This is a genomic window from Ottowia sp. (genome assembly GCF_046348305.1).
Lineage (GTDB): Bacteria > Pseudomonadota > Gammaproteobacteria > Burkholderiales > Burkholderiaceae_C > Ottowia.
The window spans coordinates 55,269-112,018 of sequence record NZ_JAXMEM010000007.1 but is presented as its reverse complement, the minus strand read 5'-3'; the positions used below and the strand labels follow the sequence as shown (position 1 = coordinate 112,018).

The 56,750-nt window shown below is 69.9% G+C and carries 52 protein-coding genes (1 of these 52 only partly in view); 27 read left to right on the top strand and 25 right to left on the bottom strand.

Annotation, left to right across the window (positions count from 1 at the left end):
• From U1F38_RS09810 to U1F38_RS09795, 4 genes are all read left to right on the top strand, one after another.
• Positions 1-811: the 3' portion of a benzoate/H(+) symporter BenE family transporter gene (locus tag U1F38_RS09810; RefSeq protein WP_409986878.1), read on the top strand. It extends 383 nt beyond the left edge of the window; only the last 811 of its 1,194 coding nucleotides appear in the window; the start codon falls outside the window, past its left edge; it ends in the stop codon at positions 809-811.
• Between the two features lie 39 nt (positions 812-850).
• A complete protein-coding gene (gshB, locus tag U1F38_RS09805; RefSeq protein ID WP_409986877.1) occupies positions 851-1,801 on the top strand; it encodes a glutathione synthase in 951 nt (316 codons plus the stop codon).
• A gap of 213 nt (positions 1,802-2,014) precedes the next feature.
• Positions 2,015-3,094 (top strand): acyltransferase family protein, encoded by a 1,080-nt coding sequence (locus U1F38_RS09800; protein WP_409986876.1) that lies wholly within the window; start codon positions 2,015-2,017, stop codon positions 3,092-3,094.
• Positions 3,095-3,223: 129 nt separating this feature from the next.
• Positions 3,224-4,879, top strand: a complete 1,656-nt coding sequence (locus U1F38_RS09795) for an MFS transporter (protein WP_409986875.1) — start codon at positions 3,224-3,226, stop codon at positions 4,877-4,879.
• Positions 4,880-5,061: 182 nt separating this feature from the next.
• On the opposite strand, the gene U1F38_RS09790 is transcribed toward U1F38_RS09795, so the two are convergent.
• The 4 genes from U1F38_RS09790 to U1F38_RS09775 all read right to left on the bottom strand — a co-directional run bounded on the left by U1F38_RS09790 (position 5,062) and on the right by U1F38_RS09775 (position 9,026).
• Positions 5,062-5,835 carry a class II glutamine amidotransferase gene (locus tag U1F38_RS09790; RefSeq protein WP_409986874.1) on the bottom strand — a complete coding sequence of 258 codons (774 nt, stop codon included), beginning with the start codon at positions 5,833-5,835 and terminating at the stop codon, positions 5,062-5,064.
• Positions 5,836-5,859: 24 nt separating this feature from the next.
• Entirely contained in the window at positions 5,860-7,230 is a 1,371-nt protein-coding gene (locus U1F38_RS09785; RefSeq protein ID WP_409986873.1) for a tryptophanase, read from the bottom strand.
• Positions 7,231-7,323: 93 nt separating this feature from the next.
• Positions 7,324-8,799, bottom strand: a complete 1,476-nt coding sequence (locus tag U1F38_RS09780) for an MFS transporter (protein WP_409986872.1) — start codon at positions 8,797-8,799, stop codon at positions 7,324-7,326.
• Positions 8,796-9,026: a cysteine-rich CWC family protein gene (locus U1F38_RS09775; protein WP_409986871.1), complete on the bottom strand. Its 231-nt coding sequence runs from the start codon at positions 9,024-9,026 to the stop codon at positions 8,796-8,798. Before U1F38_RS09775 ends, U1F38_RS09780 begins: the two co-directional genes overlap by 4 nt.
• 76 nt (positions 9,027-9,102) lie before the next feature.
• Between U1F38_RS09775 and U1F38_RS09770 the strand changes: the two genes are divergently transcribed.
• Positions 9,103-9,483, top strand: a complete 381-nt coding sequence (locus U1F38_RS09770; protein WP_409986870.1) for a TraR/DksA family transcriptional regulator — start codon at positions 9,103-9,105, stop codon at positions 9,481-9,483.
• Between the two features lie 254 nt (positions 9,484-9,737).
• On the opposite strand, the gene U1F38_RS09765 is transcribed toward U1F38_RS09770, so the two are convergent.
• From U1F38_RS09765 to U1F38_RS09705, 13 genes are all read right to left on the bottom strand, one after another.
• Positions 9,738-11,957, bottom strand: a complete 2,220-nt coding sequence (locus tag U1F38_RS09765) for a malate synthase G (RefSeq protein WP_409986869.1) — start codon at positions 11,955-11,957, stop codon at positions 9,738-9,740.
• A gap of 1,148 nt (positions 11,958-13,105) precedes the next feature.
• On the bottom strand, positions 13,106-13,981 hold the full coding sequence (locus U1F38_RS09760; RefSeq protein WP_409986868.1) for a methylated-DNA--[protein]-cysteine S-methyltransferase: 876 nt from the start codon (positions 13,979-13,981) through the stop codon (positions 13,106-13,108).
• A 70-nt stretch (positions 13,982-14,051) separates the two neighbouring features.
• Positions 14,052-14,954 (bottom strand): M48 family metallopeptidase, encoded by a 903-nt coding sequence (locus U1F38_RS09755; protein ID WP_409987021.1) that lies wholly within the window; start codon positions 14,952-14,954, stop codon positions 14,052-14,054.
• 7 nt (positions 14,955-14,961) lie between these two features.
• Positions 14,962-15,735: a lysophospholipid acyltransferase family protein gene (locus tag U1F38_RS09750; RefSeq protein WP_409986867.1), complete on the bottom strand. Its 774-nt coding sequence runs from the start codon at positions 15,733-15,735 to the stop codon at positions 14,962-14,964.
• Positions 15,732-16,322, bottom strand: a complete 591-nt coding sequence (gene gmhB / locus U1F38_RS09745; protein ID WP_409986866.1) for a D-glycero-beta-D-manno-heptose 1,7-bisphosphate 7-phosphatase — start codon at positions 16,320-16,322, stop codon at positions 15,732-15,734. The genes U1F38_RS09750 and gmhB overlap by 4 nt, the downstream gene beginning before the upstream one ends.
• A gap of 7 nt (positions 16,323-16,329) precedes the next feature.
• The gene (locus U1F38_RS09740) at positions 16,330-16,920 is read right to left on the bottom strand and encodes a hypothetical protein (protein ID WP_409986865.1); all 591 of its coding nucleotides are present in this window, start codon (positions 16,918-16,920) and stop codon (positions 16,330-16,332) included.
• Positions 16,917-19,052, bottom strand: a complete 2,136-nt coding sequence (glyS, locus tag U1F38_RS09735; protein WP_409986864.1) for a glycine--tRNA ligase subunit beta — start codon at positions 19,050-19,052, stop codon at positions 16,917-16,919. Before glyS ends, U1F38_RS09740 begins: the two co-directional genes overlap by 4 nt.
• A 14-nt stretch (positions 19,053-19,066) precedes the next feature.
• Positions 19,067-19,987: a glycine--tRNA ligase subunit alpha gene (gene glyQ, locus U1F38_RS09730; RefSeq protein ID WP_409986863.1), complete on the bottom strand. Its 921-nt coding sequence runs from the start codon at positions 19,985-19,987 to the stop codon at positions 19,067-19,069.
• A gap of 104 nt (positions 19,988-20,091) precedes the next feature.
• Positions 20,092-21,309, bottom strand: coding sequence for a beta-ketoacyl-ACP synthase I (fabB, locus tag U1F38_RS09725; RefSeq protein WP_409986862.1), 1,218 nt, complete (start codon positions 21,307-21,309; stop codon positions 20,092-20,094).
• Positions 21,306-21,827, bottom strand: coding sequence for a 3-hydroxyacyl-[acyl-carrier-protein] dehydratase FabA (fabA, locus tag U1F38_RS09720; RefSeq protein ID WP_409986861.1), 522 nt, complete (start codon positions 21,825-21,827; stop codon positions 21,306-21,308). Before fabA ends, fabB begins: the two co-directional genes overlap by 4 nt.
• A 51-nt stretch (positions 21,828-21,878) precedes the next feature.
• Complete coding sequence (lnt, locus tag U1F38_RS09715) at positions 21,879-23,420, bottom strand: apolipoprotein N-acyltransferase (protein WP_409986860.1); 1,542 nt, start codon at positions 23,418-23,420, stop codon at positions 21,879-21,881.
• The gene (locus U1F38_RS09710; protein WP_409986859.1) at positions 23,417-24,295 is read right to left on the bottom strand and encodes an HlyC/CorC family transporter; all 879 of its coding nucleotides are present in this window, start codon (positions 24,293-24,295) and stop codon (positions 23,417-23,419) included. Before U1F38_RS09710 ends, lnt begins: the two co-directional genes overlap by 4 nt.
• A 128-nt stretch (positions 24,296-24,423) precedes the next feature.
• The gene (locus U1F38_RS09705; protein ID WP_409986858.1) at positions 24,424-25,023 is read right to left on the bottom strand and encodes a hypothetical protein; all 600 of its coding nucleotides are present in this window, start codon (positions 25,021-25,023) and stop codon (positions 24,424-24,426) included.
• Between the two features lie 162 nt (positions 25,024-25,185).
• On the opposite strand from U1F38_RS09705, the gene U1F38_RS09700 reads away from it, so the two are divergent.
• From U1F38_RS09700 to U1F38_RS09685, 4 genes are all read left to right on the top strand, one after another.
• The gene (locus U1F38_RS09700) at positions 25,186-26,121 is read left to right on the top strand and encodes a LysR family transcriptional regulator (protein ID WP_409986857.1); all 936 of its coding nucleotides are present in this window, start codon (positions 25,186-25,188) and stop codon (positions 26,119-26,121) included.
• Between the two features lie 89 nt (positions 26,122-26,210).
• Positions 26,211-26,657: a DUF2214 family protein gene (locus U1F38_RS09695; RefSeq protein WP_409986856.1), complete on the top strand. Its 447-nt coding sequence runs from the start codon at positions 26,211-26,213 to the stop codon at positions 26,655-26,657.
• A complete protein-coding gene (locus U1F38_RS09690; protein ID WP_409986855.1) occupies positions 26,654-27,496 on the top strand; it encodes a ChbG/HpnK family deacetylase in 843 nt (280 codons plus the stop codon). The genes U1F38_RS09695 and U1F38_RS09690 overlap by 4 nt, the downstream gene beginning before the upstream one ends.
• 19 nt (positions 27,497-27,515) lie before the next feature.
• Positions 27,516-29,123 carry an ArnT family glycosyltransferase gene (locus U1F38_RS09685; RefSeq protein ID WP_409986854.1) on the top strand — a complete coding sequence of 536 codons (1,608 nt, stop codon included), beginning with the start codon at positions 27,516-27,518 and terminating at the stop codon, positions 29,121-29,123.
• Here U1F38_RS09685 and U1F38_RS09680 read toward each other — a convergent pair.
• The 3 genes from U1F38_RS09680 to U1F38_RS09670 form a co-directional block, all read right to left on the bottom strand.
• Positions 29,043-29,414 carry a GtrA family protein gene (locus tag U1F38_RS09680; protein ID WP_409986853.1) on the bottom strand — a complete coding sequence of 124 codons (372 nt, stop codon included), beginning with the start codon at positions 29,412-29,414 and terminating at the stop codon, positions 29,043-29,045. The two genes, U1F38_RS09685 and U1F38_RS09680, sit on opposite strands and share 81 nt — an antisense overlap.
• Positions 29,411-30,382, bottom strand: a complete 972-nt coding sequence (locus U1F38_RS09675; RefSeq protein ID WP_409986852.1) for a glycosyltransferase family 2 protein — start codon at positions 30,380-30,382, stop codon at positions 29,411-29,413. The genes U1F38_RS09680 and U1F38_RS09675 overlap by 4 nt, the downstream gene beginning before the upstream one ends.
• A 70-nt stretch (positions 30,383-30,452) precedes the next feature.
• Positions 30,453-30,758 (bottom strand): PsiF family protein, encoded by a 306-nt coding sequence (locus U1F38_RS09670; protein WP_409986851.1) that lies wholly within the window; start codon positions 30,756-30,758, stop codon positions 30,453-30,455.
• 161 nt (positions 30,759-30,919) lie between these two features.
• On the opposite strand from U1F38_RS09670, the gene argS reads away from it, so the two are divergent.
• From argS to U1F38_RS09630, 8 genes are all read left to right on the top strand, one after another.
• Positions 30,920-32,623, top strand: coding sequence for an arginine--tRNA ligase (gene argS / locus U1F38_RS09665; protein ID WP_409986850.1), 1,704 nt, complete (start codon positions 30,920-30,922; stop codon positions 32,621-32,623).
• An 11-nt stretch (positions 32,624-32,634) separates the two neighbouring features.
• Positions 32,635-33,357 carry an SPOR domain-containing protein gene (locus tag U1F38_RS09660; protein ID WP_409986849.1) on the top strand — a complete coding sequence of 241 codons (723 nt, stop codon included), beginning with the start codon at positions 32,635-32,637 and terminating at the stop codon, positions 33,355-33,357.
• 298 nt (positions 33,358-33,655) lie between these two features.
• On the top strand, positions 33,656-34,291 hold the full coding sequence (locus tag U1F38_RS09655; RefSeq protein ID WP_409986848.1) for a thiol:disulfide interchange protein DsbA/DsbL: 636 nt from the start codon (positions 33,656-33,658) through the stop codon (positions 34,289-34,291).
• Positions 34,292-34,420: 129 nt separating this feature from the next.
• Positions 34,421-35,065 carry a lipopolysaccharide transport periplasmic protein LptA gene (gene lptA / locus U1F38_RS09650; protein WP_409986847.1) on the top strand — a complete coding sequence of 215 codons (645 nt, stop codon included), beginning with the start codon at positions 34,421-34,423 and terminating at the stop codon, positions 35,063-35,065.
• A gap of 179 nt (positions 35,066-35,244) precedes the next feature.
• The gene (gene lptB, locus U1F38_RS09645) at positions 35,245-36,015 is read left to right on the top strand and encodes an LPS export ABC transporter ATP-binding protein (RefSeq protein ID WP_409986846.1); all 771 of its coding nucleotides are present in this window, start codon (positions 35,245-35,247) and stop codon (positions 36,013-36,015) included.
• Between the two features lie 226 nt (positions 36,016-36,241).
• On the top strand, positions 36,242-37,804 hold the full coding sequence (rpoN, locus tag U1F38_RS09640) for an RNA polymerase factor sigma-54 (RefSeq protein WP_409986845.1): 1,563 nt from the start codon (positions 36,242-36,244) through the stop codon (positions 37,802-37,804).
• A gap of 7 nt (positions 37,805-37,811) precedes the next feature.
• Positions 37,812-38,255 (top strand): acyl-CoA thioesterase, encoded by a 444-nt coding sequence (locus U1F38_RS09635; protein ID WP_409986844.1) that lies wholly within the window; start codon positions 37,812-37,814, stop codon positions 38,253-38,255.
• Positions 38,256-38,259: 4 nt separating this feature from the next.
• Positions 38,260-39,588, top strand: coding sequence for a class I SAM-dependent RNA methyltransferase (locus U1F38_RS09630; RefSeq protein ID WP_409986843.1), 1,329 nt, complete (start codon positions 38,260-38,262; stop codon positions 39,586-39,588).
• Here U1F38_RS09630 and U1F38_RS09625 read toward each other — a convergent pair.
• Positions 39,524-40,495: a LysR family transcriptional regulator gene (locus U1F38_RS09625; protein WP_409986842.1), complete on the bottom strand. Its 972-nt coding sequence runs from the start codon at positions 40,493-40,495 to the stop codon at positions 39,524-39,526. The genes U1F38_RS09630 and U1F38_RS09625 overlap by 65 nt on opposite strands.
• 102 nt (positions 40,496-40,597) lie before the next feature.
• Here U1F38_RS09625 and U1F38_RS09620 point away from each other — a divergent pair, with 102 nt between their 5' ends.
• The 9 genes from U1F38_RS09620 (at position 40,598) to glcF (ending at position 50,704) form a co-directional block, all read left to right on the top strand.
• Positions 40,598-41,773 (top strand): CaiB/BaiF CoA transferase family protein, encoded by a 1,176-nt coding sequence (locus tag U1F38_RS09620; protein WP_409986841.1) that lies wholly within the window; start codon positions 40,598-40,600, stop codon positions 41,771-41,773.
• Positions 41,770-42,744 (top strand): Bug family tripartite tricarboxylate transporter substrate binding protein, encoded by a 975-nt coding sequence (locus U1F38_RS09615; RefSeq protein ID WP_409986840.1) that lies wholly within the window; start codon positions 41,770-41,772, stop codon positions 42,742-42,744. Before U1F38_RS09620 ends, U1F38_RS09615 begins: the two co-directional genes overlap by 4 nt.
• Before the next feature lie 173 nt (positions 42,745-42,917).
• Positions 42,918-44,180: a CaiB/BaiF CoA transferase family protein gene (locus U1F38_RS09610; protein ID WP_409986839.1), complete on the top strand. Its 1,263-nt coding sequence runs from the start codon at positions 42,918-42,920 to the stop codon at positions 44,178-44,180.
• Positions 44,177-44,965, top strand: coding sequence for an enoyl-CoA hydratase/isomerase family protein (locus tag U1F38_RS09605; protein WP_409986838.1), 789 nt, complete (start codon positions 44,177-44,179; stop codon positions 44,963-44,965). Before U1F38_RS09610 ends, U1F38_RS09605 begins: the two co-directional genes overlap by 4 nt.
• Positions 44,962-46,815: an acyclic terpene utilization AtuA family protein gene (locus tag U1F38_RS09600; protein ID WP_409986837.1), complete on the top strand. Its 1,854-nt coding sequence runs from the start codon at positions 44,962-44,964 to the stop codon at positions 46,813-46,815. Before U1F38_RS09605 ends, U1F38_RS09600 begins: the two co-directional genes overlap by 4 nt.
• 21 nt (positions 46,816-46,836) lie before the next feature.
• Complete coding sequence (locus U1F38_RS09595) at positions 46,837-47,826, top strand: Bug family tripartite tricarboxylate transporter substrate binding protein (RefSeq protein ID WP_409986836.1); 990 nt, start codon at positions 46,837-46,839, stop codon at positions 47,824-47,826.
• Between the two features lie 2 nt (positions 47,827-47,828).
• Complete coding sequence (locus U1F38_RS09590; protein WP_409986835.1) at positions 47,829-48,275, top strand: putative toxin-antitoxin system toxin component, PIN family; 447 nt, start codon at positions 47,829-47,831, stop codon at positions 48,273-48,275.
• A gap of 59 nt (positions 48,276-48,334) precedes the next feature.
• On the top strand, positions 48,335-49,405 hold the full coding sequence (glcE, locus tag U1F38_RS09585; RefSeq protein ID WP_409986834.1) for a glycolate oxidase subunit GlcE: 1,071 nt from the start codon (positions 48,335-48,337) through the stop codon (positions 49,403-49,405).
• 57 nt (positions 49,406-49,462) lie between these two features.
• Positions 49,463-50,704: a glycolate oxidase subunit GlcF gene (gene glcF, locus U1F38_RS09580; protein ID WP_409986833.1), complete on the top strand. Its 1,242-nt coding sequence runs from the start codon at positions 49,463-49,465 to the stop codon at positions 50,702-50,704.
• Between the two features lie 181 nt (positions 50,705-50,885).
• On the opposite strand, the gene U1F38_RS09575 is transcribed toward glcF, so the two are convergent.
• The 3 genes from U1F38_RS09575 to lplT all read right to left on the bottom strand — a co-directional run bounded on the left by U1F38_RS09575 (position 50,886) and on the right by lplT (position 54,300).
• Positions 50,886-51,374: a glutathione peroxidase gene (locus U1F38_RS09575; protein WP_409986832.1), complete on the bottom strand. Its 489-nt coding sequence runs from the start codon at positions 51,372-51,374 to the stop codon at positions 50,886-50,888.
• A gap of 322 nt (positions 51,375-51,696) precedes the next feature.
• Positions 51,697-52,575, bottom strand: a complete 879-nt coding sequence (locus U1F38_RS09570; protein WP_409986831.1) for a DMT family transporter — start codon at positions 52,573-52,575, stop codon at positions 51,697-51,699.
• 438 nt (positions 52,576-53,013) lie between these two features.
• On the bottom strand, positions 53,014-54,300 hold the full coding sequence (gene lplT / locus U1F38_RS09565; protein WP_409986830.1) for a lysophospholipid transporter LplT: 1,287 nt from the start codon (positions 54,298-54,300) through the stop codon (positions 53,014-53,016).
• Positions 54,301-54,458: 158 nt separating this feature from the next.
• Between lplT and alr the strand changes: the two genes are divergently transcribed.
• Entirely contained in the window at positions 54,459-55,559 is a 1,101-nt protein-coding gene (gene alr, locus U1F38_RS09560; protein ID WP_409986829.1) for an alanine racemase, read from the top strand.
• 132 nt (positions 55,560-55,691) lie between these two features.
• On the opposite strand, the gene U1F38_RS09555 is transcribed toward alr, so the two are convergent.
• Positions 55,692-56,519: a DUF3047 domain-containing protein gene (locus U1F38_RS09555; protein ID WP_409986828.1), complete on the bottom strand. Its 828-nt coding sequence runs from the start codon at positions 56,517-56,519 to the stop codon at positions 55,692-55,694.
• Positions 56,520-56,750 lie beyond the last annotated feature (231 nt).

Below are 56,750 nucleotides of genomic sequence, written 5' to 3'. Positions count from 1 at the left end.
CCTGCTGGCCGGCGTGCTGGTCAACTTCGGCATGGCGGCCTTCAGCGCGGCGCACACGGCGCTGCCGCTGGTGCTGGCCATGCTGGCCACCTATCTGCTGGGCAAGCGCTGGCTGCCGCGCTACGCGGTGCCGCTCACGCTGCTGGTATCCATCGCGTTTGCCGCCGCGCAGGGCCACATTGCCTGGTCGCAGGTGCAGTGGGAATGGGCGCGGCCGGTGTGGACCACGCCGCATTTCACCTGGCAGGCCACCGTCAGCGTGGCGCTGCCGCTGTTCGTGGTGACCATGGCCTCACAAAACGTCCCGGGCGTGGCGGTGATGCGCGCCACGGGCTACCAGATGCCCGTGAGCCGCCTGATCAGCCTGACCGGCCTGGCCACCCTGGTGCTGGCGCCCTTTGGTGGCTACGCGCTCAACCTGGCGGCCATCACCGCCGCCATCTGCATGGGCCCCGAGGCGCACCCCGACCCGGCGCGGCGCTACACGGCGGCCGTGGTCAACGGCGTGATCTACGTGGGAATCGGCCTGTTTGGCGCCGCCGTGGCGGGGCTGCTGGTGGCCTTTCCGAAGGAGCTGGTCGCGGCCATTGCCGGGCTGGCGCTGCTGTCGACCATCGGCGGCGGCCTGGTCGCGGCGCTGCAAAACGAGGCGCACCGCGAGGCGGCGCTGATCACCTTCCTGGTCACCGCCTCGGGCGTCACGCTGGGCGGCATCGGCTCGGCCTTCTGGGGCGTGGTGGCCGGCGCGCTGGCGCTGCTGGTGACGCAGGCAGGACGAAAGCCCGGCCCCAAGCAGGATGGCGCGCGATAAGGCACCATCGAACCCGCCACCGTTGAACCCCTGCCCATCATGAACCTGCTGTTCATCGCCGACCCGCTCGAACACTTCAAGACCTACAAGGACACCACCTTCTCGATGATGCGCGAGGCGCAGCGGCGCGGCCACCGCATTGCGGCCTGCGGTCCGCAGGATGTGCATTGGCAAAGCGGCGGCGTGGTGCGCGCGCGGGTGCGCCCGATCACGCTGACCGGAAAAGCGCCCGACTGGTTTGCCGAGGAAGCCGCGCAAGACATGGCGCTGAAGGACTTCGGCGCCGTGCTGATGCGCAAGGACCCGCCTTTCGACGCCGAGTACATCTACGCCACCCACCTGCTGGAGCAGGCCGAGCGCGAGGGCGCGCACGTCATCAACCGACCCGCCGCGCTGCGCAACCACCCCGAGAAGCTGGCCGTCATGGAGTGGCCGCAGTTCATCGGGCCGACGCTGGTGACGCGCTCCGAAGACGAGATCCGCCGCTTTCACGCCGAGCACCAGGACATCATCCTCAAGCCCCTGGACGGCATGGGCGGCATGGGCATCTTCCGCGTCAAGGCCGACGCGCTCAACCTGGGCTCGATCATCGAGACGCTGAATGCGGGCGGCGCCACGAGCGTGATGGTGCAGCGCTTTCTGCCCGAGATCGCCGCCGGCGACAAGCGCATCCTGATCATCGACGGCACGCCCGTGCCCTTCGTGCTGGCGCGCATCCCGCAGGGCACCGAGGTGCGCGGCAACCTGGCGGCCGGCGGCCTGGGGGTGGCCCAGCCCATCACCGACAGCGACCGCGCCACGGCCAGCGCCATCGGCGCCGCGCTGGCGCCGCGCGGGCTGCTGCTGATCGGGCTGGACATCATCGGCACGCACGTGACCGAGATCAACGTCACCAGCCCCACCTGCTTTCAGGAGATCCACGAGCAGACCGGCTGCGACGTGCCGGCGCTGTTTGTCAACGCACTGGAGCGCGCCGTCGCCCGCCGCTGATCCGCGGGCGCCCCCGTGCAAATGCGGCGGCTGAAGTGTTTGGAGTTGTTGACGCGCGTGAGCCGAGGTTGTGGATCGGCCGCCCAGCCAACCTCTTGTAACCCGCGCGCGCTCGATCGCACCGATACTGCGACGCCCGGCCCTGCTGCGGCGCGCCGGGCCCATGGGCGACGTGTCGCGACCCGCGCCCCCAGTGAAGTCATAGGAGGTCCGATGTTGAAGACCCACGGGTTCGCCTTGCGCTACAACCCCGCGCTGGACGGCTTGCGTGGCGTGGCCATCGCGCTGGTGATTCTGTCGCACGCCCACGTGCCCCTGTTCGACGGCGCGTTCTTCGGCGTCGATCTGTTCTTCGTGCTCAGCGGCTTCTTGATCACCTCGCTGCTGCTGCTGGAATTGCGGGCCGAGGGCCGGATCGATTGCTGGCGCTTTTACCGCCGCCGCTTGCTGCGGCTGATGCCGGCGCTGCTGCTGTTTCTGGCCGTCTACGTGGCGGTGGCGCCGCTGCTGTGGCCGGGGCAGAACGACGCGCTGACCGACGCGCTGGTGTCGGCGCTGTACCTGGCCGACTATGGCATCGCCTTTTTCGACCAGCCCGCCAGCCTGCTGCACATGTGGTCGCTGTCGGTGGAAGAGCACTTCTACCTGATCTGGCCGCCGCTGCTGGCGCTGCTGGTCACGCGCTGCCAGCGCGGCCACGTGTGGCGCGCCATCGCGGTGCTGTGGGTGCTGGCCACGCTGTGGCGGGTGCTGTGCGTGTCCTGGGATCAGGCGTTCTACCAGGTGTTCTTCCGCTTTGACACGCGCGCCTCGGGCCTGCTGGCCGGCGCGCTGCTGGCGGCCTTGCTGCACGAGCAGCCCGATTTCATCGCCCGCGCGCGCCGCCACCTGCACCACGCGCTGTGGCTGCCGCTGGCGGTGCCCGTGCTGATGGGCCTGGGCTGGGACAGCAGCGACGCGCTCTCCTGGGGCATGCCGGCGGTCGAAGGCGCGGCCGTGGTGCTGCTGGTGGCCGTGCAGCGCCAGCGCGGCGTGGTCTGGCAGATGCTGAGCACGCCGGCGCTGGTCAAGCTGGGGCAGCTGTCCTACGGGGTGTACCTGTGGCACTACCCGGTGGTGCGCTATTTGCGCGCCGATCTGCCCTGGCCGCTGGTGGTGGTGATGGGTGGCGCCATTTCGCTGGCGCTGGCGGCCCTGTCCTACTACAGCATCGAGCGCTGGGCGCTGCGCTGGCGCGACGGCCACCCGCCGCCGGCCCGCAAGCGCCCCACGGTGTCGGCGCCGGCCCATTGAACGCCCCGCGCGATTTCAAGCCAAATCGGGTAGCAGCCCGCATCCATCAAGCGCAACAAGCTACGATTTTCGTAGTGATCGAGACGCTGGTCGGCGCCGCGGGCCCATCCCATCTATCATCGCTGGGCCATGCCCGACTCCCAGCCGCACCCGAGCGCCGCACCGGTCGCCGACGAGGACCTGGGCCCACTGGCGCCGTTTCGCCATCGCGTGTTCAGCCTGCTATGGAGCACCTGGCTGATCGCCAATCTGTGCATGTGGATGAACGACGTCGCGGCCGCCTGGCTGATGACGACGCTGACCGACAAACCCAACTGGGTGGCGCTGGTGCAGACCGCGGCCACGCTGCCCGTCTTTCTGCTGGGCCTGCCCTCGGGCGCGCTGGCCGACATCCTCAACCGCAAGCACTTTCTGCTGTTCACCCAGCTGTGGGTGGCCGTGGTGGGCGCGCTGCTGGCGCTGGCGGCGTTTGCGGGGGTGATCTCGCCGCCGCTGCTGCTCTTGCTGCTGTTTTGCAATGGCGTGGGGCTGGCACTGCGCTGGCCGGTGTTCGCGGCCATCGTGCCCGAGCTGGTGCCGCGCCCGCAGTTGCCGGCGGCGCTGGCGCTCAACGGCGTGTCGATGAATGCGGCGCGCATCGGGGGCCCGCTGATCGCCGGCGCGCTGATCGCCAGCCTGGGCAGCGCCTGGGTGTTCGCGCTCAACGCCGTGCTGTCGGTGGGGGCCGCCATCGTCATCTCGCGCTGGCGGCGCACGCACACGCCGCACCCGCTGGGACGCGAAAGCCTGCGCGGCGCCATGCGCGTGGGCCTGCAATACGTGATGCAGTCGTATCACCTCAAGGGCGTGTTGCTGCGCATCGGGCTGTTCTTCTTTCACTCCACCGCGCTGATCGCGCTGCTGCCGCTGGTGGCGCGCGAGATCGAGGGCGGCAACGCCGGCACCTTCACCGTGCTGCTGGCGGCCATGGGCGCGGGGGCCATTGCCTCCACCTTTGTGCTGCCGCAATTGCGCCGCGCCTTCCCGCGCGACCGGCTGGTGCTGGCCGGCGCCGTCACGCAGGCGCTGATGATGGCGCTGATGGCCGTCACCCGCAGCCTGTGGCTGGCCGTGCCCGCCATGCTGCTGTGCGGCGCGGCCTGGCTGACCACCGCCAACTCGCTGTCGGTGTCGGCGCAGATCAGCCTGCCCGACTGGGTGCGCGCGCGCGGCATGTCGATGTACCAGATGGCGATCATGGGTGCCACCGCGCTGGGGGCCGCCGTGTGGGGCCAGGTGGCCACCTGGAGCAGCGTGCCGCTGACGCTGGGCATCGGCGCGGTGAGCGGCATCGTCACCATGGCGCTGGCCAACGCGTACTGGCCCGACCGCGGCATGGTCGACGACCCGACCCCGGCCGGCCCGCTGCCGCACCCCCGGGTCAGCGCGCCGCCGCCGCACGGCCACGTGGTGGTCACGGTCGAATACCAGATCGAGCCGGACAAGGCCGCCGCCTTTCGCGCGCTGATGGAGGAAAGCCGCCGCTCGCGCCTGCGCCTGGGCGCCGTGAGCTGGGAGCTGCTGTCGGACATCAACGAGCCGGGACGATTCATCGAGGTGATCGAGGATGCCTCGTGGACCGAGCACCTGCGCCGCTTCGAGCGCACCACCACCGCCGACGTGGCGCTGCGCGAGCGCAAGCTGGCCTATCACATCGGCGCCGAGCCACCGCGGGTGCAGCGGGCGCTGCGCGAGAGCACGGTGCGGGCGGCGCCTGGCGAGGGGCTGGGCTTTTTCAAGCCATGATCGCCTGCGCGCGGCAACGCCATCGGCCGCACCGCGCTTGGCCCCCTCCCCCTCTGGGAGAGGGTTGGGGTGAGGGCCGGCGGCCTGCCTGGAGGCACACCGGCTTTTTAGGCCAAACCAGGCTCTATCGCCCGCTGATCAAGCGCAAACAGCTCTGATTTTTGTAGTGAACCAATTGCAATTCACGCGCCCGCCCCGACGGGCGCTCCGTCCACGAACACCTTCAACTCCCCCGGCGCAAACGCGGTCCAGGCCTCGTCGCAGGTCAGCGGCGTGGTGGCCACCACGGCCACGCGGTCGCTCGGGGTGGTGTGCTCGGCAAAGTTGATGGCCAGGTCTTCGTCGGCTAGGCGGGCGCGGGCAAAGGGGTGCTGGCGCACGATCCAGCACAGCTTGGTCGATGCATGCGCCCACAGTGCCTGACCGTTGGACAGCAGCATGTTGAAGCTGCCGTGGCACGCCACCCGGGGCAGCAGCTCGGCCAGCGTGCGGGTCAGCTCATCGACCGGCGGCACGCTGGCGTGGGATTTGGCGAGCTCCTGCATCAGCCAGCAGAAGGCGCGCTCGCTGTCGGTGTCGCCCACCGGGTGAAAGTGGCCGTGCAGGCGCGGGTGGTAGTCCTTCAGGTCGCCGTTGTGGGCAAACACCCAGGTGCGGCCCCACAGCTCGCGCACGAAGGGGTGGCAGTTCTCCAGCAGCACCTCGCCCACGGTGGCCTTGCGGATGTGGGCGATGACGTTCTTGCTCTTGATCGGATAGCGGCGGATCAGCTCGGCAATGGGCGAATCGGCCGCCGCGCCGGGGTCCAGAAACAGCCGCGCGCCGCGCCCCTCGAAGAAGGCGATGCCCCAGCCGTCGGCATGGTGGTCGGTGCGCCCGCCGCGCTGCGCAAAGCCGGCAAAGCTGAAGGTCACGTCGGTGGGCGTGTTGCAGTTCATCCCGAGCAGCTGGCACATGGAGCCAAGTATGCAACGGTAGCGTCAAGCCCAGTCGAACTGCGCGGTGAAGTGACGCAAGAATTTGGGCTGCTTGACGATTTTCACGCCGCGTATGCTGGCGGCCTTCTGCTTGACCTCGGCAATCACCTCGGCCGCGTAGTCGAAGTGGCTTTGGGTGTACATGCGGCGCGGGAAGGCCAGGCGCACCAGCTCCATGCTGTGGAAGGTCTCAGTGCCGTCATCCAGTCGCTTGCCGAACATGACGGAGCCAATTTCGACGCCGCGTATGCCGCCCTCCAGGTACAGCGCATTGCACAGCGCCCAGGCCGGGTAGTGCTGCACCGGCATGCCGGGCAGCACGGTCCTGGCGTCGATATAGACCGCGTGGCCGCCGGTGGGCTTGACGAAGCCCACGCCTGCGGCGTCGAGCTTTTCGCCCAGGTACTCGGCGGTGCGCAGGCGGTAGCGCAGGTAGTCCTCGTCCAGCCCCTCCTCCAGGCCCACGGCCAGGGCCTCCAGGTCGCGCCCGGCCATGCCGCCGTAGGTGGGAAAGCCTTCCATCATGATCAGGTCGCTGCGCACCTCGTCCAGCCATTCGTCGGAGCGCAGCACGATGAAGCCGCCGATGTTGACCATGCCGTCCTTCTTGGCGCTCATGGTGGCGCCGTCGGCGTAGCTGAACATCTCCTGGGCAATGGCCTTGATGGAAGTGTTCTCGTAGCCCGGCTCGCGCATCTTGATGAACATGGCGTTCTCGGCAAAGCGGCACACGTCCATGATGAAGGGCTTGCCGTATTTCTTCAGCAGTGCCGCATAGGCGCGGATGTTCGCCATGGACACGGGCTGGCCGCCGCCGGTGTTGTTGGTCACCGTGAGCATGCCGAAGGGGATGCGCTGGCCTTCCTTCTTCAAGACCTCCTCGGCGCGCGCCAGGTCGATGTTGCCCTTGAAGGGGGCAATGGTGGCCGGCTGCAGGCCCACGGCCTCGACCAGGTCCAGCGCCTCGACGCCCAGGTATTCCAGGTTGCCGCGCGTGGTGTCAAAGTGGCAGTTGTTGGGCACCAGGTCGCCCTGCTTGCACACCGCGGTGAACAGCACCTTTTCGGCCGCGCGGCCCTGGTGCGTGGGCACGAAATGCTGCATGCCGGTGATGTCCTGGATCACCTTTTCCAGGCGGTAGAAGCTGCGCGCGCCGGCATAGCTCTCGTCGCCCTCCATGATGGCGCCCCACTGGCGGCTGGACATGGCGCCGGTGCCCGAGTCGGTCAGCCAGTCGATCAGCACGTCCTCGGCGCGCAGCAAAAAGACGTTGAGGTGCGCGGCGGCCAGCAACTGCTCGCGGTCGGCGCGCGTGGTCACGCGGATGGGCTCGATGCTCTTGATGCGAAAGGGCTCAATCAGGGTCTTGGGCATGGGGTGATCCTTGGGGTTTTCAAAAACCGCAAGGGTGTCACCAAGCCCGCCATCGTGGTGTCGGTTTCTTCCAACAGAAGGGTCTTTCCGCGTCTATTGGGGCGTCAGGCGTGTGTGCGCGCCCAAGTGCCGCGCCGCCAGCATGGCCAGGGCGCACAGCGCGGCCAGCATCAGGAACACCTCGTCAAACGCCGCCAGCCGCGCCGCGCTGGGCGGGCCCTGCCCCAACGCCACGCCGTGCGCGGCCAGGCGCCACTCCAGCGCGATGCCGCACAGGCCCACGCCGGCGGCGCCGCCCAGGGTGCGCACGAAGTTGATGACGCTGGAGCCTTGCGCGATCAAGTCCTTCTCCAGCCCGCGCATGGCGCCCAGGTTGAGCGAGGGCAGGATGAAACCCAGGCCGATGCGCCCGACGATGCTCCAGGTCATCAAAAGCCACAGGCTGGCCGACAGGCCGATGGTCACCATGGCCGCAAACGACAGCGCCAGCAGCGACAGGCCCATCATCACCAACCCGCTGGCGGGCCGGCGGTCGGCCAGCCGCGCCACCACGGCAATGGCACCGGCCAGCACCAGGCCCGAGGGCATCAGGATGCCGCCCACGCTGGAGGCCGACAGCCCCAGGCCCATCTGCATGTACACCGGCAGCAGATAGGTGGAGCCAAACAGCGCCGTACCGTAGATCAGCGCCACCAGCGCGCCCATGGCAAAGGGCCGCCAGGCAAACAGCCGCAGGTTCATCAGCGGCGCCTGGCCGCCGCGCATGCGCCGGTGCTGCCACAGGGCAAAGGCGGCAAAGCAGGCGGCGGCCAGCGCCAGCAGGGCCCCCGCCTCCCAGCCCGGGCCGCTGCGCACCGACACCAGGCCGTTGAGCAGGCTGAGCGTGCCGGCGCTGGTCAGCAGCAGACCCAGCGCGTCCAGCGTCTCGCCGCGCTGCGCCGCGCCGCCACCGGGCGCGCTGGTGGGCACGTAGCGGTGGGCCATCCACAGGGCGGCCGCGCAGAACGGGCCCACCATGAAGAAGATCGAGCGCCAGCCGAACCAGTCCACCAGCACCCCGCCGATGGACGGCCCCAGCGCCGGCGCCAGCACCACCCCCATGCCGAACATGCCGCTGGCGCGGCCCTGCTCGTGCGGCGCGAAGGCGCGCATGATGATGATGGCCGGAATGGGCTGCACCACGCCGGCGGCCAGACCCTCCAGCACGCGCGCGACCAGCACCAGTGGGTAGTTCTGCGCCAGGCCACCCAGCAGGCCACCGGCCAGCAGCAGCCCCATGCAGCCGTCGTAGGTGGCGCGATAGCCAAAGCGCGCCAGCAGCCAGGGGGTGGTCAGCATCGACACCGTCATCGCCACCATGAAGCCGCTGGTCACCCACTGCGCGCGCGCCTGCCCCAGCGCGAACTGGTGCGACAGCCCGGGAATGGCCACGTTGACCACGGTGGAGGACATGATCGAAGCCATGGTGCCCACCATCACGGCCAGCAACAGCCACCAGCGGTAGTTGGGGCCGTGGCGTTCGCGCAGCGCGGCGCCCGAGTCCGGCGCCTCGGGCACCGCTGCGCTCACGGCACCGCGCCTTCGGCCGCTTGCCGCACGCAGGCCGCGCAGATGCAGGCCCGGCCCCGGGCCGCCGCCGGCACCTGCGCCCGCAGCGCCGGCGCAAATGCGGCCTGCGTGCACCAGCACGGCGCCTGCGGCTGGCCGCTGGCGCGCTCGGCCTCCATCGCACATGCATTGGCCCCACCGCACAACGGGCAGCGGGTGGGGTCGATCGGGGCGGACGCGGGCCTCATGGGGATGCTATTCTGCGGCACAGGGCGCGCGGCGGCTGACCGCCCGCGCCAGTCCAACGTTCGCCGGAGATCCGACATGAGCCACGCTTTGACCGCCGCCCAGCGGCAAGAACTGAAAAACCTGCTGCTGGCCCGCCGCGACGAGTTGCAGGCGCAGATGACACAAAACCGCGCCAACCTGGCGCCGGTGGAGAACACCGCCGGCAGCGTGTCGCAGGACGAAAGCGGGCGCCTGGCCAACCAGACGCGCGAGGTGGATGCCGCGCTGACCACGCTCGACGCGGACGAGCTCGCCCGCATCAAGCGCGCACTGGAGCGCATGGCCGACGACAGCTACGGCCTGTGCGATGAATGCGGCTGCGCCATCCCCTTCGAGCGCCTGAAGGCCGAGCCCATGACGCGCCACTGCGTGGCCTGCAAGTCGCGCTTCGAGCAGGCGCAGCGCGCACGCGGCTGAGCGCCCGCATGCCGGCGATTGCGTGCCAACGCGAGCGCCGCAGACCCCAACGCCGAGCGGTTGAGCGGCCAACACTCGCGCCACGAAGGTGCGAGCGCTCCGCAATACTCGATTGTCCGCCCGTCCTCCCGGATCGACAGACGTGCGGGGCGCCGATGCAGTTGCCGACTCTCCAGTTGAGAATGCCGGCAACCCATGCACATCAATCGCAGGAAGCTACTATAGTTATAGCAATTCGAGGCAAGTGAAAGCCCTCAGGCCCCCGCCTTCACCTTCTGCCGCCAGGCGTGCAACAGCGGCTCGGTGTAGCCGCTGGGCTGCTCGATGCCCTTGAAGATCAGGTCGCTGGCGGCCTGGAAGGCGGCCGACTGCTCGAAGTGGCCGTGCATGGGGCGGTACAGCGGATCGCCGGCGTTTTGCTGGTCCACCAAGGCGGCCATGCGCTGCAGCGTGGCGCGCACCTGGCCTTCGCTCACCACGCCGTGCAGCAGCCAGTTGGCGATGTGTTGGCTGCTGATGCGCAGCGTGGCGCGGTCTTCCATCAGGCCCACGCCGTGGATGTCGGGCACCTTGGAGCAACCCACGCCCTGGTCCACCCAGCGCACCACGTAGCCCAGGATGCCCTGGCAGTTGTTGTCCAGCTCCTGCTGGCGCTCGGCGGCGCTCCACCGGGCCTCGGGCACCACCGGAATGGTGAGCAGGTCGCTCAGCAGCTCGTCGCGCAGCGCGCGCACGTCGGCCTTGGCCAGCTTGGCCTCCATGTTTTTTTGCACGTCGCTGACCAGCACCTGGTGATAGTGCATGGCGTGCAGCGTGGCGCCGGTGGGGCTGGGCACCCAGGCGGTGTTGGCACCGGCCCTGGGGTGGTTGATCTTCTGCTCCAGCATGGCGGCCATCAGGTCGGGCATGGCCCACATGCCCTTGCCGATCTGCGCCTTGCCGCGCAGGCCGCAGTCCAGGCCCACCAGCACGTTGTTGCGCTCATAGGCGGCGATCCAGGCGCTGGTCTTCATGTCGCCCTTGCGGTACACGGGGCCGGCCTGCATGCAGCTGTGCATCTCATCGCCGGTGCGGTCCAGAAAGCCGGTGTTGATGAAGGCGACGCGCGACTTGGCGGCGGCGATGCAGGCCTTGAGGTTGACGCTGGTGCGGCGCTCCTCGTCCATGATGCCCAGCTTGACGGTGCTGTCTTCCAGGCCCAGCAGATTCTCGACCCGCGTGAACAGCTCGCTGGCAAACGCCACCTCGGCGGGGCCGTGCATCTTGGGCTTGACGATGTAGACGCTGCCGGTACGCGAATTGCGGATGCCGTTTGCGCCCTTGCCCTGCAAGTCGTGCAGCGCGATGGCGGTGGTGACGACCGCGTCCAGGATGCCCTCGGGGATCTCGCGGGAGCTGCCGTCGGCCGCGCGGTACAGGATGGCCGGGTTGGTCATCAGATGGCCCACATTGCGCAGGAACATCAGCGAGCGCCCGTGCAGCTTGACGCTGCCCTTGCCGGCCGGCTTGCTGTAGATGCGGTCGGTGTTCAGGCCGCGCGTGACGGTCTGGCCGCCCTTGTCGAAGCTCTCGGTCAGCGTGCCGCGCAGGATGCCCAGCCAGTTGCGATAGGCCAGCACCTTGTCTTCGGCGTCCACGCAGGCCACCGAGTCTTCCAGGTCCAGGATGGTGGAGACGGCCGCCTCGACCACCAGGTCGGCCACGCCGGCCGGGTCGGCCTTGCCGATGGGTGACTTGGGGTCGATGCGGATGTCCAGATGCAGGCCGTTGTGCACCAGCAGGATGCTCGAAGGCGTCTTGGCATCGCCCTGATAGCCCACCAGCTGGTCCTTGTCCAGCAGCTTGCTGCGCTTGCCGCCGGCCAGCTTGACGACCAGCTTGCCGTCCTTGATCTGGTAGCCCACCGAATCGACGTGCGAGCCCTTCTTGAGCGGTGCGGTGCGGTCCAGCACGTGGCGCGCCCATTCGACCACCTTGGCGCCGCGCCGGGCGTTGTAGCCCTTGCCGCGCTCCAGGCCCTTGGTTTCGGCGATCACGTCGGTGCCGTACAGCGCGTCATACAGGCTGCCCCAGCGCGCGTTGGCGGCGTTCAGCGCGTAGCGCGCGTTGGTGATGGGCACCACCAGCTGCGGGCCGGCCTGGCGCGCCAGCTCGGCATCGACCTTGCTGGTGCTGACCTTGACCTTGGCCGGCACCGGCACCAGGTAGCCGATGCCCTCCAGGAAAGCGCGGTAGGCGCGCATGTCCTTGATCGGGCCCGGGTTGGCGCGGTGCCAGGTGTCCAGCTCGGTCTGCAGGCGATCGCGCTCGGCCAGCAGGGCGGCGTTCTTGGGCGCCAGCTCGGTGACGATGGACGAAAAGCCCTTCCAGAAGCGGCCGGGGTCAATGCCCACGTCCGGCAGCACCTCGCGGTTGATGAAATCGTGAAGCTCGGCGGCAACCTGCAGGTCGCCCACGTTGATGCGTTGGGTCATGTCGAATCCGCTGGAAGAAGGCAAATGCGCCGCCCGACACGGACGGCGACCGGAAAGCACACTGTATTCGATTTGTTTTAGGTGAAAAATGGGTTAATTGCTTCAAAACCAGTGACTTTTTTGCACAGATGATTGAGGGTGTCGGGGCTTGTGCCGAGAGCTCGCGCGCCTATTGCCCAGGTTCGAGGAGACCACCGGACAAGAAGCCGCGGCGATCAATCCGTCTGCCGCCGGCAATGTGCGCCTTTCTCCCTCGCCCATGTGGGGAGAAGGCTGGGGTGAAGGGCTTTCTAGCGTTGGAGTCGCTGGTTGTTGTTCGATGCTTGGTTGGCGCTGCATTTTTCCGCTGGCCGGGATGTGCGCCCGGCGGCGCACCTACTTTTCTTTGCGTCGCCAAAGAAAAGTAGGCAAAAGAAAGGCGACCCCACTGGCCGTGTCCCTGCGCTTCGCTTCGGGCAACCTGCGATGCTCGCGCCTGGGGCGGTGCTGCGGAACTCGCTTTGTTCGCTGCGCTCACGCCGCTCAAACAGCCGCAGCAAGTCAGATCACGATGCATGGGCATACTGCGTTGCCCATGCCCGCCCCACGCCCTGCGCTTCTCGGCACGGCCAGAGGGGACTTGAACTCCAACACGGGCCATTGCTGCGCTCGGCCCCGACAACAACCGACACCAAGGCCGAGCGCAGCGATGGCCCGTGTGGTTTTCCCACCCCCTTGAGGCTGCGCCTGCGGCGCGGCGCTTGCGGGGTGGCGCGTGCAGCGCAGCATGCACGCGCTTCGTTGACTGACTCGCCGCGGTTGTCTGAACGGAGCGCGCCAGCGCGCAGTGAGTTCTGCGGCGCACCCCGCAAGTGCTGCGACGCAGGTTTGCCCCGTAGCGAAGCGCAGGGGTCGCAGACGTGGGGGCGCTTTCTTTTGCCTCCTTTTCTTGTGCGTACAAGAAAAGGAGGTGCGCCGCCGGGCGCACATCCCGGCCAGCGAGCGCATGCAGAGCCAGCCACGAAGCAAACAACGTCAACGATTCCAACGCCAGAAAGCCCCTCACCCCCACCCTCTCCCCAAAGGGGCGAGGGAGCAAGACCTCACCCCAGCCCCCGCCCCAGGGAGGTAAGTGGGCAAGACCTCAGGCGGCCAGTTGCCGACGCGCCTCAGGCCTGCTCGCGCGCCAGCAGCGCCGCCTTGCGCTCCACGCCCCAGCGATAGCCTGACAGCGCCCCGTCGCTGCGCACCACGCGGTGGCACGGGATGGCCACGGCCAGCGGGTTGGCGGCGCAAGCCTGGGCGACGGCGCGGGTGGCGCTGGGCTGGCCGATGCGCCGGGCGATTTCGGCGTAGCTGGCGGTTTGCCCGGCGGGCACGGCGCGCAAGGCCTGCCACACGCGCTGCTGAAAGGCGCTGCCGCGCACGTCCAGCGGCAGCTCCAGGCCGATGGCGGGCTGCTCGACAAATCCGATCACCTGCGCCACGTGCTGCTCGAAGGCCGAGTCGCCACCCACCAGCTGCGCGTTGCAGAACTGGTCTTGCAATTGGCGCACCAGCGCCTGCGGGTCGTCGCCCAGCGCGATGGCGCACAGGCCGCGCGCGCTTTCGGCCACCAGGATGGCGCCCAGCGAGCACTGGCCCACGGCAAAGCGGATGGTTTGCCCGCGCCCGCCGGCGCGGTAGTCGGCGGGTTGCATGCCCAGGGCCGCGCCGGCCTGGGCGTAGAAGCGGCTGGGCGCGCCAAAGCCGGCGTCGTACACCGCGTCGGTCACGCGCGGACTGCGGGGCAGCACCTGGCGCAGCGCGGCGGCGCGGCGGGCACGCGCCCAGGCGGCGGGGGTCTGGCCGGTGGCGGCCTTGAACAGGCGGTGAAAATGAAACGGACTCAGGCCGCTGGGCTGGGCCAGGTCATGGAGCGTGGGCGCGGGTGCGCCGGCTTTCACGCAGGCCTCGATGCGGCGGCAGGCGGCGGCGATGTGGGGGCCGTGGCCATCGCGTGGCGCGGCGGGGATCGGGGTGGGGGCTTTGGCGGCGCAGGTCATGGCCTCACTGTAGGCGCGCCGGGCGCGGCCTGCATCCCGCGGCTTGCGGTGCCAACGGACGCGCCGGCCGCTACCAGGCCGGCACGCGCTCGTGCTTGAGGGTGCCGCGCCGCTGGGCGTAGTCGGGCAGCACCTCGCCCACGTGCTCCCAAAAGCGCGCGCTGTGGTTCATCTCGCGCAGGTGGGCCAGCTCGTGCACCGCCACGTAGTCGATCAGCGCCTCGCTCAGGTGGATCAGGCGCCAGTTCAGGCGGATCGAGCCGTCCGCGCTGGCGCTGCCCCAGCGCGTGCGCGCGGCCGTGAGCGTCAGGCGCTGCCAGCGCACGCCCAGCTGCGGGGCAAAGTGGTCCAGCCGCGCGGCAAACAGGCGGCGCGCCTGCCCGATCAGCCAGGCCTGGGTGGTGTCGCGCAGCCGCTCGGGGGCGGCGCCTTGCGGCAGGCCCAGCCACAGCGTGGCGCCATCGCGCACCGCGCCGGCACCGCCCGGGCCGTGGCGCTGGCGCGGGTCCAGCCGCAGCACGAGGGGCTGGCCCAGAAAGGGCACGCTCGCGCCCTCGCGCCAGTCGATGCGCGCCAGCGCTTCGGCGGCGCCGCGCTCGCGGGACTGGGACAGCTTGTCCAGCACCCAGCGCGACTTCTGGCGCAGCAGGGCCTCCACCTCGGCCAGCGGCGTCCAGCGCGGCGCGGCCACCGTCAGGCCTTCGGGCCCCACGCTCAGGCCGATGGTGCGCCGCGCGCCGCGCCGGAAGGCGTAGGCGACGTGGGCATCGCCCAGCACGATGGAGCGGTTGGCCTGCGGGTGGCTGAAGCGGGCAGGCGCCAGCGCCTGGTGCAAATCGAGCGCCGGCGGGGCCTGGGACGCTTCGACTTCAGGAGCTGCTTGCGCAGGCGGGACGGGCGCTGTCGGCCTGTTCGGCTTTGAAATCGCAGTGGTGGCGTCGATGCCGAGCCAGTCGAACAGAAGCTGCTGCATCACGGCCCTACTCGCTGGGTCGCACGGACGAGCGCGGGGTCTCGGGCGTGGGGTAGGCCTCGGGGTCGAGGCGGCGCATCTCGGTTTCGATCCAGGTCTCGACCTCGCGCATGACCTCGTGCGCCTTGCGCCCGGTGGTGGCAATCGGCGGGCCGATGGAGATGTCGACGATGCCGGGCTTCTTGACGAAGGCCTTGCGCGGCCAGCAGCGCGCCGAGGTGACGGCAATGGGAATGACGGGCGCACCGCAGTCGATGGCCAGGCGCGCGCCGCTGCTCATGTAGGTGCCCTTCTCGCCGCGCGGGATGCGCGTGCCTTCGGGGAACATGATGACCCAGGCGCCTTCGCCCAGCAGGCGCTGGCCCTGCTCGATGACCTTGCGCAGCGACTCGGTGCGCTGGCCGCGGTCGATGTAGATCATGTCCATGCGCCCGATGGCCCAGCCGAAGAAGGGGATGCGCAGAAGCTCGCGCTTGAACACATAGGCCAGCGGGCGCGGCATGAGCGGAGGCATGCAGAAGGTCTCCCAGGCCGACTGGTGCTTGACCAGCAGCACGGCGGGCGCGCCTGCGCCCTGCGGCAGGTGCTGCATGCCGCTGACGCGGTTGTGGATGCCCATGATCCAGCCGCCCGAACGCATGGTCAGCCCCAGCCAGGCGCGGCACACGCGATACACGGCGGCCTTGCTGGAAAACGGCGCCATGAGCACCACCAGCGTGGCATACGGGATGACGGTGAGCCCCATCCACAGCAGGTGCAAGAACGAGCGGATGGTGTTCATGCGGGGGGCGATGGCGCGGCGTTGGCGGCGGCGACCGCTTCATCGGCGGCGATGCGGGCGGCGGCGAAGGCGGCCAGGTCGGCATGCACCTGCACGCCGGGTGGAAATTCGGGCGGCAGCGGCTCGATGGACGCAGGCGCGCCCTTGCCGGTGAGCACCAGGTGCGCAATGCAGCCGGCGGCGTGCGCGGCCTGCATGTCGCGCGCGCTGCTGCCCACGGCGTGCACCTGCGCCAGGTTGATCTTGTAGCGCTCGCCGATCTGGCGCAGCAGGCCCGGCTGGGGCTTGCGGCAATCGCAGGCTTCGTCGGGCGCGTGCGGACAGAAGAACACCGCGTCCACGCGCCCGCCCACGGCCGCCAGTTGCTTGCTCATGCGCGCCTGGATGGCGTTGACGGTGGCCATGTCGAACTGCCCTTGACCCAGGCCCGACCAGATGGCCGAGATCACGACCTGGTAGCCGGCGTGGTTGAGCTGGGCTATGGCCTCGAGCGCGCCGGGCTGCGCCTGCCAGTCGTCGGGCGAGCGCAGGTAGCCCTCGCGCTCCACGCACAGGGCACCGTCGCGCTCGATGATGACCAGTTTCATGCGGCGATTATCCGTCGCTCGCCAGGCGCCCCCAGCGGCCCCACCAGCGCCCCGCCTCGGCCTGCAGACGCGCGCTGCGGCCGGGCGCAAAGCGCTCCAGCGACTGGCCCTCGGCCAGCAGGCGCTGGGGCTGGGCGGGCGTGCCCGGCACCTCGAAATAGACCTCGGTGCCGCCCACGCTGCGCTCGCTGGCCGGCACGCTGCGCGCCAGCAGCACGCGCACGATCTGCTCGGGCAGCGGCTGGCGCGCGCTGCGGTTCAGGTGGTCGGCCAGCAGCCAGCCCCCCAGCGCCAGCCAGCCCAGCACCCACAGCCCCGCCAGCCACGGCCGGGCGCGCGCCCAGCCCAGGCGGCGCACGGCCTGGCGCAAGGCAACGGCCAGCGCAGCCAGCACCAGCACGGACAGGACAAAGGGCCGCGCCGCCACCCACAGGGCCTGCGTCGGATCGCTGACCAGCGTGGCGGTGCGCAGGGGCTGCAAGTCGCCCAGATCCGCGCCCGCCGAGGCCTGCAGGGCGGCGCGCAGCAGCAGCACGGCGATGACGGGGCCGATGGCCCAGGCCAGGGTGCGCCAGGCGACAGGGGCGGGGGCGCTCACGCCGCCAAGCGGGAAATGTCGGCCACGCGATTCATGGCCTGGTGCAGCTGGTGCAGCAGCGCCAGGCGGTTGGCCTTGAGTGCCGCATCGTCGGCGTTGACCATCACGCCGTCGAAAAAGGCATCGACCGGCGCGCGCAGCGCGGCCAGGGTTTGCAGGCTGGCGGTGTAGTCGCCGGCGGCAAACTGCGCGTCGGCTTGCGGCAGCACGGCTTGCATGGCGGCGTGCAGGGCCTGCTCGGCGCTTTCGTGCAGCAGAGCGGGATCGACCGCGCCGGGCGCCAGATCGGCCTTCTTCAGGATGTTGCCGATGCGCTTGTTGGCAGCCGCCAAGGCGGGGGCTTCGGGCAATTTTGCGAAGGCGCGCACGGCGGCCAGCAACTTGGGCATTTCACCCCACATCGGGCGGGCGGCAATCACGGCGTCGGCTTCCTGGGCGCTGGCCTGGCCATCGCCCTGCTCGCGCAGCACGCCGGCCACCCGCTCATACATGAAGGCCAGCAATTGCGCGTTGCTCGCGTCGGGCTCGGGTAGCCGTGTGCCGAAGTGGCGCGCCGCGGCGGCGACCGTGGCGGACAGATCAAGCGGCAGCGTCTGTTCGATCAGCATCCGAATCACCCCCAGCGCATGCCGGCGCAGCGCAAACGGATCGCGGTCACCGGTGGGCAGAGCGCCGATGCCGAACAGTCCGACCAGGGTCTCCAGCTTGTCGGCCAGCGCCACCACCGTGCCCACCTCGCCGCGCGGCAATTCGTCGCCGGCAAAGCGGGGCTTGTAGTGGTCCTCGATGGCGTCGGCCACCGCGGGCGGCAGGCCGTCGTGCAGGGCGTAGTAGCGGCCCATCACGCCCTGCAGCTCGGGGAACTCGCCCACCATGTCGCTCACCAGGTCGGCCTTGGCCAGGCGCGCGGCCTGCTCGGCCTGCGCCGCCAGCGTGGCGCCGCCCAGCTGCTCGCCGATCGCGCGGGCGATGGCGCGCACGCGCTCGCTGCGCTCGCCTTGCGTGCCCAGCTTGTTGTGATAGACCACCTTGGCCAGTTGCGGCAGGCGCGATTCCAGCGTCTTCTTGCGATCCTGGTCGAAGAAGAACTTGGCGTCCTGCAGGCGCGGGCGCACCACGCGCTCGTTGCCACCGACCACGGCGCTCGCGTCTGACGGGCTGATGTTGCTGACGACGAGAAACTGGTTGGTGAGCTTGCCGGCCGCGTCCAGCAGCGGAAAGTACTTCTGGTTGGCCTTCATGGTCAGGATCAGGCATTCCTGCGGCACGTCGAGGAAGGCCGGGTCGAACTGGCACACCAGCACGTTGGGGCGCTCCACCAGGGCCGTCACCTCGTCCAGCAGCGCTTCGTCTTCGATAGCGTGCAGCGCTTGCCCTGCACGCGCTGCCGCCGTTTTTATTTGTGACTGGATGAGGGCGCGGCGCTCGTCGAAGGAGGCGATCACGGCGCCCTGCTCGCGCAGCGTGTCGGCGTAGTGGTCGGCATGCTGGATCTCGATGGGGTCCAGCGCGGCCTCGAAGCGATGGCCGTGCGTGGCACGGCCGGCGGTCAAGCCCAGCGCCGTCACCGGCACCACGGCGGCGCCATGCAGCGCCACCAGGCCGTGCGCCGGGCGCACGAACTGCACGCTGTCCCAGCCGGGCAGCGGCGTGCCGTGCTGCAGCTGGTAGGTCATGACCTTGGGGATGGGCAGGTGCGCCAGCGCCTCGGCCAGCGCCTTTTGCAGCGCATCGGCCAGCGTGGCGCCGGGCTGCACGCTGTCCAGAAACAGCGCTTCGGCCTTGCCGTCGACGGCGCGCTGCAATTGCGGCAGCACCGCAGCGTCGGCGCCCAGCGCGTGCAGCTTTTTCAGCAGTGCGGGCGTGGGCTGGCCGGCCGCGTCCAGCGCCACGCTGACGGGCATCAGCTTGTGCCGCACCGCCTTGTCGGCCGCCTTGCCCGCCACCTGCGTGATGTGTGCGGCCAGCCGGCGCGGGCTGGCATGCGGCGTGACGTGGCTGTCGGCGGCGGTCAGGCCCTGGGCCTTGAGTTGCTCGAACAGTTGGCTGGCAAAGGCTTCGCCCAGCTTGCGCAGGGCCTTCGGGGGAAGTTCTTCGACAAAAAGTTCGACCAGCAGATTCTGTGTGCTCATGGTGTCGGGTTCTTTCAAGCGGCCCGCTTCTCGATCTGCGCCACCCACTCGCGCGGCGCCAGCGGAAAGCCCAGGCGCTCGCGGCTGTCGTAGTAGCTGGCGGCCACGGCGCGCGCGAGGTTGCGGATGCGGCCGATGTAGGCGGCGCGCTCGGTCACGCTGATGGCGCCGCGCGCGTCCAGCAGGTTGAAGGTGTGGGCGGCCTTGAGCACCTGCTCGTAGGCCGGCAGCGCGAGCTGCTGCTCGACCAGGTATTTGGCCTGCTTTTCGTGCGCGTCGAAGGCGGTGAACAGGAAGGCCGCGTCGCTGTGCTCGAAGTTGTAGGCCGACTGCTCGACCTCGTTCTGGTGAAACACGTCGCCATAGGTCAGCTTGCGGCCGTCGCCGTCCACCGTCCAGACCAGGTCGAACATGTTTTCGACGCCCTGCAGGTACATGGCCAGGCGCTCCAGGCCGTAGGTGATCTCGCCGGTGGCGGGCCGGCAGTCGATGCCGCCGACCTGCTGGAAGTAGGTGAACTGCGTCACCTCCATGCCATTGAGCCACACCTCCCAGCCCAGGCCCCAGGCGCCCAGCGTGGGGTTCTCCCAGTCGTCTTCGACAAAGCGGATGTCGTTTTTCTTCAGGTCGAACCCCAGCACCTCCAGGCTGCCCAGGTACAGCTCCAGGATGTTGTCGGGCGCGGGCTTGAGCACCACCTGGTACTGGTAGTAGTGCTGGCCGCGGTTGGGGTTGTCACCATAGCGGCCGTCCTTGGGGCGGCGGCTGGGCTGCACGTAGGCCGCCTTCCAGGGCTCGGGGCCGATGGCGCGCAAAAAGGTGGCGGTGTGCGAGGTGCCGGCGCCCACTTCCATGTCATACGGTTGCAGCAGCGCGCAGCCTTGCGCGTCCCAGTATTGCTGGAGCTTGAGAATGATTTGCTGGAAGGTGAGCATGGCCGGGGCCCGGGTCAGGTGCAACCCGCTATTTTAATGATTTGAATGGAATCGGCCGCCAGCGCTTGATGGACAAGCGCAAGCAGCTATTGGTTTTGAAGCGATCAGCCCCAGTGCCGCAGCACCAGGCAGGCGTTGGTGCCGCCGAAGCCGAAGCTGTTGGACAGCACCTGGCGCAACGTGGCCTCGCGCGCCTGGGTCACCAGCGGCATGTCGCCCACGGCCGGGTCGGGCGTCTCGACGTTGGCCGAGCCGGCGATGAAGCCCTTCATCAGCATGATCAGGCTGAAGATGGCCTCTTGCACGCCGGTGGCGCCCTGCGAGTGGCCGGCCAGCGACTTGGTGCTGGAAAACGGCGGGATGCGGCTGCCGAACACCTTGCGGATGGCATGCAGCTCGGGCACGTCGCCCACCGGCGTGGACGTGCCGTGGGTGTTGATGTAGTCGATCGGCTCGGCCAGGCCCTCGATGGCCTGGCGCATGCAGGCCACGGCGCCCTCGCCCGACGGCGCGACCATGTCCTCGCCGTCGGAGGAGATGCCGAAGCCCACCACCTCGCCCAGGATGGTGGCGCCGCGCGCCTGCGCGTGGTCCAGGCTCTCCAGCACCAGCGCGCCGGCACCCCCGGCGATCACGAAGCCGTCGCGGTTGACGTCGTACGGGCGCGAGGCTTTCTCGGGCGTGGCGTTGTACTTGCTGGACATGGCGCCCATGCCGTCGAACAGCAGCGCCAGGCCCCAGGACAGCTCCTCGCCGCCACCGGCGAACATCACGTCCTGCGTGCCCCAGGCGATCTGCTGCGCCGCCGCGCCAACGCAGTGCGCCGAGGTCGAGCAAGCCGAGGTGATGGAGTAGTTGATGCCCTTGATCTTGAAACTGGTCGCCAGGTTGGCCGACACCGTCGAGCCCATGCAGCGCGTGACCTGATAGGGTCCGACGCGGCGGATGCCCTTGCTGCGCAGGGTGTCGGCGGCCTCGATCTGGTTGGCCGGCGAGCCGCCGCCCGAGCCCATGATCAGGCCCGTGCGCGGATGGCTGATCTGCGCGGGCGCGAGGCCCGCCTGTTTGATGGCATCGTCCAGCGCGATGTGGGCATAGGCCGCCGCGTCACCCATGAAGCGCAGCTGCTTGCGGTCGATGCGCGCCTCGATGTCGATCTCGGGCACGCCGCCGACCTGGCTGCGCAGGCCCAGCTCGGTGAACTGGGGCACCGCCTTGATGCCCGAGCGGCCCTGGCGCAGCGAAGCCTCGACCGACGCCAGATCGTTGCCGATGCACGAGACGATGCCCGCGCCCGTGATCACCACGCGCTTCTTGCTCATTGCTTGTCCTTGCCGTTGCCCTCACGCAAAAACAGGCCCACACGCAGGTCGCGGGCCACGTAGATCTCCTGCCCGTCGGCCAGCAGGCGCGCGTCGCCGATGGCCATGCACAGCTTGCGCTTGATGACGCGCTTGATGTCGATCTCGTAGGTGACGCGCTTGACGTCGGGGCCCACCTCGCCGGTGAACTTGACCTCGCCCGCGCCCAGGGCGCGCCCGCGGCCGGGCAGGCGCAGCCAGGTCAGGAAAAAACCGATGAGCTGCCACATGGCGTCCAGCCCCAGGCAACCCGGCATCACCGGATCGCCGCGGAAGTGGCAGGCAAAAAACCACAGCTCGGGCTTGACGTCCAGCTCGGCGACGATCTTGCCCAGGCCGTGCGCGCCGCCGGTTTCGTCGATGTGCGTGATGCGGTCGAACATCAGCATGGGCGGCAGCGGCAGGCGCCCGGCGTCGGGCCCGAACAGACGGCCCTCGCCCGAGGCAATCAGCTGCTCATAGGAAAAAGATTCGGCCATAGAAGAGCAATTGTGCCTGAGCGCTGCGCCCGCCCGCATGACAGGGCGATGTCAAGGCGCGCGGCGCCCGGCGCGCCACGCCGCGCCCGCCGCGACCAGCGCCGCGAGGGCCCACAGCGGCCCCAGGCCCCAGCGCGACACCCACGCGGCATAGGGCGTGATGGCGCTGCGGCCCTCGAAAAACCCGTGCAGCACGCCGCGCGTGAGGCGCGGCAACTGGTGCGTGACGCGGCCCTGCGCGTCGATGATGGCCGTGGCCCCGGTGTTGGTGGCGCGCAGCACCGGGCGCTCGAACTCCAGCGCGCGCAGGCGGCTGATCGCCAGATGCTGGTCGATCGCCACCGTGTCGCCGAACCAGCCGATGTTGCTCAGGTTGACGAAGGCCGTGGGGGCGCGGGCCGGGTCGGCAAAGCGCGCGGCCAGTTCCTCGCCAAACAAGTCTTCGTAGCAGATGTTGGGCGCCAGCCGCTGGCCTTGCCATTCGAACGACGGCTGGTTGACCGCGCCGGCGGTGAAGTCGCCCAGGGGAATGTCCATCAGCCGCACGAACCACCGGAACAGCGGCGGAATGAACTCGCCGAAGGGCACCAGGTGGTGCTTGTCGTAGCGGTACAAGGCCTGCTGGCCCGGCGCCAGCCCGACGGCCGAGTTGGTGTAGCCGGCTTCCAGGTCGCCCAGCGGCACGCCCAGCAGCGCCGCCTGGCCGGGCCGGGCGTAGCGCGCACGCAGGGCATCCCAGTAGCCGCCCGGCAACTGGCGCGGCAGCAGCGGCAGGGCCGTCTCGGGCGCCACCACCAGCGGGGCGGTGTTGTCCTGCAACTGCTGGCCGTACCAGCGCAGCGAATCGACCACGCCGGTGCCGGGAATGAATTTCTCGTCCTGCGGGATGTTGCCTTGCAGCAGGGCCACGGCCATGCGCGGGCCGGCCGGACCGGCATCCACGCCCCGCGGCGGCTGCGCGACGCCCCAGGCCAGCACGGCGGCGGCGCAGACCAGGGACGGCGCCAGGCGGCGCAGCGGCGCCGCACGCACCAGCAGCAAGGCCGCCAGCGCCGCCAGCCAGGCGGCGGCAAAGCCCATGCCGTACACGCCCACCCAGCGGGCATAGGCCGCCAGCACGCCATCGACGTGGGCATAGCCGCCGGCGCCCCAGGGAAAGCCGGTGAACCAGCGCCCGCGCGCCAGCTCGGCCAGCGTCCACAGCGCGGCAAACAGCAGCGCCGCCGCCGCGGGCCGTGCGCGTTGCGCCCACCGCACGAACAGGGCGCCCGCCACCCCGTAGTACAGCGCCAGCAGGCCGGCCAGCGCCAGCACCGCGGCCACCGCCAGCGCGGCATTGAGCCCGCCATAGGTGTGCATGGAAATGAACAGCCACCAGAAGGTGCCCGCCAGCCAGGCCAGCGCATACAGCCAGCCCAGCGCCAGGCCGCGCCGCCAGCGCGCGGGATCCGTGTCGGCCGCGTGCGCCAGCACGGCCACCAGCAGCGCCAGGCTGAGCCCCTGCAGCCAGCCGTGGGCCTGGCCGGTCCACGGGTCGGCCAGCGCCAGCGCGTGCAGCGCACCCGCGGCCAGGGCGATCAGGGCGGCGATCACGCGGGCGGCTGCGGCGAGCGCGAGACCTTGAACCAGCGCACGGCCCCGCCCTTGATGTGCAGCACCACGAAGTCCAGTCCGCCCAGGCTGAAGCGCTCGCCGCGCGTGGGCACATGGCCCAGCTCGTGGGCGATCAGGCCGCCGATGGTGTCGAACTCGACGTCCAGGTCGCTGTCGGGATCGACGCCCAGCTGCACGCCGAAGGACTCGTTGACGCGGGTCAGCGGCGTGTTGCCGGCCACGCGCCAGGTGTCGTCGGCCAGGGCGAAGATGTCGCCCGCGTCGCCCTCGATGTCGAACTCGTCCTCGATCTCGCCGACGATTTCTTCAAGCACGTCCTCGATGGTGACCAGCCCGGCGGTGCGGCCGAACTCGTCCACCACGATGGCCAGGTGATTGCGGTTGGCGCGAAACTCGCGCAGCAGATCGTTCAGCCCCTTGCTCTCGGGGATGAACACCGGCGGGCGCAGCAGGGTGCGCAAGTTCAGCTCGGGCGCGCGCTGCAGCTTGAGCAGGTCCTTGGCCAGCAGGATGCCGATGATGTTCTCGCGCTCGCCCTGAAACACCGGAAAGCGCGAGTGCGCGGTGGAGATGACCTCGCGCAGCACCTCTTCGTAGGGAGCGTCGATGTCCAGCAAGTCCATGCGCGGAGCGGCCACCATCACGTCGCCCGCGCTCTGGCCGGACAGGCGCAGCACGCCTTCGAGCATGACGCGGCTTTCGGCGTCGATCAGCGACTTGTCCTCGGCTTCGGCCAAGGTCTCGATCAGCTCGTCGGTGGAGTCGGGCCCGGGGCGAATGAACTCGATCAGCTTGCGCAGCAGGCTGCGCTTGTCTTCGCGCTCATGGGGGCGCGCAGGGTGAGGGTCGGGCAAGGTGCGGGGGTGCAGGACGTGCGGTGGTTGCGGCCCTCAAGGATAGCGGATGCCGCCGCTCGCACGGCAAACACCCCGGGGCGGCGATCCGGCCCGGTGCTGGGACGGGGCCTGCCTGGGTGGTCGCCTCAGCGCAGCGGTTCGCGCACCGCCGGCACGGCGAACCAGGCCGCGGCCAGCCACAAGGGCGCCGCCTGCAGCAGCGCCTGCACGCCGTTGCCGCTGCGCCAGGCCCAGGCCAGCATCAACACGATCAGCACGCCGTGCAGCGGCGCGGCCCAGCGGCTCAGGCGCATCAGCAAGGCGCCCACTGCCGCGGCGGCCAGGCCGCACAGCAGGTAGTAGGCGCTGCCGCTGCGCGCCAGCAGCGCCAGGCCGCCCAGGCCCAGCAGCACACCCCAGGCGATCAGCACCAGCCCCACCAGGCGCGGCGGGCCGTCGGCGCGCGAGCGCTCGATTTGCTGGCGCTCGATCAGCGCCCACTGGTCCACCAGGGCCGCGCGGTCCGCCGCCATCGGTCCATCCGCAGCGGGCAGGACATCCTGTCGGGGGCGCAAGGCCTGCGCGGGCGGTGCCGGCATGGCGGGCCGAGCCGGCTGCGGCGCGGGCCGGGGCGCCGCCGGCGCGGGCGCGCCTGCGGCCCGCATGCGGCGCTCGAGCTCGGCGTGGGCGCGGCGGCTGCCCTGGCCGGCCAGGCGATGCAGCTGCGTGAGGCTGAGGCGGCGCACGTCGGGCGCAGCCGGCGCGGGAGCGGGAGACGAAGGGGTTTGGGGCACGGCGATCAACGTCGAGACAGGCTGCCGGATGATGGCACAGCGCCGGGTACGCCGGCCACGCCGCGGTCGATGCGCACCGCCCGTTCACGCGCCCGGTGTCGATAATTCACGCCCGTGGACAAACTCAAGGCCTTCGAGACCTTTGCCGCCGTGGCCGCGCGCGGCAGCCTGAGTGCGGCCGCGCGCGCCGAGGGCGTGGCGCCTGCCGTCATCGGCCGGCGGCTGGACGCGCTGGAGGCGCAGCTGGGCGTGAAGCTGCTGGTGCGCAGCACGCGGCGCATCGCGCTCACGCACGAGGGCGCGGCGTTTCTGGACGATTGCCAGCGCATCCTGGCTGAGGTGGCCGGCGCCGAGGCCAGCGTGTCGGCCGGCGGCGTGCAAGCCAGCGGCCAGCTGCGCATCACCGCGCCGGCCGGCTTTGGCCGGCGGCACGTGGCGCCGCTGGTGCCGGCCTTTCATGCCGCGCATCCGCGCCTGCGCATCTCGCTCAATCTGTCGGACCGCATCGTCGATCTGGCCGGCGAGGGCTACGACTGCGCAGTGCGCGTGGGCGATTTGCCCGACTCGTCGCTGGTCAGCATCCGCCTGGCCGACAACCGCCGCCAGGCCGTGGCCACGCCCGGCTACCTGCGCCGCCGCGGCGTGCCGCGCCACCCGCGCGAGCTGGCGCGCCACGACTGCCTGGTGCTGTCCAGCGACGCCTCGCAGTCGCGCGGCTGGGCGTTTGTGATCGAGGGCGAATTGACGCATCTGCGCCCCGAAGGCCCGCTGGACTGCAGCGACGGCCAGGTGCTGCACGACTGGTGCCTGGCCGGCCACGGCATCGCCTGGCGCTCCACCTGGGAGGTCGAGTCCGAGATCGCCGCCGGCCGTCTGGTGGCCGTGCTGCAGGCCTATGCCGCCCCGCCCAACGGCATCTACGCCCTGCTGCCCCACGCCACGCGCCACCTGCCGCTGCGCGTGCGGCTGTGGGTGGACTTTCTAAGAAAGCGCTACGCCGAGCCCGCGTTCTGGACCCGTCCCCATCCGCCGGGTGCGCCCACGGCTTGAAGCCCTGCTGCCCATCGATCCGCGAATTCCTGCCCCCACCGTGTTCGACCGGTCTGAACACGGGCACGGCCGGTCAGTACCATTCACCCATGCTTGAGCCCATTCTCGCTTTCCTGCACATCAGCGCCTTCATCGGCTGGATCGTGTTTGCCACCGCGCAGTCGGCGGTGTGCCGCGCCGCGTGGTTCAACTCCGCCAGCGTGCCGCGCCTGGTGCGGCTGGACAAAATCCTGTGGATTGCCACCGCTTTCGTGCTGCTCACGGGCCTGACGCGCACCTGGCTGGGCGCCAGGGGCTTTGCCTGGTACTGGAGCAACCCGCTGCTGTGGGCCAAGTTCATGCTGTTCATGGCCGCCGCGCTGCTGCAGGTCGGCCCCACGCGCGCGTACGGGCGCTGGCAGGCCGCGCTGGATGCGGGCGGCGCGCTGCCGGATGAGGCCGAGATCAACCGCGCGCGCAAGCCGATCATGCTGGGCACCCACCTGGTCGCGCTGATTCCGCTGCCCGCCGTGTTTCTGGCGCGCGGCTGGTGGTGAGCGCCTTGCCCAAACCCCTGGTGCTGTGCGCCGACGACTACGCGCAGCACGCCGGCGTGACGCAAGCGGTGCTGGCGCTGGCCGACGCGGGGCGCCTCACGGCCACCAGCGCCATGGTGCTGTCGCCGCGCTGGCCCGCCGACGCGGCGCCGCTGCGCGAGCGGCGCGGGCGCATCGACGTGGGGCTGCACCTGGACTTCACCAGTGATTTCGCCATCGCCACCGGGCATGGCCTGCCCTTGGGCGCGGCCATGCGCCGGGCGCTGCTGGGCGGCTTTGACCCGGCTGCTGCGCGCACCGCGATCGAGCGCCAGCTTGACGCCTTCGAAGCCGCCTGGGGCGCCCCACCCGACCACGTGGACGGCCACCAGCACGTGCAGCAGTTTGCCGGCATCCGCCAGCCGCTGGTGCAACTGCTGGCGCGGCGCTACGGCACGCGCGCGCCCTGGCTGCGCGTGTCGCGCGCGCCGGTGGGCCAGCGCACGCCCAAAAGCCGGGTGATCGCCACTCTCGGCGCAGGCGCTCTTCAAAAGATAGCTACCCGCGCCCATCTGCCGTGCGCGTCCGCCCTTTCCGGCATTTATGACTTCAACGGCGGCCAGGCCGGCTACGCGCAGCGCATGGCGCACTGGCTGGCCGCGTCGCCCGCCGGCACGCTGCTGATGTGCCACCCCGGCGGGCCGCCGGCGACCGGCGACGGGACCGACCCCATCGCCGGCGCCCGCCAGTGGGAATGGGCCCACCTGGCCAGCGCGGCGTTTGCCGCGCAGTGCGCCACGGCCGGCGTGGAACTGGTGCGTGGCAGCGCACTCTATGCACCCTGCCCCGCGCGCCCCTGACGCCCGATCACCGCAAGCCATGACCGACTCCTTTGCAAAGCCGCTGCGCGGCTGGCTCGCCGTCATCGTCCCTGCCGCGCTGCTGCTGCTGCTGGCCGCGCTGCGCCCGCTGGCGGTGCCCGACGAGGGGCGCTATGCCGACATCAGCCGCTGGATGCTGGTGTCGGGCGACTGGCTGACGCCGCGGCTGGACGGGCTGCCGTTCTTTCACAAGCCGCCGCTCACCCACTGGCTGCAGGCGGTGAGCATGGCGGTGCTGGGCGTCACGCCCTGGGCCGCACGCGTGCCGGGCGTGCTGCTGGCCACGCTGATGCTGGCGGGCGTCTGGCTGGCCGGCCGCCGTCTGGCCGACGCTGCCCTGGCGCGCCGTGCCGCCTGGATGCTGGGCGCCAGCGCGGGCTTTCTGATCGGCGGGCAATACGTCAACCACGACATCGGCGTGGCCGCCTGGATTGCCAGCGCCATCTGGTGCTTCGTGTTCGCGCTCTGGGACGGCGAACGCCCGCACGCGGGCTGGGCGCGCGCCGGCTTTGCCGCCTGCGCGCTGGGCCTGCTGACCAAGGGCCTGATCGGCGTGGCGCTGCCCGGCCTGGTGATCGGCGCCTGGGTGCTGGCCACGCGCCAGTGGCGCAAGCTGCTGCACCTGCCCTGGCTCAGCGGGCTGGCGCTGTTCGCCCTCATCGCGCTGCCCTGGTTCTGGCGCGCCGGCGAGCGCTACCCTGGCCTGTGGGGCTACCTGTTCGGCGTGCAGCAGTTCGCACGCTACACCGGCAGCGGCTTCAACAACGTGCAGCCCTGGTGGTTCTACCCGGCGGCCTGCGCGCTGCTGCTGTTTCCGTGGGCCTTTTTTGCCGCCTGGGACGGCGTCGCCCGGCTGCGCGCCATCGGCGCCGGCAAGCCGCCGGCGGACGACCCGCACCGCCGCCTGGCCGTGCTGTGCTGGATCTGGCTGGCCGCGATCGTGCTGTTTTTCTCGCTGCCACGCTCCAAGCTGATCGGCTACATCCTGCCCGTGCTGCCGCCGCTGGCCCTGCTGGCTGCGCTGGGCTGGCAGCGGGTGCTGGGCCAGCCGCGCCGGGCGGATCGCGCCTTTGTGGCGCTTGTGCTGGGGGCCGCCGCGCTGCCCGCGGTGCTGACCGTGGTGGCGCCCCGCATCGAGGTGGGCAAGCTGAGCGACGACGTGGCGCAGGCGCTGGCCTGCCATGCTGCGCCCACGGACACGGTGTACGTCATTGGCGGCTACCCGATGGACCTGGCCTTCGTCGCGCAGACGCAAACGCCGCTGCGCGTGGTGCAGGACTGGCCGCGCGAGCGCGCCGAAGCCGGTGACGACTGGCGGCGCGAGTTGTTCGAGGCCGGCCATTTCGACCCCGCGGACGCCGCGCGCACCTTGCTGGAGCCCGCCGCGCTGGCGCGCGCGGTGGACCAACCCGGCGCCTGGCTGCTGGCCCCACGCACGCCGGACGCCGCGCTGCGCCCGCTGATGGAAGGCTGGCAGCCGGTATTTGCCGGCCACGCGTGGTCGCTGTACCGCTCGGCCGCGGCCTCAGCGAAAGGCCCAGAAACGCCCCAGCAGAAAGGTCTGCCCGGCTGCCACGCCCATGGCGGCAAACAGCGCAAGCCATGAGGGCCAACCGGCCGCGCGCAGCAGCAGGCTGAAGACGATTTCGTTGACGGCAAAGCCCGCCATCGCCGTGACGGCAAAGCGCAGCAGGCTTTGCCCAACCCCCGTGCTGGCGCCGCGAAAACTCAGCCAGCGGTGGCCGACAAAGCTGACGCCGAAAGCCACGACAAAGCCCAGCGCATTGGCCAGCTCGGGCCACAAGGCGGATTTGGCCAGGCCGAACACCGCAGCATGCGTGGCCGCCGCGGCTGCGCCGACAGCGCCAAACCAGAAACCGGTGCGCGCCAGGCTCACGAACGCACCAGGGGGGGCAGCCCCTGACCCACCTCGTCGGCCACCAGAAACAAGGGGCGCTGCTTGACCTCGTCATAAATGCGCGCCACGTATTCGGCCAGCAAGCCCACCGACATCAGCTGCACGCCGCTCAAAAACATCATGCCCACCACCAGCGTGGCATAGCCCGGCACGTTGATGCCGCGCCAGAAATATTCCACCACCACCCAGGCACCATAGCCCAGGGCCGCCAGCGCCAGGGCCACGCCCAGCAGGCCCAGCACGCGCAGCGGCGCGGCCGTGAAGGCCAGCAGACCGGTGGTGCCCAGGCCGAGCGCGCCGCTCAGGCCGTAGCGGCTTTCGCCGGCGTGCCGCGGCAGCGGCTCGTAGTCCAGCGCCGCGCTGGGAAAGCCCACCCAGGCGTACAAGCCCTTCATGAAGCGGTGGCGCTCGGGCAGGGCCAGCAGGGCATCGACCACGCGCCGGTCCAGCAGCCGAAAGTCGCCCGCGTCGCGCGGAATGCGCACCCGGCTGCGCCAGTTGACGATGCCGTAGAAGGCGCCCACCAGGCGCCGGTGCAAAGCCGACTGATCGCTGCGCGTGCTGCGCACGGCATACACCACGTCGGCGCCGCCCTGCCAGTGGCGCAGCATGTCGGCCAGCAGGGCCGGCGGATGCTGGCCGTCGGCGTCCATCAGCACCACCACCTCGCCGCGCGCGGCGGCCAGCCCGGCGGTCAGCGCCGCTTCCTTGCCGAAGTTGCGCGACAGCTGCACCAGGCGCAGCGCCGGCTCGGCGGCGCACAGGCGGCGCATCACGGCCACCGTGTCGTCGCGGCTGCCGTCGTCCACCACCACCAGCTCCACCCGCGGCGACAGGGCCTTCAGCGCCGCCAGCACCGGCGCCAGCACGTCGGGCAGCGACGCCGCCTCGTTGTAGGCCGGCATCACGCAGGAAATCGACGGGATTCGGGCAGCGCGCTCGCTCATGGACGAATCATGCCAAAAGAAAACCCCGCCCGAATCGACGGGCGGGGCCTGGTGTGACCTTGCGTCGTGCTTATTTCTTCAAACACTCGCTCATGAAAGCCTTGCGCTCGTCGCCCTTCTTGCCGGCGGCGTCCTTGTTGCAGGCCGTCATTTTTTCCTGCTGGGTCATCGGCTTGGCCGGGGCCGCGGGCTGGGCGCTGAGGCATTCCTTCATGAACGCCTTGCGTTCATCGCCCTTCTTGCCGGCGGCCTGCGTGTTGCAGGTGCTCATTTTTTCCTGCTGCGCCGTCTTGGCGCTGGCGGCGGTGTGCACGGCGCCCAGGGACAGGGACAGGGCCAGGGTGGCGGCGGCCATCAGGGACAACAGCTTGGTCATGGAAGCTCCTCTTTCTCGGGTGCGGGATTGACAAGGTATCCGGGCGCCATCTTGGCACACCGCGATGACGGTGACAACGCGCCGCCGTCCCCGGCGGATGACCGCCAGAACCCGAATGTGTGGCAAAAGTTGCGCTTGACGGGGCCTCGTAAAATCCGCCGATGCAGTCGGTCAAACAACAACTGCTCGCGGCGCTGGCCGTCGAGCTCGAGCGCCTGGCGCCCGGCGCCGGGGTGGGCGCCGCCTTCGAATCACCCCGGCAGGCCGCGCACGGCGACTGGGCGTGCACCGCAGCCATGCAGCTGGCCAAACCCCTGAAGGCCAATCCGCGCCAGCTGGCCGAGCAGCTCAAATCGGCCCTGATGGCCAACGCGGACTTTGCGCAGTGGGTGGCGGCCATCGAGATTGCCGGCCCGGGCTTCCTGAACCTGCGCCTGACGCCCGCCGCCAAGCAGCAGGTGCTGCGCCAGGTGCTGGCGCAGCGGCAGGACTTCGGCCGGCAAGCGACTGATGGTGCGCCGATGATCGTGGAATTCGTCAGCGCCAACCCGACCGGACCGCTGCACGTGGGCCACGGCCGGCAGGCCGCGCTGGGCGACGCGCTGTGCAACCTGTTTGCCAGCCAGGGCTGGCGGGTGCACCGCGAGTTCTATTACAACGACGCGGGCGTGCAGATCGACACGCTGACCACCTCGGTGCAGCTGCGTGCGCAGGGCCTCAAGCCCGGCGACGCCGGCTGGCCCGAGGCGGCCTACAACGGCGACTACATCCAGGACATCGCCGACGACTTTCTGGCCGGCAAGACCGTGCACGCCGATGACCGCCAGTTCAGCGCCAGCGGTGACGTGCAGGACCGCGAGGGCATTCGCCAGTTCGCCGTGGCCTACCTGCGCCACGAGCAGGACAAGGACTTGCAGGCCTTTGGCCTGAAGTTCGACGAGTACTACCTGGAGTCCAGCCTGTACTCGTCCGGCCGCGTCGCCGCCACCGTGCAGCGGCTGATCGACGCCGGCAAGACCTACGAGCAGGACGGCGCGCTGTGGCTGCGCACCACCGAATACGGCGACGACAAGGACCGCGTGATGAAGAAGTCCGCCGTGTCCACGGCAGACGGGCGCACGTCCGAAGGCGGCTACACCTACTTCGTGCCCGACGTGGCCTATCACATCAGCAAGTGGGAGCGCGGCTACCGCAAGGCCATCAACATCCAGGGCACCGACCACCACGGCACCATCGCGCGCGTGCGCGCCGGCCTGCAGGCCGTGGGCCTGGGCATTCCGGAGGGCTACCCGGACTACGTGCTGCATACCATGGTGCGCGTGGTGCGCGGCGGCCAGGAGGTCAAGATCAGCAAGCGCGCCGGCAGCTACGTCACGCTGCGCGACCTGATCGAATGGACCAGCGCCGACGCGGTGCGCTTTTTCCTGCTGTCGCGCAAGCCCGATACCGAATACACCTTCGACGTCGACCTGGCGGTGCAGAAGAACAACGACAACCCGGTGTACTACGTGCAGTATGCGCACGCGCGCATCTGTTCGGTGCTGCAAGCCTGGGGCGGCGACGCCACCACGCTCGTGGACGCGGACCTGGCGGCGCTGGACACCCCCGCGGCCCAGGCCCTGATGCTGCAACTGGCCCGCTACCCCGACGTGCTGGCCGGCGCGGCGCAGGACTTTGCCCCGCACGACGTGGTGTTCTACCTGCGCGAGCTGGCCGCCAGCTACCACAGCTACTACGACGCCGAGCGCATCCTGGTGGATGACGAAAACGTCAAAAATGCCCGCCTGGCGCTGGTCGCCGCCACCGCACAAGTCCTGCACAATGGCCTGTCCATCCTGGGCGTGTCGGCTCCGGTTCGCATGTAAGCAACACCACGATGATGAAATCTCGACAACTGGGTGGCACCGCCCTGGGACTGATCTTGGGCGCCCTGGTGGGCCTGGCCGTCGCGCTGGGCGTGGCCATTTACGTGGCCAAGGTGCCGGTGCCCTTTGTCAACCGGGGCGCCGGGCGCACCAGCGGCCAGGATGCGGCCGAAGCGGCCAAGAACCGCGACTGGGACCCCAACGCCCCGCTGCGCAACCGCGGCGACGCCAAGGCGCCCGGCGCAAGTGGCACCGTGGCGCCGGCGCCGCAGCCCGTGCCCATTCCCGCCCCGGGCGACGCCACGGCCACGCGCCCGCTGCCCGCGCCGGCCGAGGTCAAGCCGGCGGACACCGCCACGGCCGCCGCCAAACCGGCCTCCAAGCCCGAGCGCGCCGCCGACAAGCCGCCCGCCACCGCCGCCCGCACGGCGCCATCCAACGACCCGCTGGGCGAGCTGGCCGCGGCCCGCGCTGGGGGTGCCGCCGCCAGTGCCGATCCCTTCACCTACTTCGTGCAGGCCGGCGCCTTCCGCGCGCAGGAAGACGCCGACGCCCAGCGCGCGCGCCTGTCGCTGATGGGCGTGGAGGCGCGCGTGAGCGAGCGCGAGCAGGCCGGGCGCACGGTGTACCGGGTGCGCGTGGGCCCCTTCCAGAATCGCGACGCCGCCGACCGCGTGAAGGCGCGGCTGGATGACAATGGCTTCGACGCGGCGCTGGTGCGCGTGCAGAAGTGACACACCCCCAGTCTCCACTCGCTGCGCGATGTTTCGCCCACCCCCTTGCAGGGGGCATCGCCAGTGGCCGGGGGGACCCCGGCCACGGCGATCGCTGGCTTGGCCTGCTCCGCGGCCATTTGGCTCTTTGGGTTTCATCCAACGCGGGTGGTGCGAAGCTCAAGGGGTTGGCGGGACAGCCTGCTCCACGGCCATTCGGCTCTTTGGGTTTTACCGAGCGCCGCTGATCGCGCGCGGAGCTCGGGAACTTGCCTGTAACAACTTGGCTCCATAGGGGCGAAAAAAGGAGAAACCCAACATGAAACGACGTGAATTCACCCTGGCCGCCGCCGTGGCGGCGCTGCCGGGCCTGCTGAGCACCACCGCGCGCGCCCAGCAGGGCAAGGGCTATGTCGAGCTGGCGCAGCGCGCGCCGGTGGACACCAAGGCCGGCGAGATCGAGGTGATCGAGTTCTTCTCGTACGGCTGCGTGCACTGCAAGCATTTCGAGCCCATCGTGGACGCCTGGACCAAGACCTTGCCCAAGGACGTCAAGTTCCGCCGCGTGCACGTGGGTTTCCAGAGCAGCTTCGAGCCGCTGCAAAAGATTTTCTACTCGCTGGAGGCCATGGGCGCGGTCACGGACGAGATGCAAAACAAGGTCTTCAAGGCGCTGCAGGACGATCGCATTCGCCTCGACAAACCCGACGTGCTGTTCCCCTGGATCGCCAAGCAGGGGCTGGACCAGGCCAAGTTCGAAGCTGCCTACAAGGGCTTCGGCGTGGCCACGCAGATCCGCAAGGCCATGCAGTTGCAGGACGCCTACAAGGTCGAGGGCACGCCGGCTTTGGGCATCGCCGGGCGCTACTACACCGACGGCTCCATGGGCGGCGGCTTCGAGCCGATGCTGAAGATCGCCAACCAGCTGATCGAGCAGGTGCGCAAGGGCGGTTGAGCGCCCCGCGCCGCACCTCGTCCCGACCGCTTCGTGCCAGCCCGCTTTGGCGGGCTTTTTCGTGCGTTTTCGCCGCGCGGACGGCGTTCGGGCACCCGTACAATCGTCGCAAACACGAAAGCAAAAAACGTGCCGCCAATCGATCCGCCGATTTCATCCCGTGCGCCCGCGTGGCGCCGCTGGGCCGTGGGCCTGCTGCTGGCGACAGCGGTGCTGCCGGCCCTGGCCGAACGCGCCGACCGCGACAAGCCGATGAACATCGAGGCCGACGCGCTGCGCTACGAAGACCAGCAGCGCCTGTCCACCTTCACGGGCAACGTGGTGGTCACCAAGGGCACCATCGTGATGCGCGGCGCCAAGCTGGAGGTGCGCCAGGACGCCGATGGCAACCAGAGCGGCATCATGTTTGCCGCGCCGGGCAAGCGCGCGTTCTTCCGGCAAAAGCGCGAGGGCCTGAACGAATTCATCGAGGGCGAGGGCGAAACCATCACCTACGACGGCAAGACCGACATCGTGCGCTTCGTCAAAAACGCCGAAATGCGCCGCCTGGTGGGCACCACGCTGCAAGACCAGGTCAACGGCGACGTCATCGTCTACAACAACACCACCGAGGTCTACACCGTCGAGAGCGCGCCGCACGCCGCCGGCGCCCCCGCCAACGGCGGGCGCGTGCGCGCGGTGCTGGCGCCACGCGGTGCGGCCAGCCAGCCGCCGGGCGCCCCGCTGCCGCTGCGCCCGTCCACCACCCTGCCCGCGGCGAGCCCAAAGCCCTGAAATGAAACACCCCCAGTCTTCACTCGCTGCGCGATGTTTCGCCCACCCCCTCGAGGGGGCATCGCCCCTAGCCGGGGGGACCCCGGCCACGGCGATCGCTGGCATGGCCTGCTCCGCGGCCACCCGGCTCTTTGGGTTTCATGCCTTGCGGCTGGTAGCCAGCGCGATGGATAACTGAGATGCTGGCGCCAATTGTCCCGGGCAGCAGCCCCAGCCGCCTGGAGGTGCGCGGCCTGCGCAAGAACTATGGCGCGCGCCGCGTGGTGCACGACGTGTCGCTGGACGTGGCCAGCGGCGAGGTGGTGGGCCTGCTGGGCCCCAACGGCGCCGGCAAGACCACCTCGTTTTACATGATCGTCGGGCTGGTGCGCGCCGACGCGGGCAGCATCCGCATCGACGAGCAGGCGGTCGAGCACATGCCGATCCACCGCCGCTCGCGCCTGGGGCTGTCCTACCTGCCGCAGGAGGCGTCGATCTTCCGCAAGCTCACGGTGGCCGAGAACGTGCGTGCGGTGCTGGAGTTGCAGCACGACGACGACGGCAAGCCCCTGGGCTCCGCCGAGATCGAGCGGCGCCTGACCGAGCTGCTGGAGCAGCTGCACGTGCAGGAGCTGCGCGACTCGCCCGCGCCGGCGCTGTCGGGCGGCGAGCGCCGGCGCGTGGAGATTGCCCGCGCGCTGGCCACGCAGCCGCGCTTCATCCTGCTGGACGAGCCCTTTGCCGGCATTGATCCGATTGCCGTGATCGAGATCCAGCGCATCATCGCCTTCCTGAAGGCGCGCGGCATCGGCGTGCTGATCACCGACCACAACGTGCGCGAGACGCTGGGCATCTGCGACCACGCCGTCATCATCAGCGAAGGCCGCGTGCTGGCCACCGGCACGCCGCAGGACATCGTGGCCAACCCCGACGTGCGGCGCGTGTACCTGGGCGAGCACTTCAGGTTATGAGGCCCCCACGCTCCCCTGCTTCGCATGGTGCGCTGGCCTTGCAGGCCGCGGCACGGCCAGAGCCCGTGCCTCTTCGGGCTGTCCAGGCTCGCGCAGGCGAGCCTGGAGCCGCAGCCCTCAGCCCCGAGGGGGCCCTCGCCGCCTTGGGGCGGCCCGGCGGCGGCGAGATGGCGCCCCCACGCTCCCGAGGGGGCGCTCGCCGTCTCGGGGCGGTCCGGCGACGGCCATGAAACCCGGCCTATCGCTGCGCACCTCGCAGCACCTGGCGCTCACTCCGCAGTTGCAGCAGTCGATTCGGCTGCTGCAACTGTCCACGCTGGAGCTGGAGGGCGAAGTCGAGCAGATGCTGGGCGACAACCCCTTTCTGGAGCGCGAGGACGAGGCCCACGACGCGGACGCCGCCCCATCCGCGCCCGACACGGAGCGCTTTGCCGCCGCGGACGCATCGACCCCGGATGCTACCGAATCGGAAGCACCCGGCGCCGATGGAGAAAGCGCCGAGGCCGTATTTGAAGCCGATACGCCGCAGGACTGGGACGGTGAAGCCGACAGCGAGCTGGCCCCCGACGACCGCGAGTGGAGCCCCGGCGAGTCCGCACAGGCCGGCACGGGAGAGGCCGAGCTGGATCCCGGCGAGCGCGGCGCCCCGCACGCGTCGCTCGTCGAGCACCTGCACCAGCAGGCGCTGGCCCTGCGCCTGGCGCCCGAGGACGCGGCCATCCTGCGCTTTCTGATCGAGTCGCTGAACGACGACGGCTACCTGGAAGACTCGCTGGCCCAGCTGGCCGCCACCCTGGTGGACGACGACGACGAGCTGGACGTGCTGGACACCCTGGTGCACCGCTTCAACCTGGCGCTCAGGCTGCTGCAATCCATGGACCCGCAGGGCGTGGGCGCGCGCAGCCTGTCCGAATGCCTGATCCTGCAACTCAAGTCCCTGCCCGCGGCGGGCGCGCCCGCGCACCCCGACCACCCGGCGATCCAGACCGCCCTGGCCCTGCTGGCCCAGCCCGACGCGCTGGACTGGCTGGCGCGGCGCGACGTGCGCCGCATGACGCAAGCGATCGGCCAGGGCGAAGCTGCCGTGCGCGCCGCACTGGCCCAGATCGCGCGGCTGGAGCCCAAGCCCGGACGGCGCTTTGCCGACGTCGAACGCAACATCATCGTGCCCGATGTCATCGTCTCGGTCGGTGGCGGGGCGCACCCGCGGCTGCACGTGCAGCTCAATCCCGACGTGCTGCCGCGCCTGCGCGTGCACGAGGCCTATGCCCAGGCGCTGCGCGGCGGCAAGGACGGCGCCGGCCACGCGGCGCTCGCCCAGCAGCTGCAGGAGGCGCGCTGGTTCATCCGCAACATCCAGCAGCGCTTTGACACCATCCTGCGCGTGGCGCGCGCCATCGTCGAGCGCCAGCGCAGCTTCTTCATCCACGGTGAGCTGGCCATGCGCCCACTGGTGCAGCGCGAGCTGGCCGAGGCCCTGGGCGTGCACGAATCCACCATTTCGCGCGTGACCACCGCCAAGTACATGGCCACGCCGCGCGGCACCTTCGAGCTGAAGTACTTCTTCGGCTCGGCCCTGGGCACCGAGGCCGGCGGCAACGCCAGCAGCACCGCCGTGCGTGCGCTCATCAAGCAGTTCGTCGCCGCCGAGGACGCGCGTCACCCGCTGTCCGACAGCCGCCTGGCCGAGATGCTGAAAGAGCAGGGCATCGACTGCGCGCGCCGCACCGTGGCCAAGTACCGCGAGGCGCTCAAGATCGCCCCCACCTCCCTGCGCAAGCAGCTCTAGCCCGACCATGGCCCGCATCGTCTTCGACCTCCCCGCGCAGTTCGGCTTTTCAACCGAACTGCAGATCTACATCAGCCACGTCAACCAGGGTGGGCATCTGGACAACGCCCAGTTGCTGAGCCTGGTGTCCGAGGCGCGGCTGCGCTTTTTTCAGTCGCTGGGCTGGCGCGAGGGCCACGTGGAGGGCGCCGCCATCGTGGTCGGCGACATGCTGGCACAGTACAAGTCCGAGGCCTTTCACGGCCAGACCCTGCGCGTGCAGATGCAGCCGACCGACTTCAACCGCTACGGCTTCGACCTGGTGTTCTGCATGACCGAAGTGAGCCAGGGCCGCGAGGTGGCGCGCGGCAAGACCGGCATCGTCTTCATCGACCCGGACACGCGCCGCGTCACCCCGATCCCCGCGGCCGTGCTGCACAAGCTGCAGCGCAGTGCCTTGCGCGAAAGCTAGCCCCGTGAATACGCTGACCCTGTTTTTGCCCTGCGCCGGCGGCGTGGAGGACTTCCTGGCCGACGAGGTGCACGGCCTCACCGGCCTGGCCGGACAAGACCTGCTCACCCTGCGCGGCGGCGTGCGCGTGCGCGGCGACTGGGCCACCGTGCTGCGCCTGAACTTGCACAGCCGCCTGGCGCAGCGCGTGCTGATCGAGCTGGCGCAGGCGCCGTACCAGGGCGAGCAGGACCTGTACGCGCTTGCGTCGAGCGTCGCGTGGGAAGACTGGTTCAGCGCGCGCCAGAGCTTTCGCGTGGACCTCACCGCGCAGGCCAGCCCGCTCAAGAGCCTGAAGTTCGCCACCCTGCGCATCAAGGACGCAGTGGCCGACCGCTTTCGCGCGCAGGCCGGCGGCGTGCGCCCCAGCATCGACACCCAGCGCCCCGACGTGCGCGTGCAGGCGCACCTGAGCGCGACCGACGCCACGCTGTACATCGACACCAGCGGCGAGCCGCTGTTCAAGCGCGGCTGGCGCCAGGACAAGGGCGAAGCGCCGCTGAAGGAAACCCTGGCCGCCGCCATGCTGGCCGCCTGCGGCTGGTGGCAGCCGGCTGCGCGCAGCGTGTCGCCGCTGCCGCTGTACGACCCCTGTTGCGGCTCGGGCACCATCGTCATCGAGGCGGCGCAGCTGGCGCTGGGCTTGCCGGCTGGCGGGCAGCGCCGCTTTGGCTTCGAGCGCCTGAAGGGCTTTGATGCCGGGCAATGGAACGCTATGAAAACAGAAGCTGGTCGCGCTTGCCCCGCAAGCGTTAGCGGCCAAAATGGCTCTGAACCACCGGCGCCCCGCGTGTTCGGCAGCGACGTGGCCCACCGCATGGTCGACTTTGCCCAGCGCAACGCCGCACGCGCCGGCGTGGCCGCGGCCGTGCAACTGCGCGGCGGCGACGCGCTGCAACGTCTGCCGCCGTCGGACCAACCCGGCGTGATGCTGCTGAACCCGCCCTATGGCGAACGCATCGCCGCCGCCGGCGTGGCCGGGCACAAGGCGCGCGGGCGCGAGGCCTTTCAGAGCGGCACGCTGGCGCACCAGCGCGCCGAAGGCCAGTCCGCGGGCGACGTGAATGCCGGCGACGAGTTCTTCCAGCGTCTGGCCGCGCACTGGAAAAGCCACTACGCCGGCTGGAGCGCCTGGCTGCTCACGCCCGACCTCAAGCTGCCCGGCCGCCTGCGCCTGAAGGAGACGCGCCGCGTGCCGCTGTGGAACGGGCCGATCGAGTGCCGGCTGTTCAAGTTCGAATTGACGGCGCGCGCGCCGCGCGTATCGCCAGGCGCCGTGCCGCCGGCGACATAGTCGGGCGCGCCTCGGCGCTGCGCAGGATCGCCATGAAGGCGCGGGCCACCGGGGGCAGCGTGCGCCCGATGCGCGTGACGATGCCGATGGCGCGGCTGGCCTGCGGGCGCACCAGCGGCACGGTGGCCAGGCCCTTCATGCTCATCAGGCCCAGTGTCAGGCGCGGCAGCGCGGTGATGCCCAGGCCGGCGGCCACCAGCGCGCCGCAAGCGGTCACGCTGGGGTATTCCAAGGCCGGCCGCAGCATCATGCGCTTTTGCACCAACACGGCGTCGGTGATCGGCCGAATGCTGCTGGCCGGCGCACTGGCAAGGAAGGGCCGCTGCGCAAACACCGACCAGGGCACCGAGCCGCGTGCCGCCAGCGGGTCGTCGGCGCGGCACAGCAGCACCATCGGATCGTCCAGCAGGTGCTCGTAGCGCAAGCGCTGCTGCGCCGCCGGGCGCACGCTCAGGCCCAGGTCGGCGCGGCCCTCCTCGACGGACACCAGCAACTCCTCGGCGGGTGCCTCGATCAGCGTGAATTCGACGGCGGGGTGCGTGCGCCGCAGCGCCACCATCGCCGCGGGCACCAGGGCCGCGCCGACCGAGGGCAGCGCCGCTACCGTCACACGGCCGCTGCGGCCTTGCATGAACTCGCCCAGCTCGCCGAGCGCACTGTCGAAGTCGCGCAGGATGCGCTGTGCCACGGGCAGCAGCTCGCGCCCGACGGCGGTGATCTCGACATGCCGCGTGTCGCGGTCGAACAGCCGCGCGCCCAGCGTGCGCTCGGCCGTGCCAATGGCGCGACTGAGCGCCGGCTGCGAGATGCCGATCTGCGCCGCCGCCGCGCGAAAGCTGCCGCTGGCCGCCACCTGCACAAAGGCTTCGAGCTGCGGCAGGGAAAGGTCGATGCGCGAGGAGCTCATGGATTGATGCGTGCAAGGTATCACACATATAGAGCCGTGGGTATTCGCAAATCAGTGGATCCGGCCTAGACTGAATGCAGAAATCCATCTGGAGACAAATCCGTGGAACCCAAACCGACCGGCGTGTTGCGCGGCGTGCGCGTGCTCGAACTGGGTCAGGTGCTGGCCGGCCCCTTTGCCGGCGCCATCCTGGCCGACCTGGGCGCCGACGTGATCAAGGTCGAGCGCGTGCAAGGCGGCGACGACGCACGCCAGATGGGACCGGCGTTTCGTCACGGCGACGCGATCAACTTCCACATCTTCAACCGCGGCAAGCGGTCGGTAGCGCTCGATCTCAAGAGCCCGGTGGGCCTGGCGGCGTTCGAGCAACTGGCGGCCGAGGCCGACATCTTCATCCACAACATGCGCCCCGGCGTGCCCCAGAGCATGGGCATTGACGGCCCCCGCCTGTGCGCGCGCCACCCCCGTCTGATCTACTGCGAGATCTCGGCCTTCGGTCACGTCGGGCCGATGGCGATGCGGCCCGGTTATGAGCCGCTGATCCAGGCCTTCAGCGGCCTGTCCAGCACCAACGGCGGGCCCGACGACCCGCCCATGCGCTCGGGCGCCTCGATGTGCGACATGGGCAGCGGCATGTGGGCCGTGATCGGCGCGCTGGCCATGCTGCAGCAGCGCCAGAGCACCGGGCGCGGCGGCATCGTGAGCACCTCGCTTTTGGAAACCGCGCTGGCATGGAACGGCCAGAAGGCGGACGCCTACGTCAACGAAGGCAGGCTGCCCAAGCGCCACCGCTCGGGGCATCCGGGCTTCGTTCCCTACGAGGCCTTTGACACGCAAGACGCTCCGCTGCTCATTTGCTGCGGCAACGACCGCCTGTTCGGCAAGTTCGCCAACGAGCTGGGCCGCCCCGATTGGCTGACGGACGAGCGCTTTGTCACCAACCGCGCCCGGCTGGCCAACAAGGCGGCACTGGTCGCGCAGTTGGACCCGATCCTGCGCGCCAGGCCGCGCGCCGAATGGGTTGGCCGCTTCGAGGCGGCGGGCGTGCCCTGCGCGCCCATCAACACGGTGCCCGAGGCGCTGGCCGATCCGCAGGTGCAGGCGCTCGGCATGTTGGCGCCGGTGCCGGGCGAGGACTTTTCGCTCACCGCGCTGCCGCTCTCGTTCGACGGCACGCGGCCGCCGCTGCCAGGCCCGGCTCCGCGTTTGGGCGCCAGCAACGCCACGTACGGCTTTCCCGCTCCCGCCCCGACCCAACCCTCCAAGGAATCCAAATGACCTTTCTGCCCACCCGCACCCTGATGGCCCTCGGCACCGCGGCCGCCACGCTGCTTGCGCTGCCCGCCGCCGCGCAGGACTACCCCAGCAAGCCCATCACCATGGTCGTGCCATTCGGCCCGGGCAGCGGCACCGACCAGATGGCGCGCCTGTATGCCAAGGCGCTGGGCGACCAGGTGAAGGTGCCCATCGTGGTCGAGAACAAGGGCGGCGCCAACGGCTTCATCGCCGCGCAATACGTTGCCAAGGCCGCGCCCGACGGCTACACGCTGATGATGACCACCAACACCACGCACGCGGCCAACGAGCATCTGTTCAAGAAGATCCCTTACGACCCGGTCAAGGATTTCGCCCCCATCGGCCTGCTGGCCACGGGGCAGATGCTGTTGCTGGTCAAACCCGACTCGCCCTACAAGAGCGTGGCCGACCTGCTGGCCGCCGCCAGGAAGACGCCGGGCAAGCTCGACTTCGGCAGCGGCTCCTCGTCCAGCCAGGTCGCCGGCTTTGCGCTGCAGCAAATGGCCCACCTGGACATGCTCAACGTGCCCTACAAGAGCAACCCGCAGGCCATCACCGACCTGATCGGTGGGCGCTTCACGTTCATGTTCTCCGACACGCCCACGGCCCTGCCGCAGGTGCAGGGCGGCAAGCTGCGCGCGCTGGCGACCAGCGGCTCCCACCGCGTGGCGGCCCTGCCCGACCTGCCCACGGTGGCCGAGGCCGGCGTCAAGGGCTACGACGTGAGCTACTGGTTTGCGGCCTACGCGCCGGCCGGCACGCCCCCCGCCATCGTGGCCAAGCTCAACCAGATGTTCAACAAGGCCTCCGCCACCGACGAGGTCAAGGCGTACATGAAGCAGACCAGCGGCACGCTCACATCCAGCACGCCCGAGGGCCTGGCCAAGTTCCAGGCCACCGAGTCGAAGAAGTGGGGCGAGGTCATCCGCGCCGCGGGCATCGAGCAGCAATGATTGCGCCGAATGCGGAGCGAATGAATTCTTCTCGGACGACTCGATATACCGACCTGGAGACGCCCATGCCCGAAGGCAACTCGTTCGAATGCACCGCTGCGAGTGGTGGCCCCACGCAGGCCATGATCGTGCCTGCCCGCGTCTGAAAACCACACCAAGGAGCCCCGGCGAGCATGACCGATCGCACCACAAGCCCAACATCGACCGGCCCCCTGCACGGCGTGCGCGTGCTCGACCTGACCACCGTGTTCATGGGCCCCTCGTGCACCCAGTTGCTGGGCGACCTGGGTGCCGACGTGATCAAGGTCGAGGCGCCCGGCGGCGACTCCACGCGCAGCATCGGCCCCCACGGCGACGTGGGCCTGGGGCCGCTGTTCATGGGCCTGAACCGCAACAAGCGCAGCATCGTGCTCGACCTGAAGAAGCCCGAAGGCCTGGCGGCGCTGCTGCGCCTGGCCAAGGACGCCGACGTGCTGGCCACCAACGTGCGCCCGGCCGGCATGCGGCGCCTGGGCCTGGGCTACGAGCAACTGGCCGAGGTGAACCCGCGCCTGATCTACGCCGCCATGGTGGGCTTCTCGCAGCGCGGGCCGTACGCACCGAAGGCGGCTTACGACGACATGATTCAGGCCGCCACGGGCCTGGCGGCGGCCGTGGGCGAAGCTTCCGGCGGCGAACCGCGCTATCTGCCCATCACCATTGCGGACCGCTCGGTGGGCCTGTATGCCTTTGGCGTCATCAGCGCGGCGTTGTATGCGCGTGAGCGCACCGGCGTGGGCCAGAGCATCGAGATTCCGATGTTCGAGACCATGATCCCCTACATCCTCGGTGATCACCTGTACGGCCACACCTTCGATCCGCCCAAGGCGGGCTTCAGCTACCCGCGCCTGATGTCGCCCAACCGCCGGCCCTACAAGACCAAGGACGGCTATGTGTGCTGTCTGATCTACACCGACCGGCATTGGGACGTCTTTCTGAACGCCGTGGGCAAGGGCGAACTGCTCAAGACCGACCCGCGCTTTGCCAACATCCGCACCCGCACGCAGGCCATCGACGCGCTGTACCAAATGGTGGCCGACGAACTGGCGCACCGCACCACGGCCGAGTGGCGCGCGCTGCTGCCTGAGTCCGACATCCCGATCTTCCCGATGCACACGTTCGACAGCCTGCTGCACGACGAGCACCTGGCCGCGACGGGCTTTTTCGAGCACACCGAGCACCCGGTGGTCGGCAAGATCCTGGAGACCGCCGTGCCCAGCGAATGGTCGGGCACGCCCCCAACGCAGCGCACGCCCGTGCCCATGCTGGGCCAGCACACGGCCGAGGTGCTGCGCGAAGCGGGCATGGGCCAGGCCGAGATCGACGTGGTGCTGGCGCAAGGCGCCAAGCGCTCGAACGCCAAACCCGCACCCCATCCCAAGGAGCCCTTCGCATGAGCACCGAACCCTCGGCCAACGCGCCCGATCTGCTGAGCCGCCAGGACGGCGGCGTGCTGCACCTGACCATCAACCGCGAGGCGCGCCGCAACGCCATGAGCCCGGCCGTGGTGGCCGGCCTGACCGAAGCGCTCAGCGCCGCCAACGACGACCGCAGCCTGCGCGCCATCGTGCTCACTGGCGCGGGCGAGAAGGCCTTTTGCGCCGGCGCCGACCTGGCTACCGGCCAGTCCTTCAAGTTCGACTATTCCGAGCCCTCGCAGAGCATCGCCAACCTGTTTCGCGTCAGTCGGCGCCTGAACGTGCCGCTGATCGCACGCGTCAACGGCGCCTGCATGGCCGGCGGCATGGGGCTGATGGCCATGTGCGACATGGTCGTGGCCGCGCCGCACGCCATCTTCGGGCTGCCCGAGGTCAAGGTGGGTCTGTTCCCGGCGCAGGTGCTCTCCGTGCTGCAGCATCTGATCGGCGCGCGGGCTCTCGCCGAGCTGTGCATCACCGGCGAGCCGATCAGCGCGCAGCAGGCGCTGCAGATCGGCCTCATCAACCGGGTGAGCGAGGACCTGGACGCGGGCGTGCAGGCGCTGCTCGATCGCTTTCTCGACAAGTCCCCCGCCGCGATCCGCCGCGGGCTGTATCTGATGAAGCGCACGGGCGCGATGTCGTTCGAGGAATCCATGGCTTTCACCGAAAGCCAGATCGCGCTGTTCGCGCTGACCGACGACGCGGCCGAGGGGCAGGCCGCCTTCCGTGAAAAGCGCAAGCCGAAATGGAGTGGAACATGAGCCAAGAAAAGATCGTTCGCATCGGCGGCGCCTCGGGCTTCTGGGGCGACTCCAGCGTGGGTGCGCCGCAACTCGTGCAAAGCGGCCAGATCGACTACCTGGTGTTCGACTACCTGGCCGAGCTGACCATGTCCATCCTGGCCGCCGCGCGCATGAAAAAGCCCGAGCTGGGCTACGCCACCGATTTCGTGACGGTGGCGATGAAAAGCGTGCTGAAAGACGTGGTGGCCAAGGGCATCCGCGTGATCAGCAACGCCGGCGGCGTCAATCCCGAAGGCTGCGCCGCCGCGCTGCGCGCGCTGGCCCAGGAGCAGGGCGTCGAGGTCAAGATCGCCGTCGTCACGGGCGATGACGTGATGCCTCTATTGCCCGATCTGCGCAACGCCCAGCCGCCCGTGGCCGAGCTGCAAAGCGGCAAGCCCCTGCCCGCCAAGGTGGTCACCGCCAACGCCTATCTGGGCGCAGCACCGATCAAGGCCGCGCTCGATGCCGGCGCGCAAGTCGTCATCACCGGCCGCTGCGTCGATTCGGCCGTGACGCTGGGCGCGCTGATGCACGAGTTCGGCTGGACGCCGCAGCAATACGACCAACTGGCCGGCGCGTGCCTGGCCGGTCACATCATCGAATGCGGCTGCCAGGGCACGGGCGGGCTGCATACGGATTGGCAGGACGTGCCGGACTGGGCGCACATCGGCTACCCCATCGTCGAGTGCAGGTCGGACGGCAGCTTCGACGTTACCAAGCCCAAGGGCACCGGCGGGCTGATCGCGCCGCAATGCGTGGCCGAGCAATTGCTCTACGAAATCCACGACCCGGCGCACTACCTGCTGCCCGACGTGGTGTGCGACTTCACGCAGGTGCGCATGGTGCAGGCCGGCGCGCATCGTGTGCACGTGAGCGGCGCACGCGGCCGGGCGCCGACGGCCAGCTACAAGGTAAGCAGCACCTACCTGGACGGCTTCAAGACCTCGGCGCAGCTGACCATCGTCGGCTTCGACGCCGCCGCCAAGGCGCAGCGCACCGGCGAGGCCATCCTGGAACGCGTGGGCGAGCTGCTGGCCGCGCAGGGCCTGGCGCCCTTCAGCGCCACGAACATCGAAGTGCTGGGCGCGGAGTCCTGCTACGGCCCGCTGGCTGCGCCCGCCGCACAGCAAACGCGCGAAGCCATCCTGCGCCTGACCGCACGCCACCCCGACAAGGCCGCGCTGGAGCTGCTGGCGCGCGAGATCGCCCCCGCCGGCACCTCGTTTGCGCCTGGTACCACCGGCTCGGGCGGCGGGCGTGCCGGCGTCTCGCCCCTGATTCGGCAATACGCCTTCCTGCTGGACAAGGCACGCGTGACGCCGGCAGTCACGCTGGATGGCGCCCCGGTTTCACTCCCTCTCCCGCCTGCGGGAGAGGGCCGGGGTGAGGGCCAGCCGCCTTCCTCAAGCCCCGAAGGTCATGAATCAAATCCGGCCTCCGCCCGCACTGAACAAGCGCAAGCAGCTATCCATTCGATAGAAACCGATACCGACACCGTCGAAGTCCCCCTGATCCTTCTGGCCTGGGCACGCTCGGGCGACAAGGGCGACACCTCCAACATCGGCGTGATCGCACGCAAGCCCGAGTGGCTGCCGCTGCTGCGCACGCAACTGACCGAGGCGCGCGTGGCCGAGCATCTGGCGCACCTCGTCAAGGGTCGCGTCACGCGCTTTGAAGTGCCCGGCATTCACGCCTTCAACTTCGTGTGCGAGCAGGCGCTGGGCGGCGGCGGCATGGCCTCGCTGCGCAACGATCCGCTGGGCAAGGGCATGGGGCAAATCCTGCTGGCGCTGCCGGTACGCGCGCCCAAGTCCTGGCTGTCCTGATCTTCTTGTCGGAGACTTCGCATGACCGAACCTCGCCGCTTGCGGATCGACCGCCGCACCACGCTGTTCGCCCTGGCCAGCACCCTCGCCGCGCCCGCGGCCTGGGCCCAGTCGGCCAGCCATCGCCCCATCCGCATCATCGTCGGCTTTGGCCCCGGCAGCGCCAACGACCTGATCGCCCGCGAGCTGGCGCGCGACATGGCCGAACTGCTGGGCCAGCCGGTGATCGTCGAGAACCGCCCCGGCGCCGGCGGCTCGCTGGGCACCGAGGCGGTGGCCAAGGCCGCGCCCGACGGCCTGACCCTGGGCCTGGGCACCAGCTCGCAAATGGTGATGAACGTGGCGCTGTACCGCCACCTGCCTTTTGACGTCGAGACCGACCTGCGCCAGATCGGCCTGATCGGTCGCACGCCCCTGGTGCTGGCGGGCAAGGCCAGCGGCCCCAAGACGCTGAAGGAGCTGATCGCTGCCGCCCGCGCCAACCCGGGCCAGCTCACCTACGGCTCGGCGGGCGCCGGCTCCATCAGCCACATCGTGGGCGAGGCTTTTGCGCGCGCCGCCGACATCCGGCTGAACCACATCCCCTACAAGGGCAACGGCCCGGCCATGGCCGACCTGGCCGGCGGCCACGTGGACATGGTGTTTGACGGCATCATCACCTCGCAGCCCATGGCCCAGCAAGGCCGCGTGCGCCTGCTGGCCTTTGGCGACCAGCGGCGCAGCCCCGTCATCCCCAACGTGCCCACCTTTGCCGAGCAAGGCCTGCGCGAGTACGACGCCTATTCGTGGAACTGCCTGTTCGCCCCCGCCAAGGTGCCCGACGCCGACATCGCGCGGCTCAACCAGGCCCTCAACGCCGCCCTGGCCTTGCCGGAAATGAAGGATCGCCTGGCACGCGGCGGCTCGGACAACCTGGGCCCCTCCACCCCCGCCCAGGCCGACGCCTTTGGCCGCAGCGAGCGCGAGCGCTGGGTGCCCTTCGTGCGCAGCTTGAAGCTGGGCGTGGGTTGATCTTGCACCGTCCCATCGGCCCGGCCGGCGCGGTAGTGATCGACACCAACCGCGTGCTCGACCTGTGGCTGTTCGACGACCCGCAGGTGGCGGCGCTCAGGCGGGCGGTGCAGGACGGCGCGGTGCGCTGGCTTGCCACGGCAGCAATGCGCGTCGAGCTGGCGCGTGTACTGCACTACCCGCTGATCGCCGCCCAGTTGCAGCGCCGCCAGCGCGATGCGGCGCAGGTGCTGGCCGCCTTTGACCACTGGGCCGAGCCCACGCCTCCCGCGCCGCCCAGTGCCGTGCGCTGCGCCGATGCCGACGACCAGATGTTCATCGACCTGGCCATGGCCTGGCGCGCGCACCTGTTCAGCAAGGACCGCGAGGTGCTGACCCTGGGCCGGCGGCTGGCGCCGCTGGGCGTGGCGGTGCATGCGGGCGACTGGGTCGGCAGCGCCCGAGAATAGGGTTTCCAGACGTCACCCGCGCCGAACGCGACCGCAATCCGGGTTTACCATTGCGCCCCATGCAAGACGCACTCGAAACCATGGCCGACAAGCTGCGCAAGGCGGCCGAGCAAAGGCGCCCGCTGCGCGTCCGGGGGGGCGGCACCAAGGACTTTTATGGTCAGCTTTTGCATGGCGAATTGCTGGATACCCGCCCGCTGGCGGGCATCGAGGCCTACGAGCCCAGCGAACTGGTGGTGACCGTGGGCGCCGGCACGCGGCTGCTCGATCTGCAGGCGCGGCTGGCCGAGCATGGCCAATACCTGCCGTTCGAGCCGCCGCAGTTCGGCAGCTCCAGCACCGTGGGCGGCATGGTGGCCGCCGGCCTGGCCGGCCCGGCGCGCGCCAGCGTGGGCGGCGTGCGCGAGCATGTGCTGGGGGTGCAGGTTCTCAACGGCAAGGGCGAGTTGCTGAAGTTTGGCGGCCAGGTGATGAAAAACGTGGCCGGCTACGACGTCAGCCGCCTGATGGCCGGCTCGCTGGGCACGCTGGGCGTGATCGTGCAAGTCAGCCTGAAGGTGTTGCCCTTGCCGCCGGCCGAATGCACGCTGCTGTTCGAGCTGTCGGAGACCAGCGCGCGCCAGCAGCTCAACCGCTGGTGCAGCCAGCCGCTGCCGATCAACGCCAGCTGCTGGTCGGGCGGCCAGCTGGCGGTGCGCTTGCGCGGCGCGCGTGCGGCCATCGAGTCGGCCCAGCGCGGCATGGGCGGCAGCGCGCTGGAGCCCGAGCGCGCCACGCGCCAGTGGGCCGCCGTGCGCGACCAGTCGCTGTCCTCCTTTCGCCTGGCGCCGGGCGAGGCCCTGTGGCGCGTCAGCGTGCCCGACACCGCCACGCCGCTCAACCTGGGGCCCACGCTGATCGAATGGCATGGCGCGCTGCGCTGGCTGCGCCTGCCGCCACAGGCCGCGCCGCAGGTGCGTGCCGCCGCCGCGCGCGCGGGCGGGCACGCCACGCTGTTTCGCGGCGGCGACGAACGGGTGCCGGTGTTCACGCCCTTGCCCCCGGCGCTGGCGCGGATTCATGCACAACTCAAGCAGGCTTTTGATCCGGCCGGCATCCTCAACCCTGGCCGCATGAGCCCGGATTTTTGAGCGGCGGCTGTCGTTGGCTCACGCCCGCTGATCACGCAAGAAAAACACGCCCCTCTGATGCAAACCCATCTCGCGCCCGAATTCCAGAACACCCCCGAAGGCCAGGAGGCCGAGGCCATTTTGCGCAAGTGCGTGCACTGCGGCTTTTGCCTGGCCACCTGCCCCACCTACCAGCTGCTGGGTGACGAGCTGGACAGCCCGCGCGGGCGCATCTACCAGATCAAGCAGGTGCTCGAGGGCCACGCGCCGACGCGCGAGACCCAGTTGCACCTGGACCGCTGCCTGACCTGCCTGAACTGCGAGAGCACCTGCCCCAGCGGTGTCGAATACGGCCACCTGGTGGACATCGGCCGCCAGGTGGTCGAGCGCAAGGTCGAACGCCCGGCCGCCGACGCACGCCAACGCGCGCTGCTGCGCACCGGCCTGTCCTCACCGCTGTTCGGCCCCGCCATGCGCCTGGGCCAGGCGGTGCGTGGGCTGCTGCCCGAGTCGATCAAGGCCAAGGTGCCCGAGCGGCGCGACACCGGCGCCTGGCCGCGCCGCCGGCACGTGCGCAAGGTGCTGCTGCTGGAAGGCTGCGTGCAACCATCCATGGCGCCCAACATCAACGCCGCCACCGCGCGCGTGCTGGACGCCGCCGGCATCGAATGCGTGCGCCCGCGCGGGCAGGGCTGCTGCGGCGCCGTCAAGTTCCACCTGGCCGACGACGCCGGCGGCCGGGCGCAGATGCGCGCCAACATCGACGCCTGGTGGCCGCACATCGAGCGCGGCGCGGTCGAGGCCATCGTCATCAACGCCTCGGGCTGCGGCGTGCTGGTGAAGGACTACGGCCACCTGCTGCAGGGCGACGCCCGCTACGCCGCCAAGGCGCAGCGCGTGTCCGAGCTGACGCTGGACGTGAGCGAGCTGCTGCCCGAGCTGGTGGCGGCGCTGCAAGAGCGCGTGCGCCCGCGCACCGACGTGCTGGCCTGGCACGCGCCCTGCACGCTGCAGCATGGCCAGCGGCTGCGCGGCGGGGTGGAGGCCAACCTGGCGCAACTGGGCTTCACGCTGCGCCCGGCCGCGCAGGAGGCGCACCTGTGCTGCGGCTCGGCCGGTACCTACTCGGTGCTGCAACCCGAGCTGTCGAAGAGGCTGCGCGAGCGCAAGCTGGGCCACCTGCAGGGCGAGACGGCAGCCGAGCGCCCGGCCGCCATCCTGTCGGCCAACATCGGCTGCATCACGCACCTGCAGGCCGGCACCGACGTGCCGGTGCGGCACTGGATCGAGGTGTTGGACGAGGCTCTATCAAAACCATAGCTGCTCGCGATTGGCCATCAAGCGTCCAGAGGTTGAGAGTTTTTTTGGACGTAGCCCAGGAGCGCATCAAAAGGCGGCCTATCAAGAGGCAAGGCGCAGACGTAGCTCGGGCTACGGCGAGCATTTGCTTGCGACGAGTGGGCGTGTTTTGGCGTGATCAGCGGGCATGGGCAAAAGGCTCTCAAGCTCTCAGGGCCGCTTCGATATCCGGCCCGATGGATGCCGGCGTGACCTGCGGCGCGTAGCGACGAATCACCTGGTCGTCGCGGCCAATCAAAAACTTGGTGAAGTTCCACTTGATGCTGGAGCCCAGCAGGCCCGGCGCCTCGGCCTTGAGCCAGGCAAACAGCGGGTGCGTGTGCAGGCCGTTGACCTCGGTCTTGGCCATGACCGGAAAGCTCACGCCGTAGTTGCGCTGGCAAAACGCGCCGATCTCCTCGGCGCTGCCGCGCTCCTGCATGCCGAACTGGTTGCACGGAAAAGCCAGCACCACCAAGCCTTGCGGGCCATAGCGCTCGTGCAACTCTTGCAGCCCGCCCAGTTGCGGCGTAAAGCCGCAGGCGCTGGCGGTGTTGACGACGAGGCGCACCTTGCCGCGATAGCGCTTCCAGGGCACGGACTTGCCCTCCAGCGTTTGCAATTTCAGGTCAACGGGTTCGGCCACAGCCATGGTGCGCTCCAATCAAAAATCCGGTGCCATCTTGCGGCGCGCGGCCAAGCAAGTCAAACGCATGTCAGTTTTGCACGGCGCTGCGCGTCACCCGCAAGGCATGAAACCCAAAGAGGCCAATGGCCGCGGAGCAGGCCCAGCCAGCAATCGCCGTGGCCGGGGTTTCCCCGGCCAGGGGCGTGCCTTGCAGGCCGCGCCGGGCCAGTGGCCCGGCTCCTCGCCAGCCAACAAAAGGTCCACTGGACTTTTTGTGCGCGGGCTCGGCCCTCTTCAGGGGGTGGGCGAAACATCGCGCAGCGAGTGGAGACTGGGGTGTTTCATCTCAGCGCCGCACGGCCAGCAGCGCCGTCAGCATGATGAGCGCGCCACCCACCCACACCAGGGGCGTGGGGTGCGCCGCGCCCAGCACAAACGATGACGCGGTGGCGATCACCACCTCCGAGAGCATGATCAGCGCCGTCACCTGCGCCGGCAGGCGCGCCGCGCCGTATTGCAGCGCCAGGTTGCCGCCCAGAAAGCCGACGGTCAGCACCAGCACCCAGGGCAACGCGCTCCAGGGCACGCCCGGCCACGGCCCGGCGGCGCCCGCCAGCGCCAGCACGGTGGCCATGCCCAGGCCACCGCAAAACATGGCCAGTGCGCGCCCGTCCTCCGGCGTGTCGCGCCAGCGGCGCACCAGCGCGTTGGTCAGCGCAAAGCAAAAACCGCCCGCCAGCGCCAGCCAGTCGGCCCCGCTTTGCGGCAGCGGCCAGGCCAAACCGGGCCGCCACAGCACCAGCACCACCCCCGCCAGCGCCAGCGCCAGACGCAGCGCTGCGGCGCGCGTGGGCCGCTCGCCCAACAGCAGCCAGGCCAGGCCGATGGACCACACCGGCATCATGTAGAACAGCAGCGTCACGCGCACCACGTCACCCGCCGTGACGGCCCAGTTGAAGCACACGTTGGTCAGGCCCGCGGCCGCCGCCAGGCCCCACAGGCGCGGGTGCGTGGCCAGCGCGCGCGCGCCCTGCGGGCGCCACAGCAGCAGCGCCGCCAACGCCAGCACATAGACCCCGGCCGTGCCCCACACCGGGTGCAGCCCGCGTGCCTGCAGCGCCTTGAAGGGCAACCAAGCCAGGCCCCACACGGTGGCGTTGAAGAGCAGGGCCAGCGCTGGCCCGATGGCAACCGAACGCGTGTCTTGGAAAGCAGGGGTAGTCACACCGAGTCAGGGCGTATCCGAGGCACAGGCGGCGCTTGAATTCGAGAGGGCCGGATGGCCTCGGAGCAGACCAAGCCAGCGATCGCCGCGGAAGGGCTTGGCCCGCCCGCTGGCGATGCCCCCTCGCACGGGGAGGAGAAACAACGCGAAGCGTGTGGAGCCTGGGGATGATTCATCTCAGTTATCCATGGCGCTGCGCACCACCCGCAGAGCATGAAACCCAAAGAACCCAATGGCCGCGGAGCAGGCCATCCAAGGGCACCCGTGGCCGGGGTCTCCCCGGTCACTGGCGAGCCTTGCAGGCCGCGCCGGGCCAGTGGCCCGGCTCCTCGCCAGCCAACAAAAGGTCCACTGGACCTTTTGTGCGCGGGCTCGGCCCCCTGCAAGGGGGTGGGCGCAACATCGCGCAGCGAGTGGAGACTGGGGGTTAGCCACTTTTCAGCGATGCAAACGATCGCTGCGCGCCAGTTCGAGCAGTCGGTCCAGCTCGGCCGTATGGTGGCGCTGGTTGTGACGGTGCCAACGGCAAATCAGCGCCATCATGACCACCACCACGGCGCCGAACAGCGTGATGGCGCCAAAGGCCGGCAGGCCCGCGCCGGTGGCGGCGCTGTAGAAGGCGCCCAGGCCCAGAATGGCCGCCTGCTCGTTGAAATTCTGCACCGCGATCGAGCGCCCCGCGCCCATCAGGTTGTGGCCGCGGTGTTGCAGCAGCGCGTTCATCGGCACCACGATATAGCCACCCAAGGCACCCAGCAGGACAAGGAATGGCACGGCGACCCCCAGGTGCCGCACCAGCACCATGGCCGCCACCAGCACCCCCATCAGCACGCCCAGCGGCAAGACCCTGAGCGCACCGTCCAACCGCACCCGCACCGATGCCGCCACCGCGCCGACGGCCGTGCCCAGCGCCACCACGCCCACCAAGCCCGCCGCCTGGGTGGTGCCATAGCCCAGCGCCACGGCGGCCCAGGCCAGCACGATGTAGCGCATGTTGCCCGACACGCCCCAGAACAGGGTGGTGGTGGCCAGCGCGATCTGGCCCAGGCGGTCGCGCCACAGGCGGCGGTTGCAACGCCAGAAGTCGGGCAGCAGCAGCCACATGGCGCGCCGGGGCAGGCGGCGCATCTTCACGCCGGTCTTCGGAATCAGCAGGTTGATGGCGGCGGCCACGACGTAGATGAACACGATGCTGGCAATGGCCGCCTCGGGCGGCGTGTCGACGGGCGTGTCGATCAGCGGAAAGTCAAAGCCCAGCAGCCAGTTCGCCACCCGGGGCGAGACCAGCTGCCCGCCCAGCACCACGCCCAAGATGATGGAGGCAATGGTCAGCCCTTCGATCCAGCCGTTGGCCTTGACCAGTTGCGAGGGCGGCAGCAGCTCGGTCAGGATGCCGTACTTGGCCGGCGAGTACGCCGCCGCCCCCAGGCCGACAATGGCATAGGCCAGCAGCGGGTGGCCACCAAACAGCATCAACGCGCAGCCCACGATCTTGATGGCGTTGCTGATGAACATGACCCAGCCCTTGGGGCGCGAGTCGGCAAACGCGCCCACCCAGGGCGCGAGCACCACGTAGAACAGCGCGAACATGGGCACCAGCGCCGCCTGCTGCCAGCCGGTGGCGCCGCCGGCGCGCAGCAACTCGACCGCCGCGACGAACAGCGCGTTGTCGGCCAGCGAGCTGAAGAACTGCGCGGCCATGATGGTGTAGAAGCCGCGCTTCATCGAGGCAGGGACGAAAGCCGAAGGGTGGGGCGGGACAACAATCAGTAACCTGAAAACGTGGCGCGTTATAGCACGCAGGTGCGACCCGAGCGGGTCGGGGAAACACGCGTTGCGCGGTGCCAAAATCGGCAGCCACGCTCCATTGTCCTCCCCTCGCCATGCCCCGCCCCATCCAGGCCACCATCCACACCGCCGCGCTGCGCCACAACCTGGCGCGCCTGCGCGCCGCCGCCCCGGGTGCGCGCCTGTGGGCCATCGTCAAGGCCAACGCTTATGGCCACGGCATCGAGCGCGCGTACGAGGGCCTGCGGGGCGCCGATGGTTTTGCCCTGATCGACCTGGCCGAGGCCGAGCGCGTGCGCGCGCTGGGCTGGCGCGGACCGATCCTGCTGCTGGAAGGCGTGTTCGAGCCGCGCGACCTGGAAACCTGCTCGCGCCTGAACCTGTGGCACACGGTGCATTGCGACGCGCAAATCGACTGGCTGGCCATGCACAAGACGCACGCGCCGCACCGGGTTTTCCTCAAGCTCAACTCGGGCATGAACCGCCTGGGTTTTGCGCCCGGGCGCTATCGCACCGCCCATGCGCGCCTGTCGGCGCTGCCGCAGGTCGATGAGATCGCGCTGATGACCCACTTTGCCGACGCCGACGACGCCCGGGACATCACCGCGCAGTGGGCCGTGTTCGAGCGCGTCACCGCCGGCCTGCCCGGCGAGCGCAGCGTGTGCAACAGCGCCGCCACCCTGCGCCACGGGCACGAGGGGGCCGTGCGCGCCGACTGGGTGCGCCCCGGCATCGCGGCCTACGGCGGCTCGCCCGACCACCCCGTGCACACGGCCGAGCACTGGGGCCTGCAACCGGCCATGAGCCTGAACGCCGGCCTGCTTGCCGTGCAGCAGCTCCAGGCCGGCGACACCGTCGGCTACGGCTCCACCTTCACCGCGCCCGCGCCCATGCGCATCGGCGTGGTCGCCTGCGGCTACGCCGACGGCTACCCGCGCCTGGCGCCCACCGGCACGCCGGTGCTGGTCGATGGCGTGCGCACCCGCACCCTGGGACGCGTGAGCATGGACATGCTGGCGATCGACCTGGAGCCCGTGCCGCAGGCCGCGCCAGGCAGCCAGGTCACGCTGTGGGGCCGCGCCCGCGGCGGCACCGTGCTGCCCATCGACGAGGTGGCGCAGGCGGCCGGCACCATCGGCTACGAGCTGATGTGCGCGCTGGCGCCGCGGGTGCCGGTGGGGGTGGACCCGGCGTGATGGTTCATCCGCGACCCCAGTATCCGGTCATCGAAACAGCCGCCATCGACCGCGACTGGCCTGCCGCGCACCCACTCCGGGCCTCGGCGCCTGCGTTTGATCAGCGGCGCAGCCATCGAGGGTGACCGTGGTTCACGGCGGCTCGGTCAGCTTGATGTCGCCGAAATACGCGAGACTCGAATCGCCGGTGTTGTCCGAATCCGCCGACACGATCAGCTCCGAGATCGGCGGCAGTTCGCCACCGGACTCCTGGCCGAACAGGCGCAGATAGTCGGCGGCGACATCGCGGCGTTCGGTCTGCCACTGGCCGAGTGGGTCGCCGCGGCTGCGCAGCACGATCTGACGAATCCGCTTCGTGAACACGTTGACCATCTCTGTGCCCTTCGGCAGCTTGTCGTCCCACAGATAGCACAGCGTCTCGGTGGGCACGTCGGTGCCGAGCGCCATCCGCGCCAGGCTCAGCTTGGTGCGCTCACCGAACGACAGCTTGTCCGATGGCAGCGCGAACGACAGGCACAACTTGGCCGACGAGTCTTCGCCGGACTTCACAGTGATGTCAGCCTTCTCGTTGAGCTTGTCGACCCGCCACTGCCATTCGAGGCGCGTGCCACGCACCAGCGGCGCGTCCAGCACATGGGCGAGGTTGCCGTAGGCGTGCTCGGAGGCGACCTTCAGCACCGACTTGCCCTCGAGGTCGACGATCGAGTACGAGGTCTTGTCGGGCTTGTTCGGCAGCGTCACGAACTGCCAACCGGCGGGCGCAGGCCCCGGCCTGGCCGACGAGAACGGCGCCGGCCCGACGGTCGCGTCGCCGGCGCGTGCGTTTGCCACGACGCCCAGCGCAGCCGCCAGGCCCACAAGCATCAGGCGCGCCCCGATCGGCCCCACGCCGGATCCCACCAGCCTCGCCCCTCTCACTGAATTCGCAGGACTTGTGCGGAACAGCCAATCCAGCGTCATGCGTCCTCCATTGACCCAACGATTCGCCAAGCGGCGCCCGGCAGCGCAATTGAATGGCCATCATACGGTCAAGCCTCCGAGCCGATGCCGCGCTTGATCGGCAGCAAACCGCCGACCACCGCCTGGAGCCGTCGACCTTGGTCGCGTTCGGTCTCGTCCGCGCAGCGACGCACGAACCCGGGCAGCGGAAATGTTCATCTGATCTCGATATTCCGAACCCCGATATTCCAC

Bases quoted from the DNA above. Each gene is read 5' to 3' on its own strand.
- gmhB (WP_409986866.1), bottom strand. From the start codon at position 16,322: ATGAAACTGGTCATCATCGAGCGCGACGGTGCCCTGTGCGTGGAGCGC.
- U1F38_RS09800 (WP_409986876.1), top strand. From the start codon at position 2,015: ATGTTGAAGACCCACGGGTTCGCCTTGCGCTACAACCCCGCGCTGGAC.
- lplT (WP_409986830.1), bottom strand. From the start codon at position 54,300: ATGAAGCGCGGCTTCTACACCATCATGGCCGCGCAGTTCTTCAGCTCG.
- U1F38_RS09785 (WP_409986873.1), bottom strand. From the start codon at position 7,230: ATGCCCAAGACCCTGATTGAGCCCTTTCGCATCAAGAGCATCGAGCCC.
- U1F38_RS09615 (WP_409986840.1), top strand. From the start codon at position 41,770: ATGACCTTTCTGCCCACCCGCACCCTGATGGCCCTCGGCACCGCGGCC.
- glyQ (WP_409986863.1), bottom strand. From the start codon at position 19,987: ATGCTCACCTTCCAGCAAATCATTCTCAAGCTCCAGCAATACTGGGAC.
- U1F38_RS09675 (WP_409986852.1), bottom strand. From the start codon at position 30,382: ATGAGCGAGCGCGCTGCCCGAATCCCGTCGATTTCCTGCGTGATGCCG.
- fabB (WP_409986862.1), bottom strand. From the start codon at position 21,309: ATGAGCAAGAAGCGCGTGGTGATCACGGGCGCGGGCATCGTCTCGTGC.
- argS (WP_409986850.1), top strand. From the start codon at position 30,920: ATGCAGTCGGTCAAACAACAACTGCTCGCGGCGCTGGCCGTCGAGCTC.
- U1F38_RS09770 (WP_409986870.1), top strand. From the start codon at position 9,103: ATGAGCCACGCTTTGACCGCCGCCCAGCGGCAAGAACTGAAAAACCTG.
- U1F38_RS09685 (WP_409986854.1), top strand. From the start codon at position 27,516: ATGACCGACTCCTTTGCAAAGCCGCTGCGCGGCTGGCTCGCCGTCATC.
- gshB (WP_409986877.1), top strand. From the start codon at position 851: ATGAACCTGCTGTTCATCGCCGACCCGCTCGAACACTTCAAGACCTAC.
- U1F38_RS09655 (WP_409986848.1), top strand. From the start codon at position 33,656: ATGAAACGACGTGAATTCACCCTGGCCGCCGCCGTGGCGGCGCTGCCG.
- U1F38_RS09790 (WP_409986874.1), bottom strand. From the start codon at position 5,835: ATGTGCCAGCTGCTCGGGATGAACTGCAACACGCCCACCGACGTGACC.
- U1F38_RS09635 (WP_409986844.1), top strand. From the start codon at position 37,812: ATGGCCCGCATCGTCTTCGACCTCCCCGCGCAGTTCGGCTTTTCAACC.
- U1F38_RS09765 (WP_409986869.1), bottom strand. From the start codon at position 11,957: ATGACCCAACGCATCAACGTGGGCGACCTGCAGGTTGCCGCCGAGCTT.
- U1F38_RS09595 (WP_409986836.1), top strand. From the start codon at position 46,837: ATGACCGAACCTCGCCGCTTGCGGATCGACCGCCGCACCACGCTGTTC.
- U1F38_RS09755 (WP_409987021.1), bottom strand. From the start codon at position 14,954: ATGCAGCAGCTTCTGTTCGACTGGCTCGGCATCGACGCCACCACTGCG.
- U1F38_RS09610 (WP_409986839.1), top strand. From the start codon at position 42,918: ATGACCGATCGCACCACAAGCCCAACATCGACCGGCCCCCTGCACGGC.
- U1F38_RS09660 (WP_409986849.1), top strand. From the start codon at position 32,635: ATGATGAAATCTCGACAACTGGGTGGCACCGCCCTGGGACTGATCTTG.
- U1F38_RS09750 (WP_409986867.1), bottom strand. From the start codon at position 15,735: ATGAACACCATCCGCTCGTTCTTGCACCTGCTGTGGATGGGGCTCACC.
- glcF (WP_409986833.1), top strand. From the start codon at position 49,463: ATGCAAACCCATCTCGCGCCCGAATTCCAGAACACCCCCGAAGGCCAG.
- fabA (WP_409986861.1), bottom strand. From the start codon at position 21,827: ATGGCCGAATCTTTTTCCTATGAGCAGCTGATTGCCTCGGGCGAGGGC.
- U1F38_RS09555 (WP_409986828.1), bottom strand. From the start codon at position 56,519: ATGACGCTGGATTGGCTGTTCCGCACAAGTCCTGCGAATTCAGTGAGA.
- glcE (WP_409986834.1), top strand. From the start codon at position 48,335: ATGCAAGACGCACTCGAAACCATGGCCGACAAGCTGCGCAAGGCGGCC.
- lptB (WP_409986846.1), top strand. From the start codon at position 35,245: ATGCTGGCGCCAATTGTCCCGGGCAGCAGCCCCAGCCGCCTGGAGGTG.
- U1F38_RS09795 (WP_409986875.1), top strand. From the start codon at position 3,224: ATGCCCGACTCCCAGCCGCACCCGAGCGCCGCACCGGTCGCCGACGAG.
- U1F38_RS09625 (WP_409986842.1), bottom strand. From the start codon at position 40,495: ATGAGCTCCTCGCGCATCGACCTTTCCCTGCCGCAGCTCGAAGCCTTT.
- U1F38_RS09605 (WP_409986838.1), top strand. From the start codon at position 44,177: ATGAGCACCGAACCCTCGGCCAACGCGCCCGATCTGCTGAGCCGCCAG.
- U1F38_RS09670 (WP_409986851.1), bottom strand. From the start codon at position 30,758: ATGACCAAGCTGTTGTCCCTGATGGCCGCCGCCACCCTGGCCCTGTCC.
- U1F38_RS09600 (WP_409986837.1), top strand. From the start codon at position 44,962: ATGAGCCAAGAAAAGATCGTTCGCATCGGCGGCGCCTCGGGCTTCTGG.
- glyS (WP_409986864.1), bottom strand. From the start codon at position 19,052: ATGAGCACACAGAATCTGCTGGTCGAACTTTTTGTCGAAGAACTTCCC.
- rpoN (WP_409986845.1), top strand. From the start codon at position 36,242: ATGAAACCCGGCCTATCGCTGCGCACCTCGCAGCACCTGGCGCTCACT.
- alr (WP_409986829.1), top strand. From the start codon at position 54,459: ATGCCCCGCCCCATCCAGGCCACCATCCACACCGCCGCGCTGCGCCAC.
- U1F38_RS09575 (WP_409986832.1), bottom strand. From the start codon at position 51,374: ATGGCTGTGGCCGAACCCGTTGACCTGAAATTGCAAACGCTGGAGGGC.
- U1F38_RS09760 (WP_409986868.1), bottom strand. From the start codon at position 13,981: ATGACCTGCGCCGCCAAAGCCCCCACCCCGATCCCCGCCGCGCCACGC.
- U1F38_RS09695 (WP_409986856.1), top strand. From the start codon at position 26,211: ATGCTTGAGCCCATTCTCGCTTTCCTGCACATCAGCGCCTTCATCGGC.
- U1F38_RS09775 (WP_409986871.1), bottom strand. From the start codon at position 9,026: ATGAGGCCCGCGTCCGCCCCGATCGACCCCACCCGCTGCCCGTTGTGC.